A 57671-nucleotide genomic window follows, 5' to 3' on the forward strand; every position below is an offset into this window, starting at 1 on the left:
CGAACGGCCGGGCGGCGTGTCGTGCACCCACAGCGTTTCGGGTGGTGAGGGTGGATCAGGCGACGAGCAGCACGTGCAGCGTCCGCGGGCCGTGCACGCCCTCGACCCGGTCCAGCTCGATGTCGCTCGTGGCGCTCGGTCCCGAGATCCACGTCTGCGGTCGCTCGGCATGCGGGGCCAGGATCCGCACCGCCTCGGGGATCGTCTCGACCACCTGGTCGGCCCGCACCACGCAGACGTGCACGTCCGGCACCAGCGAGATCGCGCGGCGCCCCTGGTCGGGCTCGCCGTCCAGCACGATGGTCCCCGTCTCCGAGCACGCCACCCGCGCGGCGGTCAGCACCGCGCCGGTCGCGTCCAGGTCGAGCGCGCTCAGGGGCGCGTCGGGAGCGTCCCGACGGACGACGACGTCGCGCGGCAGGTCACCGAGCCACGCCTCGTCGAGCCCGGGCGGCACGACGACGGAACCCGCCTCGGCAAGCGTCTCGGCGACCACGGCGGGCAGGTCGTCCGCCGCCACCCGCCGCACGTGGGCCCGGTAGTCGACCAGCCGGTCGACGAGCTGCTCCAGCACCTCGGCCGAGCCGGCCCCGTGGACGCCCGCCGCGCGGTAGGCCCGGGGCACCTCCACGGGCGCGGGCGCCGTGCCGACCTTCCCGGCCGCCGTCGTGCCCACGCCGGAGCCGCCGAGGGCGGCGCGCACCCGGTGCAGCACGTCCTCGCGCGCGCTCATCGCTCGCCCCCGTCCTGCTCGTGCTCGGCCATCCACTGCCGGAACGTCTCGGTCGGGGGAGCCGGCAGGTCCCGCTCCCGGGTCCAGGCGGACACCGGCGGCGGGGCCTTCGAGATCACCCCGTCCCGGCCGCCCAGGCCGTGGCCGAGCGTGGCCGCGCGGCCCGCGAGCCCGAACCGGCCGCCGTCGGACATCACCCACGAGGCGGCCTTCATGGCGGCCTTCCACGGGTCGACCTTGTGCTTGCCGCGGTCGGCGTCGACCTCGCGGGCGCGCAGGTCCACCAGGATCGACGGGATGTCGATCTTGACCGGGCACACGTCGTAGCAGGCGCCGCACAGTGTGGACGCGTAGGGGAGCGAGGCGTTGACGTCGTCGGCGCCGGAGACGCCGCCCGTCGACGCCGTGAGCTGTGGCGTGAGGATCGCCCCGATCGGGCCGGGGTAGACCGACCCGTAGGCGTGCCCGCCGACCCGCTCGTAGACGGGGCACACGTTGAGGCAGGCCGAGCAGCGGATGCAGTGCAGCGCGGCGCGCCCGACGGAGTCGGCGAGCACGTCGGTGCGGCCGTTGTCGAGGAGCACCAGGTGGAACTCCTGCGGGCCGTCGCCGGGCGTGACGCCCGTCCACAACGAGGTGTAGGGGTTCATGCGCTCGCCGGTGGACGATCGCGGCAGGAGCTGCAGGAACACCTCGAGGTCGGTGTACGTGGGGATGAGCTTCTCGATGCCCATCACCGTCACGAGCGTCTCGGGGAGCGTCAGGCACATGCGCCCGTTGCCCTCGGACTCCACGACGGCCAGCGTCCCGGTGTCCGCGACGCCGAAGTTCGCGCCGGACACCGCGACCTTCGCCGAGAGGAACTTGCGGCGCAGGTGCGCCCGGGCGGCCATGGCGAGCTCGCGGGGGACGTCGGACAGGTCCGGGGGAGCGTCGCCCATGCGGGCCAGGAAGATGTCCCGGATCTCGGCGCGGTTGCGGTGGATCGCGGGCACGAGGATGTGGGACGGCATGTCGTCGGCGAGCTGCACGATCAGCTCCGCCAGGTCCGTCTCGATCGCGGCGATGCCCTCGTCCGCCAGGTGCTCGTTGAGCCCGATCTCCTGGGTGGCCATCGACTTGACCTTGACGACCTCGTCGGCGCCCCGGGCCCGCGCGATCTCGGTGACGATGCGGTTGGCCTCGGCCGCGTCCCGCGCCCAGTGCACGACGCCGCCGCGTGCGGTGACGTTCTCCTCGAGCTGGGCCAACAGGTCCGGCAGCTGCGCCATGACCTGCTCCTTGACCGCGGAGCCGGTGTCGCGCAGGGCCTCCCAGTCGGGAACCTCGTCGACGACGGCGGCCCGCTTGGCGCGGATCGTCGCGGTCGCGTGGCCGAGGTTGCGCCGCAGCTGCTCGTTCTTCAGGGTGTGCTTCGCCGCGGCCGGGAAGGACTCGCCCCAGCGCAACGGCTCGTCCGGGTGGGGGACGGCGCCCCACGGCTCGGTCGGGTCACCGCCCTCGGGCGAGGTCGCCTCGCGACGCCGCAGGCCGGGAAGGCCGAGGAACGTGCTCATCGGGCCACCTCCGTCCGGCGGTCGGCGGGCTGTCGGGCGGCTCGCGCGGGAGGTAGCTCCGTCGGCTCCTCACGCGTCGAGGCGAGGATCTCCGCGAGGTGCAGCGTGCCGACACCGGCGCGCTGGCGGGAGAGCCCGCCGCCGATGTGCATCAGGCAGGAGTAGTCGCCGGCGGTGAGGACCTCGGCCTCGGTGGCGCGGACGTTCGCCGTCTTGTCGGCGAGCATCGCGCCGGAGGTGTCGGCGTTCTTCAGCGCGAACGTGCCGCCGAACCCGCAGCACGACTCGGCGCCCGGGAGCTCGACCAGGTCGATGCCCGCCACGGCGCGCAGCAGCCGCAGGGGCTTGTCGCCGACCCGCAGCATCCGCAGCGAGTGGCACGTCGGGTGGTAGGTCACGCGGTGCGGGAACCAGGCACCGACGTCGGTGAGCCCCAGGACGTCCACCAGGAGCTCGGACAGCTCGTAGGTCCGGGCGCTGACGGCCTCGGCCGTGGTGGCGAGGTCGTCCAGCCCGGCACGGCGGCAGACCATGGCCTGCTGGTGCCGGATGGACCCCGTGCACGACCCGGAGGGGACGACGACGGCGTCCCACTCGCCGTCGGCCACCGGGGCGAAGGTCTCGACGTGGTTGCGCACGACCGGCACGGCCTCGTCGAAGTAACCGGTGTTGACGTGCATCTGGCCGCAGCACGCCTGGCCGCGGGGGAAGACGACGTCGTGCCCGAGGCGTTCGAGCAGGCGGACGGTGGCGCGTGGCGCGCCGGGGAACATGGTGTCCGCGATGCAGGTCGCGGCGAGGGCGATGCGCACGTCCGACTCCTTCGGCGGGGCTGCGGGGAACTGGTCCGGGGTGTGGTCCGACCACTGTAGCCCACCGGTGCGGGTGTGGTCAGACCACGTTGGCTAGGATCGGGACGTGCGCACCCACGAGAAGGTCCTCGCCCGGATCGAGTCGGACCTGGCCGCGGGCCGCTGGGCCCTCGGGGAGCGGCTGCCCGCCGAGCGTGCGCTCGCCGAGGACCTGGGCGTCTCGCGGCCCTCCGTCCGGGAGGCCTTCCGCATCCTCGAGGCCATGGGCATCATCCGCACCGCCGTGGGGTCCGGGCCCGACGCCGGGGCCACCGTCATCGACCGGCCCGCGGCCGGGCTCGGCGCCGCCGTCCGGCTGCACGTCGCCTCGGGCACGCTGCCCGTGCACGACGTCGTGGCGACGCGCGTGGCGCTGGAGACCTGGGCGGTGCGGGAGGCGGCGCACGCCCCGCGCCCCGAGGGCGCCGCCGCACCGGACGCGGGGCCGGACGCGGGGCCGGACCCCGCGGCCGAGGCCGACCGGCTCGTGCGCGAGATGTCGGCACCCGGGCTCGCGGTCGACGCGTTCGTCCGGCTCGACCAGGACTTCCACCTCGCCGTCGCGCGACGAGCGGGCAACCAGCTCGTCGAGGCGATCCTCACCGGGCTGCGCAGCGCCGTCCACGACTACGTGGCCCGGGGGATCGACGGGTTGCCCTCGTGGCCGGACACCGCGCGGCGGCTGTGCGCCGAGCACCGGGAGATCCTGGACGCCGTGACCGCCGGCGACGCGGACCGCGCGGAGCGGGCGACCCGCGAGCACATCGTGGGGTTCTACCGCGAGGCCGGGCTGGCCGCGGGCTGAGCGCCGTCAGATCGTGCCCGGACCCGCTCGTCGCGCCGACTCGGCGAGGGAGCCCGTCAACGGAAGGTCCGGGATGAGCAGCGCCTGGACCGCGTGGTAGATGTCCGGCTTGCCCGCCCAGACCTCACCGGCGGGCTCGTCGGAGGTGTCGAGCTCGTGGTGCCACGAGCCGCGCTCGGGGTCGACGAACCGCTCGCGGATCAGCGCCCACCAGGCCGCCGCCTGCTCGGCGTACCGGGACGCCCCGGTGACGACGGCGAGCACCTCCGCCACGGCCACGGCCTCGGCGGCCACCCAGTGGAAGCGACGCCGCTCGACGGGGCTGCCGGTCCAGTCGACGGTGTAGACGAACCCGGTGCCGTCGAAGCCGTCGGCCAGCGCCCGGTCGAAGAGCTGCACGGCCGTGTCCGTGTGGCGTCCCACCTGCTCGGCGGCGACGTCGAGCTGCAGCATCAGGCGTGCCCACTCGAAGCCGTGCCCGGGCGTGGAGCCGTACGGCTTGAACTGGTCGTGCGGGCGGTCGGCGTTGAACTCGAGGTCCGGCGTCCAGTCCACCGAGAAGTGCTCGGGGATCCGCCACCCGTTGCTCGCCGCCCAGGACGCGGTCCGGTCCACGACCTGGGCCGCCCGGTCGCGCCACCGGGCCTCGCCGGTCGCGTCCGCGGCCGCCAGGAGGGCCTCGACGCCGTGCATGTTCGCGTTGATGCCGCGATAGGGCGACAGGGTGGTCCAGGCGCGGTCCCACTCGTCGGCGAGCAGACCGGCCCCGGGTTCCCAGAAGCGTTCGTCGAGCACGCCGAGCGCCTCGTCGAGCAGCGTGCCCGCACCTGCCCGGCCGGCCTGGGACGCCGACGCCGCGGCCAGCACGACGAACGCGTGGGCGTAGGCCGCCTTGGTGCCGTCGACGGCGTCACCCGGGCCGCGCGCGGCGAACCAGCCGCCGTGCTCGTCGTCGTGCAGGGCGCCGGTGAGACCGGCGAGGGCACGGTCGGCGCGCTCGCCGCAGCCGGGGACCCCGAGCAGGTCGCCCAGGGCGAAGGTGTGGGCCATGCGCGACGTGATCCAGGTGTGCACGGGCTGGCCGCGGTCGGGCCGGCCGTCGTCGTCCAGCCAGGCGGCACCGTCGGACCCGTCGACCGACGGTGCGCCGAAGGCCAGGAGCCGCCGGACCTCCTCGGCGCGCCAGCGCGCGGTCTCGGGTGCGCTCGTGGTGCGTGCCTCGTCGTGGGCCATCTGGAGTCCTTTCCCCGGGGCGTGCGGATCCCCTCGATCGTGCGCTCTGACAGCGGTGTCATACCGAGTGGTGAGAGTCTCATGCTGGATGACCGGGGTTCAAGCGCCGCTGCGGTGCTCGCCGGAGCCCCGGGCGACGAGCCGGGTGGCGACCGTCCGCAGCCGTGCCGGCAGCGTCGGGTCCACCGTCCGCTCCAGGGCCAAGGACGCTGCCTGGCGCCCGATCTCGGCCATGTCGTAGGCCACCACCGTGACGCCCAGCAGATCGGCGAGCTCGAGGTCGTCGAACCCGACGAGCGCCGGGACGTCGCCCCCGGCCGCGCGCCGGGCGTGGAGCGCGCGGAGGGCGCCGGCGGTGATCCGGTTGTTCGAGGTCAGCAGGGCCGTGGGCGGGGCGGGGTCGTCGAGCAGCCCGGTCACGAGCCGCTGCGCCGCGGCCGCGTCGTGGGCGCCGTCGCGGATCCACCGGTCCGGGACGAGCAGGTCGTGCTCGGCCATCGCCCGGACGAAGGCGAGGCGGCGCTCGCGGGCCGTCCAGAGGTGCCCGTGGTCGGTCACCAGCCCGATCTGCCGGTGCCCGTGCGCCACGAGGTGGTCCACCGCCTGGCGCACGCCGCCGGCGTTGTCGATGACCACGGTGTCCGCGTCGATGCCGGCCGCCGGCCGGTCCACCAGGACGAGGGGCGGTCCGTGCCGCACCTCGTGGGCGAGGTAGCGGTGGTCGTCGCCGGTCGGCGCGACGACCAGCGCGGCGACCCGCCGCTCGAGGAGCGCCTCGGTGAGCCGGCGTTCCCGGGCCGGGTCCTCGTCCGAGCTGGCGGTGATGAGCTGGTGGCCGCTGCCCCGCAGCGCCCGCTCCATCCCGTCGGCGATCGAGGCGTAGAAGTGGTTGGCGATGTCAGCGGTCACGAAGCCCACCAGCGGTGCGCTCCCGCCGCGCGCCAGGTCGGCTGCGGCGGCGTTGCGGCGGAAGCCGAGATCGCGCGCGACGGAGCGGACCCGCTCGCGCGTGCGCGGCGCGACGTGGGGTTCGTCGTTCATGACCCGCGACGCCGTCTTGAGGCTCACCCCGGCCGCGCGGGCGACGGCGGCCAGCGTGGGGCGGTGGTCGGTCGCCATCCGGTCCTCCCTGACGTCGCCGCTCTCGGTGGGCCACGCTACCGCCTGTGCCGGGCGGTGCCCGGGCCCGGCCTGGACATCGGCCCGACGACCAGGCATCATGACGACGACGCGTGTTTGAATCCATTCATTAAATCCATACAACAAACCTCACCGACGAGGGGCGCGTCCCCGGCCCAGACCGGACTCAACGACGAGACGACGAGGTGAACCGTGCAGCAGCCAGACAGGCTTCCGCATGCCGGGCGTGAAAGCGCTTACCGGCACCGTACGACCACACCACCACCCACCCGTGCGCGATCCCTCGTGGCCGGCGCGGCCGCGGCAGCCCTCGTGCTGCCGTTCGCGCCCGGCGTCGCGGCGGCCGCCGAGGGCGACCCCGCCACCTGGTCCTTCGACTTCGGCACCCCCAGCGGCCCGGTCGCCGAGGGGTACCAGGGCGTCGACGAGTCGACGGCGTACTCCGAGGAGGCCGGGTTCGGCATCACCTCGGGCAGCCCCGCCTCCCGCGACCGGTCCACCGACGTGGACCCGATGACCGGCGACTTCGTGCTCGGTGACGCGTGGGAGTTCGCGGTCGACGTGCCGAACGGCACCTACGAGGTCGAGGTCTGGACCGGCGACACGCTCGCCGGCACCTCCAGCGTGCGCACCACCGTCGCCCCCGAGGGCGGCGAGGGCACGAACATCACCGCGGACGCCGAGCAGACGAGCAGCGGCACGCTGACGGCCGAGGTGGCCGACGGCCAGCTCAACCTCGGCATCACCGGCAAGGGCTACGGCTACGTCAACGGGCTCGTGATCACCGAGGTCCCGGACGACGGTTCCGGCGACGGCGGGGACGACGGCGGGGACGACGGTTCCGGCGACGGCGGGGACGACGGCGGGGACGACGGCGGCACCACCGGCGCCGCCGGTCCCGCGAACGTCCGCATCGCCCACGCCACCAGCGACGAGATCGTGGTGCGCTGGAACGAGGTCGCCGGGGCCACCGGGTACGTGCTGACGCGCAGCGACGCCGTCGACGGCGAGTACACCGAGATCGCCCGCACCGGGTCGCGCGACGTGTTCTTCGCCGACACCGACGTCGACACCTCCGCGGTGCACTACTACCGCGCGCTCGCCGTGACCGCCGAGGGCACCACCGAACCCTCCGCACCCGTGGTCAGCACCCTGGCCGCCGAGCCCACCTTCCCCGAGGACGGCACGCTGCAGATCGACCTCGGCTCGGGTGCCGTCGCCGACGGCGCGGTCGGGGTCGACGCCGACACCGCCTACACCGCCGAGAACCGTCTCGGGTTCGTCGACGCCTCCGTGGTGACCGCGACCGACAACGGCGGGGCGAACGCGTTGCGCGGCGACTTCGTCACGACCGACGGCGGCCAGCTCGTCGTCGACCTGCCGAACGGCGACTACACGGTCGACCTCGTCGCCGGGGACGCCGAGGGCGCCACCGACATCGCGATCACCGCCGAGCAGATGGCCAAGGTCCAGCAGACCGAGCGTGCCGCCGGCGAGTACCTCGAGATGCAGTTCGACATCGCGCTGGTGGACGGCCAGCTCAACCTGGACGTCACCGGCAGCGCTGCGAACCTCAACGCGCTGACCATCACCCGCGCGGACGCCCGTGAGGCGGGCGACCAGCCCACCGTGTTCGTCACCGGTGACTCCACCGTGCAGACCTACGACCCGTACTGGGCGCCGCAGGCCGGCTGGGGCCAGATGATCGAGCGGTACCTGTCCGACGACGTCGTGGTCGACAACCACGCCATCGGCGGCCGGTCCTCGAAGAACTTCATCAGCCAGGGCCGCCTCGACACCGTGCTCAAGCAGATCAAGCCGGGCGACTACCTCTACGTCCAGTTCGGGCACAACGACAACAGCTACGGCGTCGACGACCGCTGGGCCGCCCCCGGCGACTACTACTGGTACCTGCACACCTTCGTCGAGGGTGCCGTGCAGCGTGGCGCCCAGCCGATCATCGTCACGCCGGTCTCGCGCCGCTCGTTCGACGCGGACACGGGCCAGTTCAACGTGTCGTTCCCGGACTACGTCCAGGCCGCCACCGACGTCGCCGCCGCGACGGGTGCCCCGCTCGTCGACCTGTCGGCCTCGTCGCGGGCGTACCTGGACGAGATCGGTCCGGAGGCCGCCAAGAGCGTGTTCCTGCACGTCCCGGCCGGGGTCTACCCGAACCGCCCGGACGGCACGACGGACGACACGCACTTCCAGGAGTACGGCGCCATCCAGATGGCCCGCCTGGTCGCGCTCGACACCGCCGAGCTCGACGTCCCGCTCGCCGAGCAGGTCGTCGACGCCGAGCCGCCGGCCGACGTGCCCGCCGCCCCGGCCGGCGTCGTCGCCGGGAGCGTCTCCGCCTCCGGCGCCACGCTGACCTGGACCGAGGTCGAGGGCGCGGACATCTACAAGGTGTTCGCCAAGGCCTCGGCCGACGGCGACGAGGCCTACGAGCTCGTGACCACCTCCACGATCGGCGTCGCGGACGTCACCGGGCTGGAGGCCGGGACCTCCTACGACCTGCAGGTCGTGGCGGTCAACGGCGCGGGCGACTCCGCACCGTCGGCCACCGTGACGATCGAGACGAAGGCCCCGCTGTTCAAGTTCGACGTGCAGCTCGCGGGCAACGCGACCAAGGACGGCTACACGGCGTTCGACCAGAACACCCTGTACACCGAGGAGCTGGGCTACGGCTTCACCTCGGACGCCGGCCCGGGCGGTCGTGACCGCGGCACGGGCGACGGTGCGCTCGACGACCTGCAGCGTGACTTCCTGCTGCCGGGCTCGGGCAACCCGATGCGCTTCGACGTGCCGAACGGCACCTACGCGGTCGAGGTCGTCTGGGGCGACCTCATCGGCACCGCTCGCCTCGGCGTGACGATCGAGGGCACCGACTACGGCTCCTCGAACGCGGGGCGCGGCAGCACCTCGAGCAAGATCGTCCAGCCCGTGGTGGTCACGGACGGCACGATCGACGTGGTCGCCGAAGGCTGGTTGAACGGCCTGGAGATCACCGCGCTGCTCTACGCCCCGACCGAGCTCGTCGCGGGCGACGTGTCCATCGACGGGTCCGCCGTCGAGGTCCCGCTGAGCTGGCAGCCGGCCGAGGACGTGGCCGGCTACCGCGTGTACCGCCTCGCCGACGGCGCCGCCGAGCCGACCGCGCTCGGTGACGTCGAGGCCTCGGTGACCGAGTTCGTGGACACCACCGCGGACGTCGGCCTGCAGTACACGTACACCGTCGTCGCGCTGGACGACGCGGGCAACGAGTCGGTCGCCTCCAACGCCCTCGAGCTCACCACGGTGGACCCGGACGTCCCGACGGCCGCGGCGCCGTCGGGCCTCGCCGTGACCGACGTGGCCAAGAACGAGGTCTCCCTCACCTGGCAGGCCGTGGAGGACGCGCTGTTCTACCACGTGTACCGCGAGGACGAGGCGGGTGACCTGGTCCTGATCGACCGCGCCGCCGAGCCCGCGTATACCGACACCGACGTGCTCACGACCATCGGGTACACCTACGCCGTGGCGTCGGTGAACGCCGGTGGTGTCTCCGAGCTCTCGGGGACGGTCACCTCCGACGCCGTGACGAACCTGTCGCGCCAGGCGGAGCGGATCGGCCGGCAGCCGGTGGCGGCGCAGTCCGCCGACGGCGTCTACGTCGGCTGGCGGATGCTGGGCGACGACCCGGAGTCGATCGGGTTCCACGTGTACCGCGACGGCAGCCGGATCACGGACGAGCCGATCACCGGCTCGACGAACCTGGTCGACGCCGACGGGTCGGCGGACTCCACCTACCGGGTCGCGTCCGTCGTCGACGGCGTCGAGCGGTGGGCCACCGACGAGCTCTCCGTGTGGGACGCCCAGACCCTGGACATCCCGCTGAACAAGCCGGAGGACGCCTACACCAAGGACGGTCAGCCGTACACCTACTCCGCGAACGACGCCTCCGTGGCGGACCTCGACGGGGACGGGGAGTACGAGTACGTCGTCAAGTGGTACCCGTCCAACGCGCAGGACAACTCGCGCGGCGGCTACACGGGCAACACCTACCTGGACGCCTACGAGCTCGACGGCACCCAGCTGTGGCGCATCGACCTCGGGATCAACATCCGGTCCGGCGCCCACTACACGCAGTTCCAGGTGTTCGACTACGACGGGGACGGCAAGGCCGAGGTGGCGATGAAGACCGCCGACGGCACGACCGACGGTGCCGGCACCGTGATCGGCGACGCACGGGCCGACTTCCGGACCTCCGGCGGCTACGTGCTGTCCGGCCCGGAGTACCTCACGGTGTTCGACGGCGAGTCCGGAGTCGCGCTGGACACGATCGACTACGTGCCGCCGCGCGGCGACGTCGGCTCGTGGGGCGACACCTACGGCAACCGCGTGGACCGGTTCCTCGCCGGGACCGCCTACCTCGACGGCGAGCAGCCGTCGATGCTGTTCGCCCGGGGCTACTACACGCGCACCGTCGTCGCGGCCTTCGACTGGGACGGCACCGAGCTGTCGCAGCGGTGGGTGTTCGACTCCGACGTCGCGGGCGACGAGTACCGCGGGCAGGGGAACCACTCCCTGGCCGTGGCCGACGTCGACGGCGACCAGAAGGACGAGATCCTCTACGGGTCGATGACGCTCGACGACGACGGCACCGTGCTGTACAACACCGGGCTCGGGCACGGTGACGCCCAGCACGTGTCGGACTTCGACCCCTCGCGCGCGGGGCAGGAGGTGTTCTCGGCGCACGAGGACATCGGCCGCTCCGAGGGGCGGGGCGCCACGTTCCGCGACGCCGCGACGGGAGAGATCATCTGGTCGATCCCGGCCGAGGTCGACACGGGCCGTGCCGCCATGGGCGACATCGACCCGCGGTACGACGGCGCCGAGGGCTGGGCCGTCGGCGGCGACGCCGCGTGGGACTCCCCGGTGGGCCAGCTGATGTCCTCCTCGGGCGAGCTCATCGCGGAGAGCATCCCGGCGGCGAACTTCCTGACCTTCTGGGACGGGGACCTGCTGACGGAGATCGGCGACCACGACTGGGACGCCGACACCTCGACCGGGGTGCCGACGATCTCGAAGTGGGACTACGAGAACGCCGAGGAGGTCGAGATCTACCGCGCCGAGGGCACGCTGTCGAACAACAGCACCAAGGGCACGCCGGCGCTGCAGGCGGACCTCTTCGGTGACTGGCGCGAGGAGATCGTCACCCGTACCGAGGACTCGACCGCGCTGCGGATCGCGACCACCGTGATCCCGACCGAGCACCGCCTGCGGACGCTCATGTCGGACTCGCAGTACCGCGTGGCCGTGGCCTGGCAGAACACGGGCTACAACCAGCCGCCGCACACCTCGTACTTCATCGGCGAGGGCATGGAGACGCCGGACGCGCCGCGCCTGGCGTACACCACGGACGCGGAGGCGGGCGAGGTCGTGGTCGACGAGGCCCCGGCCCACGTCAAGCTCAAGGTCAAGAAGGCCGGGCCGGGTGCGGTGACGGCGACGGCGACGGTCAGGAAGGGCGGGCCGGCGACGTCGGCCACGCTGCGCGTCGACGGTGAGACCGTCGCGACGCGCGTGCTGCCCGACGGCGCCCGGACCGTGGAGGTCGTCGTCGACGGGCTCTCGCCCGGCAAGCACACCTTCGAGATGACCGTGGGCAACGCCCGTGGCGGTGCGACCAGCAAGGAGGTCACGGTCAAGGTCAAGTGACCGCCGAGGTAGTGCCTCGACCGCCGAGGTAGTGCCGTCTGACGGCCCCGCGTCCCATCCGGGACGCGGGGCCGTCCTGCTGCCGTCGTCGCCCGCCGTCGCGTGGAATGATCGGTGACATGCTCACGCTGCCCGCCGGTGCTGCCGGCTCCCGCATCGTCGGCCTCGGGCACCACCAGCCCGCCCAGGTCATGACGAACGACGACATCGCCCAGCGCGTCGAGACGAACGACGAGTGGATCCGGTCCCGGACCGGGATCGTCACCCGCCACGTCGCCGCCGACGACGTCACGGTCGCGGACATGGCGACCGCTGCGGCCGAGCACGCGCTCGCCGACGCCGGGGTGGCGAGCGACGACGTCGACCTGATCGTCGTCGCCACGGCCACGGCTGCTGATCGCTCGCCCAACACGGCCGGGAGGGTGGCGTACGCGCTGCGCACCGGCGTGCAGCCCGGGGCGAGCACGCCGGAGGGCGAGGAGGAGCCGGACCTGCGCGACGTCGTCGGGCCCGGCGTCGTCGACGTCAACACCGCCTGCTCGGGGTTCGCCTACGCGGTGGGCCTGGCCGACCAGGCGATCCGTGCGGGGACCTCGCGCACCGCCGTCGTCATCGGCTCGGAGAAGCTCACCGCCGTCACCGACTGGACCGACCGGTCCACCTGCATCCTCACGGCCGACGGCGCGGGTGCGGTGGTGCTGCAGGCGGCGGACGAGCCCGCCGTCGGCCCCGTGGTGTGGGGCTCGGAGCCCGAGATCACGCCCGCCGTGCGCATCGAGGCGCCGGACGGGCGGTTCGCGCAGGACGGCCGGGCGGTGTTCAAGTGGGCGATCACGCGGGCGGCGGACCGGGCCCGCCGGGTGGTCGAGGCGTCCGGGCTGGGCCTGGACGACATCGAGGTGCTGGTGGCGCACCAGGCGAACCTGCGGATCATCGAGCCGCTCGCCAAGTCGCTGGGACTCGAGGACCGCGTGGTGGTCACCGACATCACGGAGTCGGGGAACACCTCGGCGGCGTCGATCCCGCTGGGCATGTCCAAGTGGTGGCACGCCGGGAGGCTGCCGGCGGGCGCGCCCGCGCTGCTGTTCGGGTTCGGGGGCGGGTTCACGTGGGCCGGCCAGGTGGTGCTCACCCCCACCGCGAGGTAGTACCCCGCACGCCGAGGTAGCGCCGCCCTCGCCGAGGTAGTACCTCGCCCGGCGAGGTAGCAAGGGCGGCCCCGGGACCTCGTCGGGTAGAGTGTGGGAAACCGCTTTCTGTCACCGGAAGACACAGGAGTCCGACGTTGCCCTCCACCACCTCCGACCGCCTCCGCTACGCCGTCGTCGGCACCGGGCACCGCGCCGGGATGTACGTCTCGGCCCTCGTCGACGCGCACGCCGACACCGGCGAGATCGTCGCGTGGGTCGAGCCCAACCCGGTCCGGGCCGCCGTGCACGAGGCCCGGGTCGCCGCCGCGGTGGGCGGCGAGCGCCCCGTCTACGGCCCGGACGACCTCGAGAAGGCCGTCGCGGAGCAGCAGGTCGACCGCGTCATCGTCACGAGCATCGACAACACCCACGCCGACCTGGTCTCCCGCGCGCTGCGGGCGGGCGCCGACGTCGTCGTCGAGAAGCCGATCGCCGCCACCGCCGAGGAGGCTCGGCGGATCACCGACGCCGTCGCCGAGACGGGCCGCGACCTGACGATGACGTTCAACTACCGGTACTCGCCCCGCAACTCCGCGCTGCGCGAGGTCATCGCCTCGGGCGAGATCGGCACCGTCCTGTCCGTCCACTTCGACTGGGCGCTGGACACCGTGCACGGAGCGGACTACTTCCGCCGGTGGCACCGCGAGAAGGTCAACAACGGCGGGCTGCTGGTGCACAAGTCGAGCCACCACTTCGACCTGGTCAACTGGTGGATCGACGACGTCCCGACCCGCGTCTTCGCGAGCGGCGGACGCCGGTTCTACGGCGACGACGCCGCGCACTCGCGCGGGTACGAACCCACCGCCGGCGAGAGGACGCTCAACGACCGGGGCGTCGACCCGTGGGCCCTGGACCTGGAGAAGGACCCGTACCTGAGCGAGCTGTACGGCCCGGAGGCGCAGGCGCACGACGGCTACGTGCGCAACAGGTCGGTGTTCGACGCCGGCATCACCACCGAGGACACCCTCGGCCTGGTCGTGGAGTACGCGGGCGGGGCGATGCTCACGTACTCGCTCACCGCGGCGGCGCCGTGGGAGGGGTACCGCGTGGTGGTGAACGGCTCGCGCGGGCGTGCCGAGCTGGAGGTCGTCGAGCGCGGCTCCGTGGTCTTCGGCGAGGACGGCCGGGCGATCCTCGATCCGAGCTTCACGGACGCGTTCACGGACGACGAGGTGCGGCCGGCCGGCGAGCGCCTGCTGGTGCAGAAGCACTGGGAGCGTGCGGAGGAGCGCCAGATCGTGGCGCTCGGCGCCGGCGGGCACGGCGGTGGTGACGCGCTGCTGCTCAGCGACGTGTTCGTGGGCCGCGACGACGCCGACCCGCTGGGCCGGGCGGCGGGGTTCCTCGACGGGCTGCGGGCGTCCGGGGTCGGCTACGCGGGGAACCGGTCGCTGGAGTCCGGCGAACCGGTGCGCCTGGCCGACCTGGGCCTCGGCGTCGACCTCACCTGACCCACCGCGAGCGCCGGCCCACGAGCGCTTGCCCACGAGCGCCGGGCCCCCGCCGTGGGGAGGCGATCGACGGCTGTCCACCGATCGAGAGCCGTGGATCTCCTGCCCGCGGTGGGGGTACGGTAGGGGGGAAAGCGCTTCCCGCTTATCGAACCAGGAGATCGACGATGACGTCCGCCACCTTCGCCGCCACCGCCGGACCGGGCCCGGCCGCCGGAACTGCCGCGCCGCCGGACGGGTCACCGACGGCCCGGCGACGCTACGCCGTCATCGGCACCGGACACCGCGCGCGGCTCTACGTCGACGCGATGACGGACGCGCACGCCGACGTCGCCGAGCTCGTCGCGCTGTGCGACACCAACCCGCACCGGCTCGCCTTCCACACCGACCGGGCGCGTGCCGGTGGTGCCGCACCGGCCCGCTACGCCGCGCAGGACGTCGACCGCATGCTCGACGACGTGCGCCCCGACGTCGTCGTGGTCACCTCGCCCGACCGGACGCACGCCGCCCACGTGGCCGCGGCGCTGCACCACGGCGCCGACGTCGTCGTCGAGAAGCCGCTGACCATCGACGCCGAGGGGATGTACACCATCCTCGACGCCGCGCGCAGCAGCGGCCGCGAGGTCACCGTGGCGCACAACTACCGGTACGCGCCGCAGAACGCCGCGCTGCGCCAGGTCGTGGCGGAGGGCCGGGTCGGCGACGTCGTCTCGGTGCACTTCGAGTGGCTGGTCGACACGGCGCACGGCGCCGACTATTTCCGCCGGTGGCACCGGGACAAGTCGGCCTCCGGCGGCCTGCTCGTGCACAAGGCCAGCCACCACTTCGACCTGGTCAACTGGTGGACGCAGGACGTCCCCGAGTCCGTGTACGTCCGCGGTGGCCTGCGCTTCTACGGCGAGGCGGCCGGCGACGGCGGGTCGCGCTACGCGCTCGACCTCACCTCCGACCCGGAGCTGCGTGCGCTCTACCACGACGCCGCGCACGCCGACGGCTACCGGCGCGACCAGGACCCGTTCGGGCCGGGCGCCACGATCGAGGACACCCTCAGCGTGCTCGTCGGCTACCGCTCCGGCGCGTCCATGACGTACGCGCTCACGGCGCACAGCCCGTGGGAGGGCTATCGCGTCGCGATCAACGGCACGCGGGGCCGCGCAGAGCTGGACGTGGTCGAGCGGTGCCACACCACGCCGGGCCTGCCGGGTACCCGGCACGACGACGGCGCACCGGCCGACGACGGCACGTCACCGTGCTGCACGGCGCGCCGGGCCGGAGGGCGGCTCGTCGTCCAGCAGCACTGGGGGCGCGCCGTGGAGGTGCCGCTGGCCGGTGCGGAGGGTCACGTCGAGGGCGACGAGGCGATGCTGCGCGACGTGCTGCGCGGCCACCTGCCGTCGTCGGCCGGTGGTCCCGCGGACGATCCGCTGGAGCGGCGTGCCGGGGTGCGCGACGGCCTGCGCTCGGTCGCCGTGGGCGTGGCGGGCAACCGGTCGTTGGCCACCGGCCAGGTGGTGCCGGTGGCCAGCCTCGGCATCTCGCTGTAGCTGCCGAACGTCCAGGTTCGGACCGGTATGCGCCTCATACCGGTCCGAACCTGGACGTTCGGCGTGCTCGGCGTGCTCGGGTCGGCGCGTCAGGCCCAGGGTGCGCCGAGCTCGGCGAACGTCTGCTGCGTGCGGGCCACCTGCTCGCACCACGACTCGACGTCGCGGACCACCGGGCGCCGGGCGTCGCCGGTGCCCACCCAGGTGACCGCGTCGTCGGGCACGGTGCGCGGGTCGGGTCCGGTGCGCACCGCCTCGAGCACCCGCATGAACGCCCCGGTGTCCCGCACGTCGCAGAACAGCTTGCGCTCCGGGTCGCCGGCGGCCCGGACGTCGAGCAGGTCGTCCAGCAGCGGGGTGCGGCCGTACGTCTTGTCCATCGTGACGCGGCCGCTGCGGAGCACCAGCCGGTCGTGCTCGTACTCGAGCTCGATCTCGCCCTGCGTGCCGAGCACCAGCACGTGCGCCGTGCCCCGCTCGGACGCGCACAGCGTCAGCCCGAACCCGTACCGGGTCCCGTCGGCCGCCGTCACCCGCACGGCGGAGGTGTCGTCGGACTCGATGGGGTTGGCGCGGTACAGGTCCGTGTCCACCCACGCGACGTCCTCGGCCCGCGTCACGCCGCCGATGCGCAGCGTGGTGGCCACCGCGTGCGCCAGCGGGTTCGTCACGACGCCGTCGACGACGTCGCGGCCGTCCAGCCGTCGTCGCCCTGCCCAGGGCGCGCGGTCCCAGTACGCGGCGTCGCGCACCCAGGTCCCGACGGCGCCGTAGCCGACGACGTCGCCGATCTCGCCGCGGGCCACGAGCTCCGCGACGGCGTCCAGCGCGTGCGAGCCGAACGTCTGGAACCCGACCTGGCACAGCCGTCCCGTGCGGTCGCTGATCGCGACGAGCTCGGTGAGCTCGGCGAGCGACGCCGTCGTCGGCTTCTCCAGCAGCACGTCCATGCCCGCCTCCATCGCGGCCTTGGCCAGCGGCAGGTGCGTGGGGATGGGGGTGCAGAGGACCACGACGTCGGGTCGGACGTCCGGGTCGGGGCAGGACAGGAGGTCGCCGAGGGTCGGGAACCAGGCGGTCCCGGTGCCGTGCGCCGTGTGGCCCGCGGCGGGCTCGCGCGGGTCGACGACGGCGCACAGCCGCGCCCGTCCGGCGCGGCCGAGATCGAGCGCGTGCTCGACGTGCTTCTCGCCGTGTCCGTGGATGCCGACGACGGCGATGCGAACGTTCGTCATGGAGCTCTCCGTGGGTGGGTGGTGGTCGTCAGCGCAGGCCGGCGGCGAGCGCGGCCGCCTCGCCGGCGTCGAGCTCCCGGTCGACGAGCGCGGCGACGACGCCGGTCTCGACGGTGCCGCCGGCCGGGACGTGGAGCGGCGTGTCCCAGGCCAGGGCGGGGCAGGCCCCCGGGTACTCCTCCGACCGGAGGAACCAGTGGCGCGCGGGCGAGGTCTGGGTGAGCACCGTCGTCGTGGTGCGCTCGCCGCCGCGCGCGTCCCGGTGCCGTTGGACGAAGGCCACCCACGGCGACGTCGACCCGTGCGCCCGGTCCTGACCGTCGCCGTCGGCCGACAGCACCCGGGTGGACTCCGCGATCGGCAGCCGCCAGAACACCCCGCCGTAGCCGGCGCCGGGGCGGCCGTTCGTGGCGGGGGAGCGGATCTCCAGCGGGCCGTGCGCGGCGTGCAGCGTGGAGCGCCACTCGAGGGCCCAGCCGTCCTGGAGGAGCCGGGCGCCGATGCGGCGGCGCTCGTCGAGCTGGGGCTCGCCGTGCTCGTCCGTCCACACGACGCTGTCGAGCAGCAGGTTCGGCGACAGGGGGTCGATGACGGTGCCGGTCGACGTCTGCCGGCCGTGGTTCGGCAGCAGCGTGGGGCCGACGTCGGTCACGAAGGTGCGGCCGCCCCAGTGGCTGGTGCCGTTGACGTCGGCGACGGCGAGGCTCACCCCGTAGTGGTGCCGGTGGTCGACCGGCCCCGACTCGGTGAGGGGGACCCCGGCCAGCGAGTGGACCGGGTGCAGGTAGGGCCGCGGCGAGTGGATCGAGGGTAGCCCCGCGCCCGACTCGTAGCGGGAGAGGGCCACGTGGTCGGCGCTGCGGCGCAGCACCGGCACCCCGTTCTCCAGGGCCCACGCGGGCGCCTGCTCGGCGTCCCCCGCGGGGGAGTCGTGCGGTGCCGGGGCCGCCGGCGTCTCGGCCGGCGTCTCGGCGCGGGCGGCGGTGCGCGGGACCGGCCCGGTGCTCGCCCGCACCTCGAGCCGGACGCCGAATCGCGTCGCCTCGGCGACGCTCGCGGTGTTGTCGATCACGGCGTGCAGTTCCCTCCAGGCATGCCGTCCCAGCTCTTCCTGGGGGACGGCGACGGTGGTCAGTCCCGGCGTGGCGTACCGGGCGAGCTCGATGTCGTCGAAGCCGGCCACGGAGATGTCCGTGGGCACGGCCACGCCCGCCTCGTTGAGGGCTGCGAGCAGCCCGAACGAGACGAGGTCGTTGAAGGCGACGGCGGCGGTGACGCGGCTGGCGAGCACGGCCGGTGCCGCGGCGTGACCCGCCGCGATGTCGGAGCCCGCCGTGAGCTCGACGACATCCAGGTCGGGGTGGCGCTCGCAGCAGAGCGTGAGGCCGCGCCGTCGGGCACCGTCCGAGACGGACGCCGCCGGGCCGGCGAGGTAGGCGATGCGGCGGTGCCCCAGCTCGACGAGGTGCTCGACGACCTGGACGGTCGCGTCGGCGTAGTCCACGACCAGGCTGGGTGCTCCGCCGGCCACCTCCCGGTTGATGACGACGGCGGGGCTCACCTCCGGCAGCAGCGCGTCCAGCGCGGCGTCGGGCATCCGCGGCGAGACGAGGATGAGCGCGTCGCAGCGGTGGCGGGCCTCGCGGGCGATCGCCGCCTCGGAGCTCGGGTCCTCGGCCGAGTCCGCGACGAGCACGCGGTAGCCGTCCTCCCCGGCGGCCGACGAGACGCCGCCGAGGATCTGCTGGAACACGGGGTTGCCGAGGTCGGGGACCACCAGCGCGACCGTCGTCGTCCGCCCCAGCGACAGGCTGCGTGCCACGTTGCTCGGCCGATAGCTCAGCTCGATCGCGGCCTCCTGCACGCGGGCGGAGATCGTGGGGTCGACCGTGCTGCGGCCGTTCATCACACGCGACACCGTCGCACGGGAGACGCCGGCCGCTCTCGCGACATCGGCGATCGTCACCGCGGGACGGCGTGTCTTCGCGCCGGGCATCTTTGCCTCCGTCCTCGCATCACGCGTGGATCACGCGTGGATCACGATCTGGTTACCGCCGACGCCCTGACGCGGGGTCGGTCCAGGAGATGACGGTACACCATGGGAAACCGGTTCCTCCTGTGGTACCTTCCTCAGCAGCAACCGGTTTCCCGGTCTGGAGCAGCCGCTCCGGCCGGCGACCGCGATCGACGACGATCAGGAGGACGACGATGGTGTCCACCACGGCACAGCACGGGGAGGTGCGACCGTGTCCGTGATTCAAGAGGTCGCCAAGACCCGTGGTGCGAGCCGCGAGCTGCGGAAGGGCGACGGCAAGGCTGCCGCGATCTTCCTCGCTCCCTGGTTCCTGGGACTCGGGCTGATCACGGCCTTTCCTCTGCTCGCCTCGCTGTACCTGTCGTTCACCGACTACAGCCTGCTCGAGGCGCCGAGCTGGATCGGGCTCGAGAACTACCAGCGGATGTTCGAGGACCCCCGCTGGCTCCAGTCGCTGAGCGTGACGCTGCGCTACGTGCTGATCTCCGTGCCGCTGCAGCTCATGGCAGCCCTCGCGCTGGCGATGGTGCTGGACCGCGGCCTGCGGGGCCTGGCCATCTACCGGTCGGTCTACTACCTGCCCTCGCTGCTCGGCAGCTCGGTCGCCATCGCGCTGCTGTGGCGCCAGGTGTTCGGCGCGGACGGCCTGGTGAACCAGGTCCTGGGGTACTTCGGCATCCAGGGCTACGGCTGGGTCTCGCACCCGGACTACGCGCTGGGGACGCTGATGATCCTCAACGTGTGGACGTTCGGCGCGCCGATGATCATCTTCCTCGCCGGCCTGCGGCAGATCCCGGCCATGTACTACGAGGCCGCGTCGATCGACGGCGCGTCCAAGGTGCGGCAGTTCTTCAACATCACGATCCCGCTGCTGAGCCCGATCATCTTCTTCAACCTGGTGCTCCAGCTCATCGGGGCGTTCCAGTCGTTCACCCAGGCGTTCATCGTCTCGGGCGGCACCGGCGGACCGGTCGACTCGACGCTCTTCTACACGCTGTACCTGTACCAGAACGGCTTCAAGTCGTTCGACATGGGGTACGCCTCGGCGATGGCCTGGTTCCTGCTCCTCATCGTCGCCGGCATGACCGCCGTCAACTTCCTCGCCTCCAAGTACTGGGTCTTCTACGATGACTGACACGCCCGTGCGCCCCGACGCACCCACCCAGACGACGACGAAGCCGCCCGTGCGGGAACGCCGGTCGCTGTCCGAGGTCGCCGCCCAGGTCCCCGACGCCCCGCGCCGACGCACGGTCGGTCCGCAGGTCCGCAGGGTCCTCAAGCACGTGCTGCTGATCGGCTTCGGTCTGATCATGCTCTACCCGCTGCTGTGGATGCTCTCCAGCTCGTTCAAGCCCAACGAGATCATCTTCCGGGACCCGAGCCTCATCCCCAGCGCGATCGACCTCTCGAACTACGGCGAGGGCTGGAACGCGCTGCTGCACCCGTTCCACCACTACCTGCTCAACTCGGCGATCATCGTGCTGGGCTCCGTGGTGGGAAACCTGGTCTCGTGCTCGATGGCGGCCTACGCGTTCGCCCGGCTGAAGTTCCGCGGCCGGCCGATCTGGTTCGCCATCATGCTGATGACGATCATGCTGCCGATCCACGTGATCATCGTGCCGCAGTACATCCTGTTCTCCGAGCTGCAGTGGATCAACACGTTCCTGCCGCTGATCGTCCCGAAGCTGCTGGCCACGGACGCGTTCTTCATCTTCCTCATGGTGCAGTTCTTCCGCGGGCTGCCGAAGGAGCTGGACGAGGCCGCGCGTCTGGACGGCTGCGGGCACGGCCGCATCTTCCTGCAGATCATGCTGCCGCTGTCGCTGCCGGCGCTGGCCACGACGGCGATCTTCACCTTCATCTGGACGTGGAACGACTTCTTCAGCCAGCTGATCTTCCTGACCCGGCCCGACATGTACACGGTGCCCATCGCGCTGCGGACGTTCATCGACGCCACGAGCAACAGCTCGTGGGGCCCGCTCTTCGCGATGTCGATCGTGTCCCTGATCCCGGTCTTCATCGTCTTCCTCTTCGGCCAGAAGTACCTGGTCAAGGGGATCGCCACGACAGGCATCAAGTAACCGCTCCGACGAGGTCCCGACGGCGGGACCTCCTGCTAGATGACAACGACGACGTTTCGTCACGCACACCCAAGGAGAATCATGCGAGCAACGACCACTCGACGTGGACGGACCCGCGCCGCCTTCATCGCCATGACGGCGGCCGGTGCCATGGCGCTGGGCGCCTGCGGCAGCGGCTCGAGCGGCGGTCCCGGATCCGACAGCACCCAGGCCGAGGAGGGCGGCGAGGGCGACGGCGTCGAGATCCGCTTCTCGTGGTGGGGCTCGGACGACCGCCACCAGACCACGCAGGAGATCATCGACCTGTTCGAGGAGAAGAACCCGGGCATCACGGTGGTCCCGGACTACACCGACTGGGGCGGCTACTGGGACAAGCTGGCCACGTCGACGGCCGGCGGCGACACCCCGGACGTCATCACCCACGAGGAGCGCTTCATCGCCGACTACGCCAACCGCGGCGTGCTCGCGGACCTCGAGTCCCTCGACATCGACACCTCCGAGATGCAGGACACCGTGATCGACGGCGGGCGCGTCGACGGCACGCTCTACGGCCTGGCCACCGGCGTCAACGCCTACGCGATGATGGCCGACCCGCAGATCTTCGCCGACGCCGGCGTCGAGGTGCCGGACGACACGACCTGGACGTGGGAGGACTTCGTCGCCGTCTCGGGCGAGCTCTCGAAGGCGGCCGGCGACGGCGTCTACGGCACCCAGGACATCGGCTTCAACGAGGCCGGCCTGAGCATCCTCGCGCGGCAGAAGGGCCAGAACCTCTACAACGAGGACGGCTCGCTCGGTGTCGACGCCGAGACCGTGTCGCAGTTCTTCCAGATCGGGCTCGACCTGCAGGAGAACGGCGGCGCCCCGGACGGCAGCCGCACCGTGGAGATCCAGAACGCCGGGCCGGAGGGCTCGCTGCTGGGCACCAACGCCGGCGGCATGGGCGTGTGGTGGTCCAACCAGCTCGGCGCGCTGAGCTCGGCGTCGGGCCACGACCTCGAGCTGCTCCGCATGCCCGGCGAGACGGAGTACGAGCGGACCGGCATGTACTTCAAGCCGGCCATGTTCTACTCGGTCTCCGCGACCACCGAGCACCCGGAGGAGTCGGCCATGTTCGTCGACTTCCTGCTCAACGACCCGGAGGTGGCCGCGCTGCAGCTCACCGACCGCGGTCTGCCGTCGAACCTGTCGGTGCGTGAGTCCATCCTCGGCGACCTCGAGGCCGCGGACGCCAAGGTCGCCGACTTCATGGCCGACCTCGAGGACGAGATCGTCGACGGCCCTCCGGTGCCGCCGAACGGTGCCGGCGACGTCCAGGACATCATGATCCGACTCAACTCCGAGGTGCTCTTCGGCTCCATGACCCCGGACGAGGCCGCCGAGGCGTTCCTCTCCGAGGTCGAGGCAGCGACATCGAACTGAGCCACCTCGGTCCCGAGCTGATGCCTCAGCTCACCTGACCCGAAGGGTGCGGGGCCGCCGACCGGAACCTCCGGCGGCCCCGTGCCCGACGGACCCAGCCCTGCCGGCCGGCGGGGCTGTCGCCGTGTCGAGGACGGAAGACCCGATGAACGACCTGCTCGTGCTCCGCCAGGGCGACGACGTCGCCGTCGCCACCCGCGACCTCACGCCCGACGACCGCGCCGTCGCACCCGACGGGAGCGCCGTCGTCGTCCGCGGTGCCGTGCCGCGCGGCCACAAGGTCGCGCTGCGGGCCGTCGCATCCGGGGCACCGGTGCACAAGTACGGCCAGGTCATCGGGGTCGCGACGGCGGACATCGCCGTGGGCGACCACGTGCACGCGCACAACCTGGGGTTCGACCCGGGCGAGCGCGAGGCGCCGCTCGGCGGCACCCACACCGAGCTGACGGTGCCCGACGGCGTCCCGCGGCCGACGTTCCGCGGCTACAGGCGCGCGGACGGCCGGGTGGGGACCCGCAACTACCTGGCGATCCTCACGAGCGTGAACTGCTCGGCGACGACGGCGAAGATGATCGCGGAGCAGTTCCGCGGCGCGGCCCTCGACGAGTTCGAGCACGTGGACGGCGTCATCGCCCTGACCCACACGTCCGGGTGCGGGCTCGTGCCCGACTCCGAGGGCGGTCAGATGCTGCTGCGGACCCTGCGCGGGTACGCCGCGAACCCCAACGTCGCGGGCGTGCTGGTCCTCGGCCTGGGCTGCGAGATGGTGCCCGGGGCGGCGCTGTCCGCGCGCTCCGGCTCCGTCGCCGACCTCGGCATGCCGGGCGTCGGTGCCCCGGACGACACCGCCGGCGCGGGGCTGCTGGCCGCGATCCCGGAGGACACCGTGGTGCGGTCGATGACCATCCAGGAGACCGGGGGAGTGCGCGCCTCGGTGCGGGCCGGCGTCGAGGCGGTGCGAGCGATGCTGCCCGCGGTGAACGCCCGCCGGCGCACCGAGTGCGACGTCTCCGAGCTGGTCCTGGGGTTGGAGTGCGGCGGCTCCGACGGCTACTCCGGGATCACCGCGAACCCGGCGCTCGGCTGGGCCTCGGACCGGATCGTCGCCTACGGGGGGACGTCCGTGCTCGCCGAGACGCCCGAGGTCTACGGGGCCGAGCACCTGCTCACCGCGCGGGCGACCTCCCCGGGCGTCGCGAAGAAGCTGCTGGACCGGATCGACTGGTGGCGCGACTACGTGGCGGCGGGTCAGGGCACCCTGGACAACAACCCCTCGCCGGGCAACAAGGCGGGCGGCCTGACGACGATCCTCGAGAAGTCGCTCGGCGCCGTGGCCAAGGGCGGCACGGCCGACCTGACGGCCGTGTACGAGTACGCGGAGCAGATCACCGACCGCGGCTTCACCTTCATGGACACCCCGGGCTACGACCCCGTGTCCGTGACGGGGATGGTGGCGGGTGGCGCGAACGTCGTCGTGTTCACCACCGGGCGCGGCTCGGTGTTCGGCTGCCAGCCGACGCCCTCGATCAAGGTCGCCACGAACACCCCGATGTACGACCGGATGGCCGAGGACATGGACGTCAACGCCGGGCGCATCGTGGACGGCACCGCGACGGTGGAGGATGTCGGCGAAGAGATCCTGGCGAAGATCCTCGCGGTCGCGTCCGGCGAGCAGTCGGTGAGCGAGGAGCTGGGCATCGGCGCGGAGGAGTTCATCCCCTGGCACGTCGGCGCGGTGACCTGACGCCGCGTCGCTTCCGGGTGCGGTTCTATGCCGGGGCTCGTACCTTGTTGCTGGCGACCCGCCGGAGGTCGCCCCCGACCGGGAGGCGCGATGAGCACCGAGGTCAGAGCGAGCAGGACGAAGGGGACGACGGCGGCGCTCGTCGCACTGACGGCGGCCTCGTGCCTCCAGGTGGTCGACCCGACGGCGAACAACATCGCGATCGTGGGGGCGAGCGTCGACCTCGACATGTCGAGCTCCGCCCGCGCCTTCGCGGCGAGCGTGGGGACGCTCTCGTTGGCGGCCTTCATCCTCACGACCGGAGCGCTGGGCGACCGCCTGGGCCGTCGGCGGATCATGCTGCTCGGCCTGCTGACCGCGATCGCGGGCGGCGTCGTCACGGCGATCGCGCCGACCACGGCGATCTTCATGCTGGGACGCGGCATCACGGGCATCGGGATCGCGGCGTCGTTCGGCCTGAGCTTCGCCCTGCTGCGCGAGGTCCTGCCCGGCCAGATCCCGAAGGCCGTCGCCTTCTGGCTCGCGGGCCAGACGGCTGCTGCGCTGGTGCTCGGCGTGGTCGCGGGCTGGATGGCGGGCTTCGGCTGGCGCTTCGGGTACCTCACGATGCCCTTGGTCGCGCTCATCGCCTTCGCGATGTGCCTGCGCGGGCTGTCGGAGGCCAGGTCGGACGACGTCGGCCCGTTCGACTACGTCGGCCTCGGGTCGATCGCCGTCGCCCTGATCGGGCTGATCTACGGCCTGTCGAACGCGGCGAGCTATGGCTGGACGTCGGCCCAGGTGCTCGTCCCCGTGCTGGCGGGCCTCGTGTTCCTCGCGCTGTTCATCTGGTGGGAGGCACGGATCCCCTACCCGGCGTTCCCGGTGAAGCTCTTCAAGGACCCGGAGCTGTCCGGGTCGGTCGCCGTCGGCTTCTCGTTCAACATGTGGCAGGCCGTGGTGATGATCCAGCTGTCCATGCTGTGGCAGTACGTCTACCGGTACGAGCCGCTGCAGGTCAGCCTCGGCCAGCTCCCCATGAGCCTGGCGATGGTCATCGGCGCCGTGATCGCCGGGCGGCTGCTGTCCAAGGGCATCCCTGCGTCGGTGAACCTCCTCGTGGGGCACGCGCTCCTCATCGGCACGATGGTGATGTTCGGGTTCTCGACCACCACGTCGCCCTACATCTTCTTCGCGATCCCGATGATCGTCGGCGGGTTCGCCCGCATGCTCAACGAGACCACCATGGGCCAGTTCTTCGTGGCGAAGCCGCCACCCGCCCTGACCGGTGCCATGGCGTCGTCGAAGACGGCGATCGGGCAGACGAGCTTCGCGCTCGGGACCGCGCTGTCCTCGACCTTCCTGTTCGGCCAGTACGGGCGCGGCATCGCCGAGGCGTTCGCCGAAGCCAACGTGGAGCCGGCGCAGCAAGGTCAGTACACCGGGATGATCCAGCAGTACGTCTCCGGCGGGGACATGTCGGACTACGACCCGGAGGTCGTCCAGCAGGTCGTGGACCAGGCGTCCGAGGTGTTCGTCGGCTCCTTCAACACCACGATGTTCATCATCGCGGGGTTCCTGACCTTCTTCGCGATCATCTCGACCGTCCTCTTCGCCAGGGCGAACCGGATGCGCAAAGCGGGCACGTTGGTCGACGGCCCCCTGACCGTGGACGGCCGCCCGGCCGCGCTGACACCGCCGCACGACACCACACCACCCGGGAGTGAGCACCGTGAGCGCACCTGACCTCGTCCTCGTCGGCGGGACCGTCCTGACGGTCGACGCCGTCGACACCGTCGCCGAGGCGGTCGCCGTGACCGGCGGCCGCATCAGCGCCGTCGGCAGCACGGCCGAGATCCGCGCGCTGGCCGACGGTGGCACGGAGGTGGTCGAGCTCGACGGCCGCACCGTCGTGCCCGGGTTCGTCGACCCGCACAGCCACGTGTCGATGGGCGCGCCGTACATCAGGCACGCCGCCCTGCACACCCCGCCGGTGGGCACCGTCCGGACGGTGGCCGACCTGCTGCACGCGCTGCACGAGAACCTCGCGCAGAACGCCACCCCGGCGGGCGGGCTGCTGCTGGGCTGGGGCTACTACCCGGACGAGATGGACGACGGCGGGGCGGTCACCGCGGAGATCCTCGACCGCGAGTTCCCCGACCACCGCGTCGCCATCGTGCACGTGTCGGGGCACGGCGGCGTCGTCAACACCCGGATCCTGGCCGAGCGCGGCTACACCGACGGGTGCGCCGATCCCGAGGGCGGCACGATCGTCCGCCACCCCGGGACGGACCGGCCCAACGGCGTGCTCTGGGAGAACGCGTGGATGCCGCTGGTGTTCGGCATGCTCGACACGGACGACGACGCGCTGCTGGCGATGCTGCACGAGTACGCCCGCTGGGGCGTGACCACGGTGCAGGACGGCGCCGCGACCGTGGAGCAGGTCGAGGCGATCCGCGCGCTCGCCGACGGCCCGGGCCTGCCGGTCGACGTGCGCTCGCTGGTGCTGTTCAGCGAGCTCGGCGAGGCCGTCGAGCAGGGCTGGTTCGGGGCGGACAAGGTGACGTCGAACGGGCACACCGTCCAGGGCGTCAAGCTCATTCTGGACGGTTCGCCGCAGGGCAAGACCGCGCACGTCACCGAGGAGTACCTCACGGGCGGCCCGGGTGGTGAGCAGCACTGGCACGGGCTGGCGGTCCTCACCCAGGAACAGTCGGACGGGATCGTCGCCGCGGCGTACGAGCACGGCATCCAGGTCTTCGCGCACTGCAACGGGGACGCCGCCATCGACCAGCTCCTGGCGTCGCACCGGGCGGCGAAGGCTGCCGGCGCCACACCTCCGGGACGTACCGTGCCGATCCACTCGCAGGTGATGCGGCTCGACCAGCTCGACGAGTACGTGGCCGAGGGCTTCGAGCCGTCGATGTTCACCATCCACTGCCTGATCTTCGGCGACACGCACCTCCGCAACTTCGGCCAGGACCGCGCCTTCGGCATCTCCCCGATGCGTGCCGCGATCGACAGGGGCCTGCGACCGACCAATCACTCGGACTACCCGATCACGCCCATCAACCCGCTGCAGCTGCTGTGGACGTCGGTGACGCGGCGCTCCACCGGTGGCGTGGTGCTGGGCGAGGACCAGCGGATCACGCCGGCCGAGGGACTGCGCAGCCTGACGATCGACGCCGCCTACGAGCACCGCTGCGAGGACGACCGCGGCTCGGTGGAGGTCGGCAAGCTCGCCGACCTGGTCGTCCTCGACGCGAACCCGGTCGACGTCGACGTGGACGCGATCAAGGACATCGGCGTCGTGCGGACGGTCAAGCGTGGGGTCACCGTGTACGAGGCGACGTGAGCGCCACCTCGGGGACACCGCGCCGCCCGGTGGTCGACGGTCCGCCCGACGGCGTGGCGCGCCGGCCGGGGATGGCGATCTTCGCGCTGACGGTCGCGGGCGTCGCGCAGGCCACCGACGTCTCGCTGCACAACACGGCGTTGGCCTCCGCGGCGGCGGAGCTCGGGATGTCCGCGACACAGCGGTCGGTCGCCGCGTCGGTGGGGACGCTGGCGCTGGCCGCGTCGATCCTGGCGATCGGGACGGTCGGGGACCGGTACGGCCGGCGTCTGACGCTGATGTGGTGCGCCGCCGCGCTCGTCGTGGGCGGCGTCGTGACGGCGGCGGCGCCGGGCTACGGCCTGTACCTGACCGGTCGCGTGGTCACCGGCGTCGGCCTGGCCGGCACGCTGGCGCTGTCGATCGCGCTCATCCGCACGGTGGCCCCGGACCGTGTCCCGTGGGCCATGTCGATGTACTTCACCGGCCAGGTCGGGTTCACGCTGCCGCTGACGATCCTGGGCGGCTGGCTGATCGGCGAGAACTGGCGGCTGGGCTACCTCGTGGTGCCCGTCGTCGGTGCGGTCGCCCTGGTGCTGAACAAGGTGTACGTGCCGCGGTCGCGGGCGGTGCACCGCAGCAAGGCGGACCCGGTGGGGCTGGTCCTCGTCGCGGTCGCGCTGGTCGGGATCATCTGGGGCGTGAGCGACGCCGCGCACGGATGGTTGTCGGTGCGGGTGCTGGTGCCCGTGCTGGTGGGGCTGGTCGCCCTCCTGGCCTTCCTGTGGTGGGAGACGCACCACGACGAGCCCGCCCTGCCGGTCAAGCTGTTCGCGAACCGCTCCCTGGCGGGCGCGCTGACGGCGGACGTGTCGTTCAACATGTGGCAGGCCGTCATGGTGCTCCAGCTCTCCCTGCTGTGGCAGTACCTGTACGCCTACACACCGCTGGACGTCACGGTGGGACAGCTCCCGGCCACGCTGGCGATGATCCTCGGGGCGTTCGCGGCCGGTCGGTTGGCCGCCCGCGGACGCCGGCCCCAGCAGCTGGTGCTGATCGGTCTCGCCGGGGTGGCGGTCGCCATGTACCTGCTCGCCGTCGCCGGGGCGTCCACGCCGTACTGGGTGTTCGGCATCGCCCTGGCCGTGGGCGGGTTCTCCCGCATGCTCACCGAGACCGCCGCCGGCGAGTTCTTCGTCGAGGTGCCACCGCCGGACCTGGTCGGCGCCACGGTGGCCAGCAAGCCCGCCATCGGGCAGGCGTCGTTCGCCCTCGGCTCGGCCCTGAGCTCGACCCTGCTCTACGCGGGCATCGGCCGGGACCTGCCCGACCGGCTCGCCGACCTGGGTCTCACGCCGTCCCAGCAGGGGCAGGTGGTCGGATGGTTCGCCGACGGCACCGTGCCGGCCTGGGCGCGGGACAACGACCTGTTCGACCAGGTGGTCGCGGCATCGCAGGACGCCTACGTCGACGCCTACCGCACCACGATGCTCGTCTTCGCCGTCGTCTTCACCCTCCTGTGGGTGGTCGCCTGGCGGTTCCTGCGCCGGACGTCCTGATCGCTCCTCGCCGTCCGGACCTCAGCGGTCGGCGGGTGCCCTCAGCCGCCGTGCCCCCACCCGGCAGCCAGCGAGAACAGCACGACGCCGAGGGCCACCACACCGGTCATCGCGCCGACCAGGCCGCGAGCGGTACCGGGCCTCCCGTCGCGCTCGGCGACGTGGATGGCGAACGAGCCGAGCGCGACCGACGCGACGGCCAGCGGGGCCGCCACCCATTCGCCGATGACGGGGACGACGGCGCAGGCCAGCCCGGCCAGCCCGAGCGCCAGTGACCACTCGGCCGACCGCGGCGTGCCGGGTCGCGTCGTGCCGCCGTCGTCCATGCCGCGCCCTCCGCCTCGTCCCGTCGGTGCTGTCGGCACGTCCGTGCCCGCCTCGGCCCGCCTCAGCCGACGTGCCGGCGCGGGACACGGCGATCGTACCCAGGCGGGCCCGGTCACCGTGTTGCGTGCTCACGGCTTCCTGGCAGCGTCGGTCCCGGGTCCAGCAACGGCCCTGTGGTGATCGGCCGTGTCGGGAAGGGGTGCTCGTGAGCGGAGAACCGGTGGACCTGTCGGTGGCGGAGACCGCCTCCGTGCTGCGGTCGGTGATCGCGCCGTTCGTCGCGCAGGGCGCGATCGTCCGTCGACCCCGGGCGACCGCCTGGGCGGAGCGGCACCAGACGGACCGCGGGGCGCGCGAGGTGCTCGCCGCGCTGCGCGCCCGGTACGACGGCGCACCGCTCTCGATGCGCCTCGGCCCGCGCCGCATGGTGGTCGTCACGCGTCCCGACCAGGTGCGGCGGCTCCTGCAGGGCTCGCCCGACCCCTACTCGCCCGCCTCGCTGGAGAAGCGCGGGGCCTTGAAGCACTTCCAGCCCGACGGCGTCCTCGTCTCCGGGCACGACGAGCGCCGCGTGCGCCGGCCCCTCAACGAGGCCGCCCTCGACGCCGACCAGGCGGTCCACCGCAACGGGCGGACCGTCGTCGACACGGTGGAGCGGGGGGCCCGCGAGCTGGAGAACCAGGTCCGTGCCACCGGCGGTCTCGACGCCCAGCAGTTCGCCCGCACCTGGTGGTCGATGGTGCTGGAGATCGTGTTCGGCGAGCGTGCGCGGGACGACCTCGGGCTCGTCGACCTGCTGGACCGGCTCAAGCGCGACGCGAACTGGTCGGGGCTGCACCCCCGCCGGACCCGGCGACGGGCAGAGCTTGAGCAGCGGATCGCGACGCACGTGCGGGAGGCCGCACCCGACTCGCTCGCCGGCGTCGGCCGGGAGGTCGACGCCGGAGCGGTGGCCGGCCAGGTGCCGCACTGGCTGTTCGCCTTCGACGCCGCGGCCGCGACCACGCTGCGCGCCCTGGCGGTCGCCACGGCCCGCCAGGAGGTCCGCGAGCGCCTCCGGGACGAGCTGGCCTCCGCAGATCCCGAGGGCCCGCCGGCCGTGCTGCCCTACGCCCGTGCGTGCGCGCTGGAGGCGGTGCGGCTGTGGCCGACCACGTTCGCCGTCCTGCGCGACTCGGTGCGGGCCACCGACTGGGACGGGCGGACGCTGCCGGCGGGGACGGGCTTCGTGGTGGTGAGCTCGTTCTTCCACCGTGATCCCCAGCGGCTCGACGTCGCGGACCGCTTCGTTCCCGAGGTGTGGCTCGACGGTCGCGCGGACGAGGACTGGGGGCTGGTGCCGTTCAGCGGTGGCCCGGCCTCCTGCCCCGGGCGCAACCTGGTGCTGCTGGTGACCTCCCACCTGCTCGTGCGGCTGGCCGGGCTCGACCTGCGGGTGCAGCGGGCGCGGTACCTGGCGGACGACCCGGTGCCCGCGACGGTCGATCACCTCGGCGTGGTCTTCAGGGGCCGACGATGACCGTCGAGGTACCCCGGGCGCTCGCCGACGTCCCCCGCCTGCGGACGCTGGCCGAGGTGGTCGAGCTGGTCGGCACGGTGTCCCCGGTCTACGTCCGGTTCAGCGCGGGACCGGAGGTGGACGCCACGTCGGTGAGCCGCGACCACGAGAGCGGCTGCCTGCTGCCGGGGCTGAGCACCAACCCGCTGGACCCGGAGCCGTGGTGGGACCGGCCGCTCGAGCACTGGGTGGCGCGCCAGCTGTCCCAGTACGCCCATCACATGACGCAGGACCGCTTCCCGTGGGTGCTCACCGGGGAGGTCACCGGACGCGGACCGGACTGCGAGCCGCTCCTGGTCGACACCGTCCCCGTGGCCTCGATCGCCCCCGCGGCGATCCACGAGGCCCGGGACGTGTACCGGCGCGTGTTCGACGTCGGCGACGACGGCACGTGAGGCGGGCGTCCGCCGTGCCGTCCGGCGTGCCAGGATGACGGCATGCCTCTCGCACCTCGCTACCTGGCCGACGACGCACGTTACGACGCGATGACCTATCGGCGCACCGGTCGCTCCGGGCTCGACCTGCCGGCGCTGTCGCTCGGCCTGTGGCACAACTTCGGCCACGTCAACCCGCTGGAGACGCAGCGCGCCATCCTGTGCCGCGCGTTCGACCTCGGCGTGACGCACTTCGACCTGGCGAACAACTACGGCCCGCCGTACGGCTCGGCGGAGGAGAACTTCGGGCGGCACCTCGCCACGGACCTGCGCCCGTACCGCGACGAGCTGGTGATCTCCACCAAGGCGGGCTACGACATGTGGCCCGGCCCGTACGGCGACCACGGCTCGCGCAAGTACCTGCTGTCCTCGCTGGACCAGTCGCTGACGCGGATGGGGCTCGACTACGTCGACATCTTCTACCACCACCGCCCCGACCCCTCCACGCCGCTCGAGGAGACGATGGGCGCGCTCGCCTCCGCCGTCGCGCAGGGCAAGGCGCTGTACGTCGGCGTGTCCAACTACTCGCCGGCGCGCACGCGGGAGGCGGCCCGGATCCTGGCGGACCTCGGCACCCCGATGCTGATCCACCAGCCCAGCTACTCGATGTTCAACCGGCACATCGAGGACCCCGAGCGTGAGGACCCCTACGACGGCCGGCAGAGCGAGTCGTTGCTCGACGCCGTCGGAGACCTGGGCGTGGGCACCATCGTGTTCTCCCCGCTGCAGCAAGGGCTGCTGACCGGGCGTTACCTGTCGGGCGAGGCGCCGGCCGGCTCGCGGGCGGCGCGGTCGGACTCGCCGTTCCTGTCCAGCGACGCCCTGAGCGAGACCTACCTCGAGCGGGCGCGGGCGCTGAACGAGATCGCCGCCGGGCGCGGGCAGAGCCTCGCGCAGCTCGCGCTCTCCTGGGTGCTGCGCGACGCGCGCGTGACCTCGGCGCTGATCGGCGCCTCGTCGGTGGCGCAGCTCGAGGACAACCTCGCGGCGCTCGACGCCGGGCCGCTCACCGAGGACGAGATCGCAGCGATCGAGCCGCACGCCGTCGACGGCACCGGCCGCTGACGGCCCCGACCACTGACATCAGCGTTGTGGGCGTGATTTATGGCCCGTTCTGCCCGCTAAGACCGGTTTGGAACACCAGAAATCGCGCCCACAACGCTCTGGAGGGGGAGAGATGCACACCTGCTGGTTCGTCGGCCTGACGACGCTCGACGTCGTGCACCGTGCCGACGCGCGTCCGGGGCGGGACGAGAAGGTGACGGCCGTGCGTCAGGACGTCGCCGCGGGTGGCCCCGCCGCCAACGCCGCCGTGACCGCCGCCGCGCTGGGGATGCGCGCCGTCCTGGTCACCGCGCTCGGCGACGGCCCGGTCGCGATGGCCGCCCGCAGCGACCTGGCCGCGCACGGCGTCGAGGTGCACGACGTCGTCGGCGGCCAGGCCTTCCCGCTCGCCGTCTCGGCGGTCCTGGTCGACGACGCCACGGGGGAGCGGTCCGTCGTCTCGGCGGACGCCGCGCTCGCCGACGCCCCCGCACCGGTGAACCTGCCGCAGCTCCCCACGCCCGACGTCGTCCTGCTCGACGGGCACCACCCGGCGATCGCCCGCGCCGTCGTCGACCACCTCGACGGAGCCTCCTCGCGCCCGCCGGTGGTCCTGGACGCCGGACGGTGGCGAGACGTCTTCGCCGACCTCCTCCCGGCCGCGGACGTCGCCGCGCTGTCCGCGGACTTCACCGTCCCCGGGCACGACGACGGCGCGTCGGGCGCGCGGACGCTCGGCGCGGGCGCCGTCGTGGTCACCCACGGTGGGGGCCCGGTCGAGTGGTCCCACCACGCCGGCTCCGGCACGGTGGACGTCCCCGGGGTCGAGGTGCGCGACACGCTCGGCGCGGGCGACGCCTTCCACGGGGCGCTGGTCGCGGCGCTCGCCGCCGGTGAGTCCTTGCCGGAGGCCTGCACCACGGCCGCGCGGGTGGCGACCACGCGGGTGCAGCATGTCGGCCCGCGCGCCTGGCTCGCGGAGCTGTCCCGGTGAGCACGACGGCGGAGCTCGTCGCGCGCGCCCGGGGTCTGGCCGTGCCCGGGCGGCGGGCCGTCCTGGGGATCGTCGGGGCGCCCGGCTCGGGCAAGTCGACGCTCGCTCTCGCGGTGGCCGAGGAGCTCGGGCCGGACCTGGCCGCGTGCGTCGGGATGGACGGGTTCCACCTGTCGAACGCGGTGCTGGCCGCGCACGGGACCCGGCACCGCAAGGGGGCGATCGACACCTTCGACGACGCCGGGTACGCGGCGCTCGTCGCGCGGCTCGCCGACGCCCGGCCCGGCGACCCGCCCGTCTACGCGCCCGTGTTCCGGCGCGAGATCGAGGAGCCGGTCGCCGCGGGCGTCGAGGTGCCCGCCGACGTGCCGCTCGTGGTCACCGAGGGGAACTACCTGCTGGCGCCGTCGGGCGCGTGGCCTGCCGCGCGAGCCCGCATGGCGGAGGTCTGGTACGTCGACGTGCCCGACGACGTCCGGCTGACCCGGCTGGAGGCGCGGCACCGGGCGTTCGGCAAGAGCGCCGAGGAGGCCCGTCGCTGGGCGCGCGGCTCCGACCAGGTCAACGCGGAGCTCATCGCGGGGACGCGCGGCGCGGCGGACCTGGTGGTCGGGCTCTCCTGACGGCGCGGCGCGGGACCGGACCCTTCCCGGCGTCGGCGTTCTACTCTCTGACGTTCAGCTTGAGCCGCTCGGCCATGCCTTCGCGGTCATACCGGTTTGCCAGAATCCGCCGGGCGATGACGAACTCGAGCCAGAAGGCCGGCGGCGCTGCCACGAACCAGACCAAGGCATCGGTGAACCACAGCACGACGAGGCCGATGCCAACGACGAGGGCGAGTGCGCTCATCAACCATCTGAGCTGCCCAGGACGTGCCCGCTCCAGAACCCCAGGGCCCCACCACCGGTCGCAGTAGTAGACGAGTCCAGGCGTCACACTGACAGCGCTGACCACGAGGAAGATGGCTGTACCGGCAACAGACCCGAAGACCGCTGCCATCGATCCGCTGGCCGGGACCAACCAGACCGCCGGCCCGTAGCGTCCCCAGACCGACCGGTGGCGGGACGTGCGGCCGGTACGCGGATGCATGATGCACTCCTCTGTCGCGCGGTCATCGGTCTGGAGAGGCGAGCTCGTCGGTCGACCAGGGAGCAGGCCCGCTACAGCCCGCGGCGGAGCTTCTCCACCAGCGGCTGGATCCGGTAGGGCACCAGCTCGCCCATCGACAGGGCCGTCTCGGTGCGCTGCACGCCGTCGATGCGCAGGATGGCGGCGTCGATGCGGAACAGGTGGTCGGTGTCGCGGCAGACGACGTGCACGCGCAGGTCCGCGACGCCGCTGTGGCCGTAGGCCTGGACGACCTCGGGGATCTCGGCGAGCTCGGTGACGATCCGGGCCAGCTCCTGCTGGTGCACGGTGACCTCGATGAACGCGGTCAGCGGGTGCCCGAGCACGGCCGGGTCGATGCAGCGGTCGAACTCGCGGAACGCGCCGGCCTGCTCCAGGCGGGTCAGCCGAGCGGCCACGGTGTTGCGGGAGATGCCCAGCCGCTGGGCGAGGGCGACCGTCGTCGCGCGCGGGTCCTGCGAGAGGGCCCTCAGCAGTGCGAGGTCCACGGCGTCGATGCTGTGCACCCGCCCAGCCTATCCGCCGACACGCTCGGTTCTCGTTCGGCAGTTGCGGTCTCGTTCGGCAGCTTGAACTGCCGAACGAGACCGGAACTGCCGAACGGCAGCCGGCCCGCACGGACCGCGCCCGTTTGAGCACTCTGCTCGACCCGGCACCGTGCGGCAGAGCACGTTGCTCAGCCCGCCCGACGGCGGTGGTGCGGTGTGACCCCGCAGCGTTACGTTCGCCACATCGGCGCTCGACGAGGAGCGTCGTCTCCGATGCGAGGTGAGGCCACCCATGCCCAGCACCACGGATCCGAGGACGCGGCGCCTGTCACGAGCAGGCCACGACTCCTCGGTGGACAGCGCCCACGGCGGCGCGCGGGACCATGCGCCTGCGCCTGCCCACCCGGCCCCGGCGCCCGACGGCGCCCAGACGGGAGACGGGACCGTCCGGCTGATCGACGCCGACGGGGTCCGCCACCCCGACGCGGCGTACGACCGCTGGGTCGAGGACGTCGACCACGCGGCCCTGCGGGACCTGTACGAGGACATGGTCGTCGTGCGCCGCATCGACACCGAGGCCACCGCGCTGCAGCGCCAGGGTCAGCTCGCGCTGTGGCCCCCGCTGCTCGGCCAGGAGGCCGCCCAGATCGGGTCGGCCCGGGCGCTGGAGTCCGACGACTTCGTGTTCTCCAGCTACCGCGAGCACGGTGTGGCCCACGTGCGCGGCATCGCCGGCGCGGACCTGCTGCGCGTGTGGCGCGGTGTCACCGGGGCCGGGTGGGACCCGCACGAGGCCCGGATGGCGCCCATGCAGGTGATCATCGGTGCCCAGGCCCTCCACGCCGTCGGCTACGCGGTGGGCATCCTCGCCGACCAGGAGACCGACGAGCGGGGCGAGGCCCCGGGCTCCGGAGCCACCGCCGGGGCGGCGCCCACCGAGGCCGTCATCTCGTACTTCGGTGACGGTGCCACGAGCCAGGGCGACGTGGCCGAGGCGTTCACGTTCGCCTCGACCTGGACGGCACCCGTGGTCTTCTTCTGCCAGAACAACCAGTGGGCGATCTCCGAGCCCGTGTCCCTGCAGTCCAAGGTGCCCCTGGTCGAGCGCGCCCGCGGCTACGGCATGCCGGGCGTCCGGGTGGACGGCAACGACGTCCTCGCCGTGCTCGCCGTCACCCGCGAGGCCCTGCACCGCGCGCGGACGGGCGGCGGCCCCACGTTCATCGAGGCCGTCACCTACCGCCGCGGTCCGCACACCACCGCCGACGACCCGACCCGCTACCGCACGTCCGCCGAGATCGAGCACTGGGAGGCCCGCGACCCCGTCAGTCGCGTCGCCGCCCACCTGCGCTCCGAGGGCGCGCTGGACGACGACGGCGAGGCGCGCGTCCAGGCGGCCGCCGACGCCGTCGCCGCCGAGCTGCGCGCCGGGGTCACCACCATCGCGGACCCCTCGTGGCAGGACGTCTTCGCCGACGTCTACGCCGAGCCGCACGCCGAGCTCGAGGCCGAGCGCGACGCCTACGCCCGCTACCTCGACGGCTTCGCGACGACCGAGGGGGGCGGACGATGACGACGCAGACCATGACCCTGGCGCAGGGCCTCAACGCGGGACTGCGTCAGGCGCTCGCCGACGACGACCACGTGGTGCTGCTCGGCGAGGACATCGGCGCCCTCGGCGGGGTCTTCCGGGTGACCGACGGGCTGCAGCGCGAGTTCGGGCCGCGCCGGGTGGTGGACACGCCGCTGGCCGAGTCGGGCATCCTCGGCACCGCCATCGGCATGTCGTACCGCGGGTACCGCCCCGTGGTGGAGATCCAGTTCGACGGGTTCGTCTACGTGGCGTTCGACCAGATCGTCAGCCAGGTCGCCAAGATGCACGCCCGCACCCGCGGCAAGGTCCCCATGCCGATCACCATCCGCATCCCCGTGGCCGGCGGCATCGGCGCGGCGGAGCACCACAGCGAGTCGCCCGAGACGTACTTCGTGCACACCGCCGGCCTGCGTGTGGTGTCGGTGTCGAACCCGCAGGACGCCAGCACCGTCCTGCGCCAGGCCATCGCCTGCGACGACCCCGTCATCTTCTTCGAGCCCAAGCGGCTCTACCACGTCAAGGGTGAGGTGGACGCCGCCGTCGACCTCGCCGACGCCCCGCCGATGAGCGCGGCCCACGTGGTCCGCCCGGGCCGCGACGTCACGGTGGTGAGCTGGGGCTCGCACGTCGCCACCGCGATCGACGCCGCCGAGGCGATGGCCGACGACGGCGCGTCCGTCGAGGTGATCGACCTGCGGTCGCTCTCGCCCTGGGACGCCGACGCCGTCGCGGAATCCGTGCGCCGCACCGGGCGCCTCGTCGTGGTGCACGAGGGCCCGCGGCAGGTCGGGGTCGGCGCCGAGATCTGCGCGACCGTCACCGAGCGGTGCTTCGAGCACCTCGAAGCGCCGCCCGTGCGCGTCACCGGTCATGACGTCCCCTACCCGCCCGCCAAGCTCGAGGGCCACCACGTGCCGGACCTGGACCGGGTGTGCTTCGGCATCGACCAGGTGCTGGGCCGTGTGCCGCTCGACGTCCCGACGGTCACCCGGACCGCCCAGGAGGTGGCCGCATGAGCACCCAGGAGTTCCTGCTCCCGGACCTCGGCGAAGGGCTGACCGAGTCCGAGGTGGTCGAGTGGCGCGTGGGACCCGGCGACACGGTGACCCTGAACCAGGTAATCGCCGAGGTCGAGACCGCCAAGGCGCTCGTGGAGATCCCCTCGCCGTACGCGGGGGTCGTCGCCCGGCTGCACGCCGAGGAGGGGCAGATCGTCGAGGTCGGCGAGCCGCTCGTCACGTTCGAGCTCGAGGTGACCGAGGGCGCGAACGGCACGCCGGCCGCCCACGACGGGCCGGCGCCCGCCACGGAGGAGCCCGCCGCGGAGGAGCCCGCTGCGGCATCACCCGAGGAGTCCGCCTCCGCGTCGTCGGCGTCCGCGGACTCGTCGGCGTCGTCCGCCTCGGCGGCATCGCCCGAGGAGCCCCCCGCCGAGGAGTCCCGGCCCAACCTGGTCGGCTACGGCGCCCGGGCAGCCCGGCGGGGCCGCCCGACCCGCCGCCCGCGCAAGCCGGTCGCCGTGCCCGGTGTGCCGCCGTCGGACGGCGTGGCTCCCCGCGCCACGGCCACCCGCCGCGCGACCCCGGGGGTACGGGCGATGGCTCGGCGACTCGGCGTCGACCTCACGCAGGTCACCGGGTCCGGCCCGGACGGGCGCATCGTGCGCGACGACGTGGAGGCGGCCACCCACCCGGAGGCCGGCAGCCCCGCCGCCCGACCGCAGCCCGTCGAGACCCGCGAACCGGTGCGCGGCGTGCGCAAGCACACCGCCGCCGCGATGGTCGCCAGCGCGGCGATCCCGCAGGCCACGGTCCACCTGACCTGCGACGTCACCGCGCTGACCGACCTGCTGGCCCGGCTGCGGGAGCACCCGCGCGCGGCCGGCACCCGGCTGACCGTGCTCGCCCTGGTGGCGCGCGCGGTCTGCGTGCTGCTGCCCGAGCACCCGGCGCTCGTCACGCGCTGGGAGGAGTCCGACGACGGCCCGCAGCTCGTGCGCCCGGCGCACGTCCACCTGGGGATCGCGGTCGCCACGGACCGTGGCCTCGTGGTGCCGCACGTGCCGCACGCCGACGAGCTGTCCCTGGTCCGGCTGGCGCGGGCGCTCGGCGAGCTCGCGGCCACGGCCCGGGCCGGGCGCACCCGGCCGGAGCGGCTCACCGGCGGCACCCTGACCCTCACCAACGTGGGGGTGTTCGGGGTCGACGCTGGCAGTCCGCTGCTCAACCCCGGCGAGTCGGCGATCCTCGGCATCGGGCGCCTCGCGCGCCGGCCGTGGGAGCACGCGGGCGAGATCGCCCTGCGGCAGACGTTGACGCTCAGCCTCACGTTCGACCACCGGGTGGTCGACGGCGAGCAGGGCGCCCGGTTCCTCGCCGACCTCGGGGCGCTGCTCGCCGACCCCGCGCTCGCGCTGCTGCTCGGCGGTTCCGACGGCGACGACGGCGGCGACGGCGACGGCGGCGCGCCGGCGGCCGGCGCGGGGCGGGACGCATGAGCGTCCTCACCTCCGCCGTCGACCCCGCGGCCGAAGCCGCCCGGGCGAACGCCGACGCGCAGCGTGCCCTCGCTGAGACCCTGCGCGACCGCACCGCCGCGGCGGCCCGTGGTGGGTCGGACGCCGCCCGCGAGCGCCACGTGGGACGCGGCAAGCTGCTCCCGCGCGACCGGGTCGACCGGCTCCTGGACGAGGGCAGCCCGTTCCTGGAGATCTCGCCGCTGGCGGCGTACGGGGTCGACGCCGGCCCGGGCGCAGCGGGGGAGTGGCCCGGCGCGGGCGTCGTGGCCGGCATCGGGCTGGTGAGCGGGCGCCAGGTGATGGTGGTGTGCAACGACCCGACGGTCAAGGGCGGCACGTACCACCCGCTGACCGTCAAGAAGCACCTGCGCGCGCAGGAGATCGCGCTGGAGAACCGGCTGCCCTGCGTCTACCTGGTCGACTCGGGCGGGGCGTTCCTGCCCCGGCAGGACGAGGTGTTCCCCGACCGCGACCACTTCGGGCGGATCTTCTACCACCAGGCGCGGCTCTCCGCGGAGGGGATCCCGCAGATCTCGGCGGTGCTGGGCTCGTGCACCGCCGGCGGGGCGTACGTCCCGGCGATGAGCGACGAGACGGTCATCGTGCGGAACCAGGGCACGATCTTCCTCGGGGGCCCGCCGCTGGTGAAGGCCGCCATCGGCGAGGTCGTCACGGCCGAGGAGCTGGGCGGGGGAGAGCTGCACGCGCGGCGCTCCGGCGTCGTGGACCACCTGGCCGACGACGACGAGCACGCGCTGGACGTCGTGCGTGACATCGTCGCGACCCTCCCGCCGGACCCGGAGCCCGCGTGGGCCGTGGTCGAGTCCGAGCCTCCCGCCGTCGGGCCGGACGCCCCCGCCGGGTCCGCACCCGGCGTCGGCGGTGCCGGGTTCGACGCCGTGGTGCCCGCCGACGTCCAGCAGCCGTACGACCCGCGCGAGGTGATCGCGCGGCTCGTGGACGGCAGCCGGCTGACGGAGTTCAAGGCCGAGTACGGGACCACGCTGGTGTGCGGGTTCGCGCACCTGCACGGGCACCCCGTCGGCATCCTGGCGAACCACGGGGTGCTGCTGCGCGAGTCGGCGCTCAAGGGGGCGCACTTCATCGAGCTGTGCGACCAGCGCGGCATCCCGCTGCTGTTCCTGCAGAACATCTCCGGCTTCATGGTCGGCACCGACGCCGAGGCCGGCGGCATCGCCAAGGACGGCGCCAAGATGGTCACGGCCGTCGCCACCGCCCGGGTGCCGAAGCTCACCGTCATCGTGGGCGGGTCGTTCGGCGCCGGGAACTATGCGATGTGCGGGCGCGCCTACTCCCCACGCTTCCTGTGGACCTGGCCGGGCGCGCGCGTCTCGGTCATGGGCGGCGAGCAGGCTTCGGCCGTGCTGGCCACCGTCAAGCGCGACCAGGCGGACGCCCGGGGCCAGGAGTGGGACGCCGCGGACGAGTCGACGTTCCGCCGCGCGATCCGCGACTCCTACGAGGCGGCCGGCAACCCGTACCACGCGACCGCCCGGCTGTGGGACGACGGCATCATCGAGCCGGCCGAGACGCGCCGCGTGCTCGGCATGGCGCTGGCGGTGTGCGCCCGCACCCCGCTCCCGGCGACCCAGGGCCCGCGCTTCGGGCTCTTCCGGATGTGAGGGCTGTGCCGACCGAGATGTTCACCACCGTGCTGGTCGCCAACCGCGGCGAGATCGCCTGCCGGGTGATCGGCACCCTGCGCCGCCTCGGCATCCGCTCCGTCGCGATCCATGCAGGTCCGGCCGAGGGCGCCGACGCCGGCTCCCGCCACGTGCGCGAGGCCGACGTCGCGGTCTCGCTCGGCGGTGAGGCCGGTGCCCGCGCGTACCTGGACGTCGAGGCCGTCGTGGCGGCCGCCGTCGCGACCGGGGCCGAGGCGATCCACCCCGGCTACGGCTTCCTGTCGGAGAACCCGGAGCTCGCCCACGCGTGCGAGCGTGCCGGCATCGTCTTCGTCGGCCCGCCAGCCGGCGCCATCGAGGCCATGGCCGACAAGGTCGCGGGCAAGCGCATCGTCGCCGGCCGCGGCGTGCCCGTGCTGCCCGGCACGCTCGACGACGGGCTCGACGACGACGCCCTCGTGGCCGCCGCGGACGACGTCGGCTTCCCCCTGCTGGTCAAGCCCGTCGCCGGCGGCGGCGGCAAGGGCATGGTCGTCGTCAGGTCCGCCGACGAGCTGCCCGCGGCGCTGGCGTCCGCACGGCGGGTGGCGACGTCCGCGTTCGGCGACGACGGGCTCCTGCTCGAACGGCTCGTGGAACGCCCGCGGCACGTCGAGGTCCAGGTGCTGGCGGACACCCGGGGGGCCGTGGTGCACCTCGGCGAGCGCGAGTGCACCCTGCAGCGCCGACACCAGAAGATCATCGAGGAGGCGCCGTCGCCCGTGGTCGACGCCGCGACGCGCGACCGGCTCGGCGCGGCCGCCTGCGAGGTCGCCCGTTCGGTCGGGTACGTCGGCGTGGGGACCGTCGAGTTCCTCGTGCCCGCGGACGCCCCGGACGACTTCGCGTTCATCGAGATGAACACCCGCCTGCAGGTGGAGCACCCGGTCACCGAGATGGTCACCGGCCTGGACCTGGTCGAGGCCCAGCTGAGGGTCGCCGCGGGGGAGCCGCTGTGGTTCACCCAGGACGACGTGCGGATCACGGGTCACGCGATCGAGGCCCGGGTGTACGCCGAGTCCCCGGCGCGCGGGTTCCTGCCGTCGGTGGGCCGCGTGGACGTGTTCGACGACGCGGGGGTGGGTGCCGGCCCGGAGGCGTTCCCGCTCCGGCTCGACGCCGGTGTCGCGAGCGGCGACGAGGTGTCCGGGGACTACGACCCGATGCTCGCCAAGGCCGTCGCCCACGGGGCGGACCGGGACCAGGCCCTCGCCCGGCTGGACGGGCTGCTCGCCCGGACGGCGGTGCTCGGCGTGGAGACCAACGTCGGGTTTCTGCGTGACCTGCTCGCCGACCCGGACGTCCGCGCGGGCAAGCTCGACACCGGCCTGGTGGACCGTTTCACCACCGACCTGTCAGAAGGTGGCGCGGGTGGGCAGCCACCAGGTCCTGACAGCTCATGGGTGGTGGCGGCGCTGCTGGACCTGGGCGGGCCCACCACCCGGTCGTCCGGCACGGCCGACCCGTGGGTCGCCGACGGGTGGCGTCTCAACGCACCCCGGGCGTCCCGCCCGGTCGCACTGCGCGACCCCGCCGGGGACGTCCATGACCTCGCCGTGACCGGCCACCGCGGCGACGCCGTCGTGGTGCGCGACGGCGGTACACCGGTCCGCGCCGGGCTGCGGCCCGCCGGAGGTCCGGCACACCGGTGGCTGCTCACCGAGCTGTCAGGACGTGGCGCGGGTATGCCTCGACCAGACTCTGACAACTGGCGCGCTCCAGAGTTGTCAGAACGTGGCGCGGGTATGCCTCGACCAGACTCTGACAGCTCGCGGGTGGAGACTGTGGCCGCGGTCCGCGTCGGCGACACCGTCTGGGTGGCCCGCGCCGGCCGGACCACGCGCTTCACCGTCCTGGGCCGCGCCGCCCGGGCCGCGCTGCGCCGGAGCGAGCGGGCCACGACCGGCGACCCGGACGCACCTGCCGCCGGTCCCACCGAGATCCGGGCCCAGATGCCCGGCACGGTCACCGCCACCCACGCCGCAGGTCCCGTCGAGGCCGGCGCCGCCGTCGTCGTCGTCGAGGCCATGAAGATGGAGCACCCTCTCACCGCACCCGCCGCAGGGACCCTGCGTCTCGTGGTGCACCCGGGCGACCAGGTCCGCCTCGACCAGGTGGTCGCCGTCGTCGAACCCGAAGGAGCGTCATGATCGCCGATACCGCCGCCACCGTCCTGACCGACGGGCAGCGCAAGCTCAGCCAGACGGTGCGGGAGTTCGCCGACGAGGTCGTCGCGCCCGCCGCCTACCAGTACGACACGGAGCGTCGGCTGCCGATGGAGATCATCGCGCAGATGGGCGAGCTCGGGCTGTTCGGGCTGCCGTTCCCGCGCGAGGTGGGCGGGCAGGACCAGGACTACGTCTCCCTGTGCCTCGCCGTCGAGGCGCTCGCCCGCGTCGACCAGTCCATCGCCGTGACCCTCGAGGCCGGCGTGGGGCTCGGCATCATGCCGATCTACCGGCACGGCACGCCCGAGCAGAAGGAACGCTGGCTGCCGGACCTGGTGGCCGGCCGGGCGCTCGCGGCGTTCGGTCTCACGGAGGCCGGTGCCGGGTCCGACGCCGGGGCGACGCAGACCCGGGCCCGGCTCGAGCGGGGTGCCGCGGGCGACGAGTGGGTCATCGACGGGACCAAGCAGTTCATCACCAACTCCGGGACCCCGATCACCAGCGTCATCACCATCACCGCGGTCACGGGAGAACGGGTCGGCAGCGACGGTGCCGTGCGCCCCGAGCTGTCCTCGATCCTGGTACCCGCCGGCACGCCCGGCCTGACGGTCGGGGAGCCGTACGACAAGGTCGGCTGGCACACGTCCGACACCCACCCGCTGACGCTCGACGGCGTCCGCGTGCCGGCGTCGAACCTGCTCGGCGAGCGGGGCCGCGGGTACGCGAACTTCCTGCGCGTGCTCGACGAGGGGCGGATCGCGTTCGCCGCGCTGGCCACCGGCGCCGCCCAGGGCTGCCTCGAGGAGGCGCTGCGGTACGCCCACGAGCGCACGGTGTTCGGCCACCCGATCGGCAGCAACCAGCACGTCGCCTTCACGCTCGCGCGGATGCAGGCCCGGGTGCACGCGGCGCGGCTCTGCTGGCTCGACGCGGCGCTGAAGCTCACCCACGGCAAGCCGTTCAAGGCCGAGGCGTCCGTCGCGAAGCTCACCGCCGGCGAGGCCGCGATGGCGAACGCCCGTGACGCCTCGCAGATCTTCGGCGGCTACGGGTTCCTCAACGCCAACCCGGTGGCCCGGCACTACCGCGACTCGAAGATCCTCGAGGTGGGGGAGGGCACCACGGAGGTGCAGCTCATGATCATCGCCCGCGACCTGGGGCTCGCCTCATGAGGGACGAGATCCAGCGGGGCCTCTACTACGACGAGCTCGACGAGGGCGTGCGGTACGTGCACCGTCCGGGCCGTACGCTCACCGAGGCCGACAACACGCTGTTCACCTCGGTGACGATGAACCCGCAGGGGCTGCACCTGGACGCGGCGTGGGCGGCGACGCAGCCGTTCGGCAAGCCGCTGGTGAACTCGATGCTCACGCTCGCCACGCTCGTCGGCCTGAGCGTCGCCCATCTGACCCGCGGCACGATCGTGGCGAACCTGGGCTTCGCGGAGGTCCGCTTCCCCGCGCCGGTGTTCCACGGCGACACCCTCTACGGGGCGACGACGGTGCGCGACCGCCGGCTCTCGGAGTCCCGCCCCGGCACGGGGATCGTCACGCTCGAGCACGTCGGGACCAACCAGGACGACGTCGAGGTCGCCCGGGCGGTGCGCACGGTCATGATGTGGACCCGCCGCGGGCACGAGGAGGAGCGGTGAGCCCGGAACCGTTCGTCCTCGGCCCCGCGCTGCTGTTCTGCCCGGCCGACCGCCCCGACCGGTTCGACAAGGCGGCGCAGCGGGCCGACGCCGTGATCCTCGACCTGGAGGACGGCGTCGACCCGGCCGCCCGTCCGGCCGCCCGCCGGGCGCTGCAGGAGCACCCGCTCGACCCGGCGCGGACGGTGGTGCGCGTCAACGCCGTCGGGACGCCCGACCACGAGGCCGACCTGGCGGCGCTCGCGGGCACCGCGTACACCACGGTCATGCTGCCGAAGGCGGACGGCCGGTTCGTGGGGCCGCTGCTGCGGGCCGACGGCGCCCCCTACGCCGTGGTCGCCCTGTGCGAGACGGCGGCCGGCGTGCTCGCCGCGCCGGCGCTCGCGATGCGTCCCGACGTGGTGGCCCTCGCGTGGGGCGCCGAGGACCTCGTCGCCTCCCTCGGGGGGACGTCCAGCCGCCGTCCCGACGGCACCTACCGCGACGTGGCACGGCACGCCCGGTCCACCGTCCTGCTGGCGGCCGGCGCGGTCGGCAAGGCGGCGGTCGACGCCGTGCACGTCGACCTCGACGACCTCGACGGGGTGCGCGCCGAGGCCGTCGACGCCGCGGCCTGCGGGTTCACCGCCACGATGTGCGTGCACCCGCGCCACGCGGCCGTGGTCCGCGAGGCCTACACCCCGCCGGCCGAGGAGGTCGAGCGTGCCCGCCGGCTGCTCGACGGCGCCGGGCTGCCGCCGTCGGGCGGAGCGGTATCGGGCGGGGCGGCGCGCGTCGAGGGGCAGATGGTCGACGAGCCGCTGCTGCGGCACGCGCGCACGGTGCTCGACCGGGCGGCGCGCAACGACGCTGCCGTGGCGGCCGACGGCGTCCCCACCGAGCGTTAGGGTGCTGTGCGGCGGGCGCCCGGCCCGCCGCGGACGGCAGGGAGGTGCCCGGTGGAGCTGTCGCTGGTGCTGGGCCCGATGAAGTCCGGCAAGTCGCTCGACCTCATCGCGCAGGTCGCTCCGCTGGCGTACTCCCGGCTGAGCTGCGCCGTCGTGCAGTCGGCCCGGCACGTGCGCGACGCACGGATCGTCTCGCGCACGGGCGCCTCGCTCCCGACGATCAAGCTCGAGACGCTCGAGCCGCTGCTGCACACCACCGAGGACGTCGTCGCGATCGACGAGGTGCACATGTTCACCCCGGCGGACGTCCGCGTCGTCGAGGAGCTGGTGCTGCGCGGCACCCGGGTGCTCGCCTGCGGCATCGACCTGGACCACCGCGGCGAGCTGTTCGCGACGATCCGGGCCCTGCTGGAGCTCGGCCCCACGGACGTGCGCTACCGCCGCGCCGTGTGCGACCGCTGCCAGGACCTGCACGCGGCGTTCACCCAGGTGCTCAGCGGCGGCGTGCCGTTCCTCGAGCCGCTCGGGGCGTCGGAGCCGCTGCCCGACGACGGCACGTTCACCTACGAGGCGCTGTGCCGCCGGTGCTTCGTGCTCCCCGAGACGGCGATCGTCACGGGCTCGCCGGGGGTGCCGCGGGCGTCGGCGCACCCGTAGCGGGACCAGGGGGTCCGGGGGAGGCGGGCGGCACCCAGCCCCCGTCGCTCCGGATGGCGCGCGCGATGCGCCGGCTGGCCTCGCGCAGGTGCCGGGTCTGCGGCACCGTCAGACGGTCGAGCACCAGCCGCCGGACCGTGCGCACGTGTCCCGGGGTCGCCTCCTCGACCGTGTCCCGTCCCTGGTCGGTGAGGGTCGCCAGCGTGAACCGTCCGTCGGTGGGGTCGGGTGCGCGCCGCATCCATCCCTTGGCCTCGAGGCGCGTGACGGCGCGCGACAGCCGGGACAGCGAGCTGTTCGCGTAGCTCGACAGGACGCTCATCCGCAGGGTGCGGTCGGGTGCCTGCGCGAGCGCGTACAGCACCCCGTACTCGAAGTGCGTCAGCTGCGCGTCGCGCTGGAGCTGGGCGTCGAGGGCCGCCGGCAACCACTCCATCACCGTGGCCAGCGCGGCCCAGGTCTCGAGCTCGTCGCCGGTCAGCGGTGTGGTCGGGTCCGGTTCGGTCATGCGTCCAGCGTAGCGGCCGGCAGGCTCCAGTGACTTGCTCAGGAAACTCAAAGCGTCTAGTTTTCACTTGACTGATCAAGTGACTGCCTCGATGGTGGTCGCAGAGGGGGGACGTCGTGGACCTGGAGCTGGTCGGCAAGAGAGCCTTCGTCAGCGGTTCGACGCAGGGCATCGGCTTCGCGATCGCCGAGGCGCTGCTGCAGGAGGGCGCGGCGGTGGTCGTCAACGGCCGGGACGAGCACCGGGTGCGGACGGCGGTCGACCGGCTGACGGAGTCCGTCCCGGAGGCGGACGTCACCGGCATCGCCGCCGACTTCGCCGATCCCGAGCAGGTGCGGGCGCTGCTGACCCGCCTGGGAGCGGTGGACGTCCTGGTGAACAACGTCGGGGTGTTCGACGTCAAGGACTTCCTCGAGATCGCCGACGAGGAGTGGCAGCACTACTTCGACGTCAACGTCATGAGCGCCGTCCGGCTCTCCCGCCACGCGCTCGGGCACATGCTCGGGAACGGGTGGGGGCGCATCATCTTCGTGGCCAGCGAGTCGGGCGTGGACGTCCCCGCCGACATGACCCACTACGGCCTGACCAAGGCAGGCCTCCTCGCGCTGGGCAACGGCCTGGCCAAGACCACGCGGGGCAGCCGCGTCACCGTGAACACCATCGTCGGCGGGCCGACGTACTCCGACGGCGTCGCCCGCGCGGTCGAGCAGCTCGCCCGGGACCAGGGCATGCCCGCCGACGATCTCAAGGAGGCGATCGTGGCCGGCAACCGGACGTCGCTCCTCCAGCGCTTCATCGAACCGGCCGAGATCGCCAGCCTGGCGGTCTACCTGGCCAGCCCCCGTTCCGCCGCCACGAACGGTGCCGCCCTGCGCGCGGACGGCGGAACCCTGACGACGCTGCTCTGAGGCGGCCGGCAGGGCCTGCCGGATCGCCCGTGGACGCACCCGGGCCGGCATCCCGGGTCCGTGGCACGATCATGCCGTGACGACGACGCATCCCGACGAGTCCGGCAACCCGTACCGTGTCCTGGTGCTCGCGGGCCGCGGCCGCTACGAGGACCCGTGGCACGACCACGCCGCGACCAGCCACCGCCTCGCGCTCGTGCTCGCCGAGCTGGAGCTCGGCGGCCGGGGGACCGACGTCGTCGTCCGCTCCGTATTCCCCGACGCCCTGGCCGACCTCGCCGACGTCGACCTGGTCGTCGTCAACGCCGGCACGTCCTGGCCCGGCTTCCTCGAGGCCGGCATCGGGCCCGACGACGACGCGTGGGCGCCGTTCCACGTCGATCTCGAGGCGTGGGCGCGTGACGGCGGGCGGGTCCTGGCCGTGCACCAGTCGGCGAACACCTTCGGCGACGCGCCGGGCTGGGAGGAGCTCCTGGGCGGTCGGTGGGTGCCCGGGACGTCGTACCACCCGCCGTTCGGCCCGGCCACGGTGACGCTGGCGACCGGTGGGCACCCCATCGTGGCCGGGTCCGACGCGACCGTGGAGCTGCTCGACGAGCGGTACTGCGCACTCCGGGTCGCGCCGTCGACCGAGGTGCTCGGCTGGGTGCCGGACGAGGACGGCACCCCGCAGCCCGTGGTCTGGGCGACCGAGGCCCACGGCGGACGCACCGTGTACTGCGGGCTGGGCCACGACGCGCGCGCCTACGACTCGGCGGGCTACGTGCGGCTGCTGCTGCGGGCCGCCACCTGGCTGCTGGCGTAGGCCGCCCCTCGTCCGGGCCTAGGCTGGTGCCATGCGTTCCGCACCGGCCCTCGACGTGCTGCCGGTGCGCGCGCTCCTGGTCGGGAGCACCTCGCTCGCCATGGCCACCGCCGCGCACTCCGCGGCCGGAGGGGGTACGCCCCGCAGCGCCCTGGCCGTCGCGGTGCTCGTGGGATCGGTCCTGCCCGCCGCCGTGGCGCTGGGCCGCGGCGCGCTGACGCTGCCCCGGCTGCTGCCGGTCCTGGGCCTCCTCCAGGTGCTGCTGCACGCCGAGCTGTCCGTGCTGGCCTCGCACGTGCCGCACGCGCCGCACCTTGCGTCCCCCGGCCCGTCGGGCCACGCCGCGCACGGCGCGGCACCGGTGGCGGTCGGTGCGGACGCGGTCGGCGTGACGGCGGCCGGTGCCGGGCACAACGCGGGCGGAGTGCTGATGGTCGCCGCGCACGTCGTGGCGGTCGTGCTGGTCGCCGCCGTGCTCGCGTCCGGCGACCGCGCCGCCCGCTGGGTCGTGACCTGGATGTCGACGATGGCGCTGCTCGTGCGCACCGCCACGCTGCCCGTCGCCCGGCGGCGGCCTGCCGCCGTCGTCGTCGACCGGCTCGTGGGGGCCCGCGCCCTGCGGCGGCTGCTCACAGGAGGCCTGCGGTTCCGCGGCCCGCCGGGAGCGGCCCGTCCCGGTGCCCCGGCGAACCTCGCCCTCGGCGCCGCCTGACCCGCTCCTCGGCACGGGGTGCGGGTCCTTGCCGCCGTACCCTCGATCCACAGGAGCAACCTGCCATGCACACCCTTCTTCGCCGCGCCCTGACCTCCGGGGGCGTGGTCCTGCTCGGCCTCACCGTCGCCGTCGGCGGGGCCGGCGCGGCCTCCGCGCACGTGACCGTCGACCCGAGCGAGGCCGAGGCCGGCGGCTACGCGCTGCTGACCTTCCGCGTGCCGAACGAGTCCGACACCGCCTCGACCACCGAGCTCGAGGTGGACCTGCCCACCGACACCCCCTTCGCCCACGTCTCCGTCGAGCCCGTCCCCGGCTGGACGGCCACGGTGACCACGGCGGAGCTCGACGAGCCGGTCAGCGTCCACGGCGCGGAGATCACCGAGGCCGTCGACACCGTCACCTGGACCGCCGACGACGCCGACGCCGCGATCGCGCCGGGCGAGTTCCGCCGGTTCACCGTCTCGGCCGGTCCCGTCCCGGAGGTCGAGAGCATCGTCCTGCCCGCTCACCAGACGTACTCGGACGGCGAGGTCGTCTCCTGGGAGGAGGTCGCCGAGGGCGACGCCGAGCCCTCGCTCCCGGCGCCCGTCCTCGCCGTGACGAGCGCGCAGGAGTCCGCACAGGTGTCCGCACAGACGTCCGCACAGACGTCCGCCGAGGGATCGGGCGGTGGCGACGCGACGGGCCTGTGGCTGGGAGCCGCCGGCCTGGGGCTCGGTCTCGTGGGCGCCGTGACGGGTGCCGTCGCGCTCTCCCGCACCCGCACCGCCGGCACCTCGCGATGAGCCGCCGCGGACTGGCACGGTCCGCGGCCCTCACCGGCGTCGGCCCACAACTACGTGGTGGGCACGGACCCGGAGGAGGGTGCGACGGTGACCGCCGACCTGGACGAGGTCTCGGTGACCTTCAACGACGTGCTGCTCGACATGGGCGGGCAGTCGACCGTCGTGGACGTCACCGGGCCCGACGGCGGGCACTACGCCACCGCCTGCCCGCAGATCTCGGGTGCGGAGGTGTCCGCGCCGGTCGAGCTCGGCGGGCCCGGCGAGTACACCGTGGACTGGCGGGTCGTCTCGGCGGACGGGCACCCCGTCTCGGGCGAGCTCACGTTCGAGTACGCCCCGCCGTCGGGCACGGACCAGGCGCCGGGGGCCGTCGACCCGGCCTGCGGCGCGACGGGCGACGGCCAGGACGGGGCAGGTGCGCCCGCCGGGACGGCAGGTCCCGGCGAGGCCGAGGCGGCGCCGTCGGCCGGGGTGGTCGTCGCGGTCGCGCTCGGTGCCGCGCTGCTGGGTGGCGTCGTCGTGCTCGTCGTCGTCCGGGCGGGTCGCCGCAGCCGTGACGACGAGGACCCGGGAGTCAGCTCTCCTTGAGCGGCGGGTGACCCTCGGAGGCCTGCACGACGACGAACCCCTGGCCGCTCAGCGCCAGCTGGTAGGCCTCGCCGGAGCCGCGCCCGATGACGGCGCCCAGCTTGGCCGTCTTGCGGACGGAGCTGGCCAGCGAGGTCGACCAGAGGACGGCGGACTGCATGTCCACGAACGTGGGCTCGTCGACGTTCAGCACGACCGGGGTGCCGTAGGCGGTCACCGCGAGCGCCCCGGTGCCGGTGAACGTGGTGTTGAAGAGCCCGCCGGTGAGCATCGACGCGCCCTCGACCCGGTTGATGTCCCAGGACAGCGTGCTCTCGAAGGCCAGGATGTTGTTCCCGCTGACGGTGACGCTCTCGTTCTCCAGGTACAGGACGAACACCTCGTCGGCGTCCTGGGCGAGGAACACGTCCCCGCGCCCGGAGACCTTCATGAGGGACATGCCCTCGCCGGTGAAGGCCTTCTTGAACAGCTTGGTCATGGACCCGCTGCCCTCGTAGGAGAAGTCGACGTCGCCCTGGTAGGCCACCATCGAACCCTGCTTGGCGTAGAAGAACCCGCCGGAGCCCGTCAGGTCGACCTTGAGCATGTCCTTGTTGGCGAGCTGGAAGCTCCCGGGCTCGCCCTCGGGTTCGGTGTGCTGGAACAGGTGTGAGCGCATGGCCCCATCTTGCGGCATCGCGGTCAACACCTCGCGGCGATCGATCAACTTCGCCCGCGCGTGCCGGCACAGCATGGTCGGGTGACCACCTCGACAGGTACCCCGACCTCGACACCGAGCCCGAGCCCGAGCGCGCGAGCGACCTGGACGCCCGTGCTCGCGCTCACCGCCGGCATCACGATGCTGGTCTCCAGCGAGTTCCTGCCCGCCGGCGTGCTGCCCGGGCTGGCCGCCGACCTGGGCGTCACCGAGGGCACGGCGGGCCTGGCGGTGGCGGCCACCGCCGTCGCGGGGTTCCTCACCGCCCCGACCATCGCCGTCGTCCTGCCGCGGGCCGACCGCCGCACGGTGCTGGTCGCCCTGCTGGTGATCGGTGCCGTGGCCAACCTGATCGTCGCGGTCGCCCCGGCGTTCGCCGTGCTGCTCGTCGGGCGGTTGCTGCTGGGCGTGGCCGTCGCCGGCTACTGGGCGTTCGCGTTCGCCGCGGGCATCCGCGCGGTGCCGGGCCGTGCGGCCACCGTCTCGACCACGCTGGCCCTGGGCGTCAGCATCGCGACCATCGCCGGGGTGCCGCTGGGTTCGCTGCTCGGCGACCTGTTCGGGTGGCGGCTCGTGTTCGGTGTCGCCGCGGCGCTCACCGCCGCCAGCGCCGCCGCCGTCTGGTTCGCGATGCCGAGCGTCCCCGCGCAGCCGGGCGCCGGCCTGACGATGCTGCGCCAGGCGCTGACGAACCGGCGGCTCCTGCTCGGCATCGCCTCCCTCCTGGTCGTGGTGCTGGGCAACTTCGCGGCGTACCCCTTCATCCGTCTCGCGATCGAGCGGGTGGACGCCTCGGTCGTCCCCCTGCTGCTGCTCCTGTGGGGGGTGGGCGGGCTGGCCGGCAATCTCGTGGCCGGGTCGTTGTCCCGCCGGCTCCGGCTCGCGACGACGCTCGGGCCGGCGCTGTTCGGGCTGGCCCTGGCGACGCTGGCCGGGGCCGGGGCCGGGTCCCTGTGGGTGGTCGTGCCGGCCGTGATCCTGTGGGGATTCGGGATGAACATGGTCCCCGTGGCCACCCAGCTCTGGGTCACGACGGCGGAGCCGCGGCGCACCGAGTCGGCGCTCGCGCTGCAGGTGACCGCGTTCCAGGCGGCGATCACGCTCGGTGCGGTGCTAGGCGGCCGGCTGCTCGACGGCGCCGGTCTGACGCCGGTGCTCCTGACGGGCGCGGTCCTCGCCATCGCCGGGTCCGCCGGGTTCGCCTGCCTCCGCGGACGACCGGCCTGATCCGGCGCGCCAGCCGCGCGGGGTCGTACCGTGCACGGCGGTGAAGGCGCGGCTGAACGCGGCGACGGACCCGTAGCCGACGGCGAACGCGACGTGGGTGACCGAGTGGTCGGCGTCGGCGAGGAGCTCGCGTGCCCGGCGCATGCGGGCATCGCGGACGAGCTGCAGGGGCGTGGTGGCCAGCGCCTCGCGGAACCGTTCCCCGAGGGTGGACCGGCTGAGGTGCGCCAGGCCTGCGAGCTCCTGGAGGGTCCACGGGTGGGCCGGGTCGCGCGCGACGGCGGCCACGACCCGGTGCAGCTCGGGTGGCAGGTCGGTGGCGACGTCGCCCGGCTCGTCGAGGGAGTCGAGCCACTGCTGGCGCATCGCCGCCGCGAGCAGGTCGCCGTAGCTCGCGGCGAACTGGGAACCGGCGTGGCACTCCGCGACCAGGGGGCACAGCTCGACGAGGGCCGCCACCCCGCGGCTCGCGGTGGCGAAGCCCCGGGCGACGAACCGTTCCGGCACGGGCGGTTCGCCGCCCGCCTGCCGCACGGCCGCGAGCGCGACCCGCGCCGGCCGCGTGGCTCTCGTGCGGTAGGCGTGCGCCCGGCCGAGGAAGGCCGCGTCGTGGGTGGCGAGCACCTCGGTGGACTGCCACGACTCGACGGCGAGCTCGCCGTCGAGCACCAGGAGCCACGCGGACGGGCCCGGCAGGTGCACGGCGGCACCGGCAGCCACCGTCTCGATGCGGGACCCGGTGAGCTCCCAGCGGGCGGTCGTGGCGGGTTGCACAGCGGCACGGAACGCCTCGGCCCGTGCGGCGGGCGGTGCGGGCTCCAGGGCGACCATGCCGGGGTCAGCGCCGCCCGGGGCGGGTCTATTCCGGGGGTCGGGGCCGGGCGGCCCTGCTCAGGCGCCGGCGAACCCGGTCTGGCGCCACGCCTCGTAGACCGCGATCGAGGCGGCGTTGGTCAGGTTGAGCGAGCGCCGCCCGGCCAGCATCGGGATCCGCAGCTGGTCGGTGACCCGCGGGTGGGTCAGCACGTCGTCCGGCAGCCCGGTGGGCTCTGGTCCGAAGAGCAGCACGTCGCCCGGGGCGTACGTGACCGACGTGTACGGCGTCGTCGCCTGCGTGGTGAACGCGAAGATGCGCGCGTCCGGGAGCGTGTCGAGGACGGCGTCGAGGCTCGGGTGCACGTCCATGACCGCCAGGTCGTGGTAGTCGAGGCCGGCGCGCTTGAGCTTCGTCTCGGACAGGTCGAAGCCGAGCGGTTCGACGAGGTGCAGGCGCGCGCCGGTCACCGCGGCCAGCCGGATGGCGGACCCGGTGTTGCCGGGGATGCGCGGCTCGAAGTACACGATGTGGGCGAACGGGGACGGCTGGTGCACGCCGACGATTCTCCCATCCCGGCCCACCCCGGATCTCGCAGAGCGCGTCCTGGCCGCCGCCCCTAGTGTCGAAAGATGGAACCGATACCTGACCTGATGAAGGCTGTGCAGCTCGTCGGTCACGGCGGGCTCGACCAGCTGGTCTACCGTGACGACGTCCCGACGCCCACGCCGTCGGCGGGCGAGGTCCTGATCGACGTCCACGCCTGCGGCATGAACAACACGGACGTCTGGGTCCGTGAAGGCGCCTACGGCTCCGAGACCGACGCCGCGGAGGTGTCGACCTGGCGGCGCGGCCGGTCCACGCTCGAGTTCCCCCGCATCCAGGGCACCGACACCGTCGGGGTGGTCGTCGCCGTCGGCGACGGGGTCCCGGCCGAGCGGGTCGGTGAGCGCGTGATGGTGGACTTCTCGATCTACAACCGGCCCGAGGGCGACGACTCGTTGGCCGACATCGACTACATCGGCCACGGCCGCGACGGCGGGTACGCCGAGTACGTGGCCGTCCCGGCCGAGAACGCCTACGAGATCACGGCCGACATCTCCGACGCCGAGCTGGCGACCTTCTGCTGCGCGTACCTGACGGCCGAGCAGATGCTGGACCGTTCCCGGCTGGCCGAGGGCGAACGGGTCCTCGTGACGGGGGCGTCCGGCGGGGTGGGGTCGGCGATCGTCCAGCTCGCCCGGGTCCGGGGAGCGGTCCCGTACGCGGTGACCAGCGCCGGCAAGGAGGAAGCCCTCCGGAAGATCGGCGCCGAGGACGTGATCCTGCGCGACGCCGACGACCTGGTCGCCGAGACCGAGCGCGTCGTCGACGGGCCGGTCGACGTCGTGGCCGACCTCGTCGCCGGTCCGATGTTCAACGACCTGCTGCGCATCCTGCGCCCCGAGGGCCGCTACAGCACCGCCGGCGCGATCGGCGGGCCGGTGGTGCAGCTCGACCTGCGCACCATGTACCTCAAGCAGCTCGAGCTGCACGGGTCGTCCCAGGGCACGCGGACGGCGTTCCGCCGGTTGGTGCGCTACATCTCCGACGGCGACATCAAGCCGCTGCTGGACCGCACGTTCCGGCTGTCCGACTTCCACGACGCGCAGCGCACCTTCCTGAGCAAGACCTACATCGGCAAGCTGGTCGTGGTCCCCGACCGGCACTGGGACACCGTGGGAGCACCGCATGCCGCACCGTGAGCGCACGCTGCACCTCATCGACACCCAGTCCGGAGGGGACGTCAGCCGGATCGTCGTCGCCGGCGTCGAGCTCATCCCGGGGACGACCGTGCTGGAGAAGGCGCGCTACCTGGAACGCGAGGGAGACGGCCTGCGGCGGCTGCTGCTCTCGGAGCCGTACGGTGACCCGGCGATGTCCGTGGACCTGATCGTCGAGCCCAGCCACCCGGAGGCGCAGGCCGGCTACATCATCATGGAGGCGATGGGCTACCCGCTGTACTCGGGTTCCAACACCATCTGTACCGCCACGGCCCTGCTGTCCAGCGGGGCGATACCCATGCGGGAGGACGACGGGCTGCAGAGCGTGGTGCTGGAGTCGCCCGCCGGGCTCGCGCGCATCACGGCACGGATCACGGACGGCCGCGTCGCCTCGATCACCACCCAGGGCGAGCCCGCCTACGTCGCCGAGGAAGGGCTGAGCGTCGACGTGCCCCACTACGGCGAGGTGCGGTTCGACCTCGTCTGGAGCGGTGCGTACTACGCGATGATCGACGCCGCCGCCCACGGGTTCACCATCAACGCCGAGGAGCAGATCGCGCTGACGGCCTTCGGTGACGCGTTCGTCCGGGCGGCCCGGCCGGGGCTGCTGCAGGAGCACCCCGAGCTGGGCGACGTCGGCCCCCTGCCGTTCGCGCACTTCATGGGACCGGTGCGGGGGGCCGGACCCGGCCACCTGGAGTCGCCGTCCGCGACCTACGTCCACCCCGGTGTGATCTGCCGCAGCCCGACCGGTACCGGCACGTCGGCCCGGCTGGCCCTGATGGCCCAGCGCGGCGAGATCGCCGAGGGCGACGCGCTGGAGACGATCTCCCCGCGCGGCAGCCGGTTCGTGGGCACCGTCCTGGGAGAGGCGACGGTCGGTGCCTACCGTGCGCTGCACTCGACCATCACCGGCTCGGCCCGGCTGCTGGCGCACTCGCAGATCACGGTCGACCTGGACGACCCGCTCGTCGACGCCTCCGACCTGGAACACGTGCTGGCGGTGCAGGCCGGCGCCTGAGGCCTCGTCAGGTGTAGCACGGCGTGCTACGTTCGTTGCCATGAGCCAGCAGATCAGCCAGCGCGAACTGCGCAACGACAGCGGTCGGATCATGCGCGCGCTCGACGAGGGCAAGTCGTTCGTCGTGGCCAGTCATGGTCGCGCTGTGGGTGAGCTGCGGCCGCTGCGCAGGCAGCGGTTCATCCCGGCACAGGCGGCGGTCGAGATGTTCCGCCACGCGCCCGCACTCGACCGTGAAGCGGTGCTCGCTGACCTCGACGCTCACGTCGACCAGGGAATCGAGCCGCGTGCCTGACGGCGTGGAGCGAGGGCTGCTGGACACGTCCGTCGTCCTCGACCTCGAGACGATTCCCGTACACACGCTGCCCGGCGAGCTGGCGATCTGCGCCGTCACGCTCGCCGAGCTGGCTGCGGCCCCGGCGGCGACGACGGACCCGGCCGAACGGGCGCGACGGCAGGATCGCCTCCAACGCGCCGAGGCAGCCTTCGAGCCGATCCCCTTCGAGCTGGAGGCCGCGCGCGCCTACGGGCAGATCTACGCGGCCGTCGTCGCACGGGTTCGCACGCCCCGACGCCGGCTCGCCGACCTCTTCATCGCCTCCGTGGCAGTTGCCGAAGGGCTGCCGGTCATCACTCGCAACCCCGACGACTTCGCCGGACTCGACGACCTCGTCCAGGTCGTCACGGTCTGAACCGGTCCGCTACCCTGGCCGCATGACGAGGCGTACCGACTGGTGGTGGCTGCACCTGCAGCCGTGACCTGACGCGCCCCGAGCCCACGAGTCCCGAGCTGCCCGCCGCAGCCCGGGACTCGTCGCGTTCGTGCCGACGTCGGGCCTCGGTGGGCGGCACCCACCGAAGGAGCCGACAGATGACCAGCACGACCGCACCTGTGCCCGAGGCCGACGGCGAGACCGCCTCCGTCCGTGCCGCGCGCACCCGCAGCGCCGAGATCGAGCAGCGCATCGCCCGCGACCCGAGCATGTTCCGCGTCCTCACCGGGGACCGCCCGACGGGCGCCCTGCACCTGGGCCACTACCTCGGCACCCTCGCCAACCGGGTGCGCCTGCAGGACGCCGGCGTCGACGTGATCGTCGTCGTCGCCGACTACC

At 73.4% G+C, this 57671-nt stretch carries 51 protein-coding genes (1 of these 51 running past the window's edge); 37 read left to right on the forward strand and 14 right to left on the reverse strand.

Annotated features, from left to right (window positions below; genetic code table 11):
- Positions 1-55: 55 nt before the first annotated feature.
- The 3 genes from MWU57_RS08955 to MWU57_RS08965 are packed head-to-tail and all read right to left on the reverse strand — an operon-like array spanning position 56 to position 3101.
- The gene (locus MWU57_RS08955; RefSeq protein WP_246908837.1) at positions 56-733 is read right to left on the reverse strand and encodes a lactate utilization protein C; all 678 of its coding nucleotides are present in this window, start codon (positions 731-733) and stop codon (positions 56-58) included.
- Positions 730-2289 carry a LutB/LldF family L-lactate oxidation iron-sulfur protein gene (locus MWU57_RS08960; RefSeq protein ID WP_246908838.1) on the reverse strand — a complete coding sequence of 520 codons (1560 nt, stop codon included), beginning with the start codon at positions 2287-2289 and terminating at the stop codon, positions 730-732. Before MWU57_RS08960 ends, MWU57_RS08955 begins: the two co-directional genes overlap by 4 nt.
- Positions 2286-3101, reverse strand: coding sequence for a (Fe-S)-binding protein (locus tag MWU57_RS08965; RefSeq protein ID WP_106264851.1), 816 nt, complete (start codon positions 3099-3101; stop codon positions 2286-2288). The genes MWU57_RS08960 and MWU57_RS08965 overlap by 4 nt, the downstream gene beginning before the upstream one ends.
- A 106-nt stretch (positions 3102-3207) precedes the next feature.
- Here MWU57_RS08965 and MWU57_RS08970 point away from each other — a divergent pair, with 106 nt between their 5' ends.
- A complete protein-coding gene (locus tag MWU57_RS08970; protein WP_246908839.1) occupies positions 3208-3945 on the forward strand; it encodes a FadR/GntR family transcriptional regulator in 738 nt (245 codons plus the stop codon).
- Positions 3946-3951: 6 nt separating this feature from the next.
- On the opposite strand, the gene MWU57_RS08975 is transcribed toward MWU57_RS08970, so the two are convergent.
- On the reverse strand, positions 3952-5178 hold the full coding sequence (locus MWU57_RS08975; protein WP_246908840.1) for an AGE family epimerase/isomerase: 1227 nt from the start codon (positions 5176-5178) through the stop codon (positions 3952-3954).
- 99 nt (positions 5179-5277) lie between these two features.
- Positions 5278-6297 (reverse strand): LacI family DNA-binding transcriptional regulator, encoded by a 1020-nt coding sequence (locus MWU57_RS08980; RefSeq protein WP_246908841.1) that lies wholly within the window; start codon positions 6295-6297, stop codon positions 5278-5280.
- A gap of 306 nt (positions 6298-6603) precedes the next feature.
- Between MWU57_RS08980 and MWU57_RS18070 the strand changes: the two genes are divergently transcribed.
- The 4 genes from MWU57_RS18070 to MWU57_RS09005 all read left to right on the forward strand — a co-directional run bounded on the left by MWU57_RS18070 (position 6604) and on the right by MWU57_RS09005 (position 16206).
- Positions 6604-12021 (forward strand): fibronectin type III domain-containing protein, encoded by a 5418-nt coding sequence (locus MWU57_RS18070; RefSeq protein WP_308221163.1) that lies wholly within the window; start codon positions 6604-6606, stop codon positions 12019-12021.
- 119 nt (positions 12022-12140) lie between these two features.
- Positions 12141-13169, forward strand: a complete 1029-nt coding sequence (locus MWU57_RS08995) for a 3-oxoacyl-[acyl-carrier-protein] synthase III C-terminal domain-containing protein (protein WP_246908842.1) — start codon at positions 12141-12143, stop codon at positions 13167-13169.
- Between the two features lie 137 nt (positions 13170-13306).
- Positions 13307-14662, forward strand: coding sequence for a Gfo/Idh/MocA family protein (locus MWU57_RS09000; RefSeq protein ID WP_246908843.1), 1356 nt, complete (start codon positions 13307-13309; stop codon positions 14660-14662).
- A gap of 167 nt (positions 14663-14829) precedes the next feature.
- Complete coding sequence (locus MWU57_RS09005) at positions 14830-16206, forward strand: Gfo/Idh/MocA family protein (protein ID WP_246908844.1); 1377 nt, start codon at positions 14830-14832, stop codon at positions 16204-16206.
- A gap of 89 nt (positions 16207-16295) precedes the next feature.
- Here the strand turns inward: MWU57_RS09005 and MWU57_RS09010 are convergent, their stop codons facing one another.
- Both MWU57_RS09010 and MWU57_RS09015 read right to left on the reverse strand, forming a co-directional pair.
- Entirely contained in the window at positions 16296-17441 is a 1146-nt protein-coding gene (locus tag MWU57_RS09010) for a Gfo/Idh/MocA family protein (protein WP_246908845.1), read from the reverse strand.
- 28 nt (positions 17442-17469) lie between these two features.
- Complete coding sequence (locus MWU57_RS09015) at positions 17470-19437, reverse strand: DUF6807 family protein (RefSeq protein ID WP_281495478.1); 1968 nt, start codon at positions 19435-19437, stop codon at positions 17470-17472.
- A gap of 250 nt (positions 19438-19687) precedes the next feature.
- Between MWU57_RS09015 and MWU57_RS09020 the strand changes: the two genes are divergently transcribed.
- The 7 genes from MWU57_RS09020 (at position 19688) to MWU57_RS09050 (ending at position 29595) form a co-directional block, all read left to right on the forward strand.
- Complete coding sequence (locus MWU57_RS09020) at positions 19688-20611, forward strand: carbohydrate ABC transporter permease (RefSeq protein ID WP_106264865.1); 924 nt, start codon at positions 19688-19690, stop codon at positions 20609-20611.
- Positions 20604-21557: a carbohydrate ABC transporter permease gene (locus MWU57_RS09025; protein ID WP_106264867.1), complete on the forward strand. Its 954-nt coding sequence runs from the start codon at positions 20604-20606 to the stop codon at positions 21555-21557. The genes MWU57_RS09020 and MWU57_RS09025 overlap by 8 nt, the downstream gene beginning before the upstream one ends.
- An 81-nt stretch (positions 21558-21638) precedes the next feature.
- Positions 21639-22979, forward strand: a complete 1341-nt coding sequence (locus MWU57_RS09030; RefSeq protein ID WP_246908847.1) for an ABC transporter substrate-binding protein — start codon at positions 21639-21641, stop codon at positions 22977-22979.
- A gap of 145 nt (positions 22980-23124) precedes the next feature.
- Positions 23125-24723, forward strand: a complete 1599-nt coding sequence (locus MWU57_RS09035; RefSeq protein ID WP_246908848.1) for a UxaA family hydrolase — start codon at positions 23125-23127, stop codon at positions 24721-24723.
- Positions 24724-24813: 90 nt separating this feature from the next.
- Positions 24814-26448 (forward strand): MFS transporter, encoded by a 1635-nt coding sequence (locus tag MWU57_RS09040; RefSeq protein ID WP_246908849.1) that lies wholly within the window; start codon positions 24814-24816, stop codon positions 26446-26448.
- Positions 26435-28057, forward strand: a complete 1623-nt coding sequence (locus tag MWU57_RS09045; RefSeq protein WP_246908850.1) for an amidohydrolase — start codon at positions 26435-26437, stop codon at positions 28055-28057. The genes MWU57_RS09040 and MWU57_RS09045 overlap by 14 nt, the downstream gene beginning before the upstream one ends.
- Positions 28054-29595 carry an MFS transporter gene (locus MWU57_RS09050; protein ID WP_246908851.1) on the forward strand — a complete coding sequence of 514 codons (1542 nt, stop codon included), beginning with the start codon at positions 28054-28056 and terminating at the stop codon, positions 29593-29595. Before MWU57_RS09045 ends, MWU57_RS09050 begins: the two co-directional genes overlap by 4 nt.
- A gap of 41 nt (positions 29596-29636) precedes the next feature.
- Here the strand turns inward: MWU57_RS09050 and MWU57_RS09055 are convergent, their stop codons facing one another.
- A complete protein-coding gene (locus MWU57_RS09055; RefSeq protein ID WP_106264877.1) occupies positions 29637-29921 on the reverse strand; it encodes a hypothetical protein in 285 nt (94 codons plus the stop codon).
- Between the two features lie 206 nt (positions 29922-30127).
- On the opposite strand from MWU57_RS09055, the gene MWU57_RS18385 reads away from it, so the two are divergent.
- The 5 genes from MWU57_RS18385 to MWU57_RS09080 all read left to right on the forward strand — a co-directional run bounded on the left by MWU57_RS18385 (position 30128) and on the right by MWU57_RS09080 (position 34575).
- Positions 30128-31441 carry a cytochrome P450 gene (locus MWU57_RS18385; protein ID WP_246908852.1) on the forward strand — a complete coding sequence of 438 codons (1314 nt, stop codon included), beginning with the start codon at positions 30128-30130 and terminating at the stop codon, positions 31439-31441.
- Complete coding sequence (locus MWU57_RS09065) at positions 31438-31875, forward strand: DUF6098 family protein (protein WP_106264881.1); 438 nt, start codon at positions 31438-31440, stop codon at positions 31873-31875. The genes MWU57_RS18385 and MWU57_RS09065 overlap by 4 nt, the downstream gene beginning before the upstream one ends.
- A gap of 42 nt (positions 31876-31917) precedes the next feature.
- On the forward strand, positions 31918-32979 hold the full coding sequence (mgrA, locus tag MWU57_RS09070) for an L-glyceraldehyde 3-phosphate reductase (protein WP_106264883.1): 1062 nt from the start codon (positions 31918-31920) through the stop codon (positions 32977-32979).
- Positions 32980-33091: 112 nt separating this feature from the next.
- Entirely contained in the window at positions 33092-33952 is an 861-nt protein-coding gene (locus tag MWU57_RS09075) for a PfkB family carbohydrate kinase (RefSeq protein WP_246908853.1), read from the forward strand.
- Positions 33949-34575 (forward strand): nucleoside/nucleotide kinase family protein, encoded by a 627-nt coding sequence (locus MWU57_RS09080; RefSeq protein WP_246908854.1) that lies wholly within the window; start codon positions 33949-33951, stop codon positions 34573-34575. Before MWU57_RS09075 ends, MWU57_RS09080 begins: the two co-directional genes overlap by 4 nt.
- Positions 34576-34615: 40 nt before the next feature.
- Here the strand turns inward: MWU57_RS09080 and MWU57_RS09085 are convergent, their stop codons facing one another.
- Together MWU57_RS09085 and MWU57_RS09090 are read right to left on the reverse strand one after the other, a co-directional pair.
- Entirely contained in the window at positions 34616-34801 is a 186-nt protein-coding gene (locus tag MWU57_RS09085) for a hypothetical protein (RefSeq protein ID WP_125206482.1), read from the reverse strand.
- A gap of 311 nt (positions 34802-35112) precedes the next feature.
- Complete coding sequence (locus MWU57_RS09090) at positions 35113-35586, reverse strand: Lrp/AsnC family transcriptional regulator (RefSeq protein WP_106264886.1); 474 nt, start codon at positions 35584-35586, stop codon at positions 35113-35115.
- A 274-nt stretch (positions 35587-35860) separates the two neighbouring features.
- Here MWU57_RS09090 and pdhA point away from each other — a divergent pair, with 274 nt between their 5' ends.
- The 9 genes from pdhA to MWU57_RS09135 are packed head-to-tail and all read left to right on the forward strand — an operon-like array spanning position 35861 to position 46728.
- On the forward strand, positions 35861-37141 hold the full coding sequence (gene pdhA / locus MWU57_RS09095) for a pyruvate dehydrogenase (acetyl-transferring) E1 component subunit alpha (RefSeq protein WP_246908855.1): 1281 nt from the start codon (positions 35861-35863) through the stop codon (positions 37139-37141).
- Positions 37138-38178 (forward strand): alpha-ketoacid dehydrogenase subunit beta, encoded by a 1041-nt coding sequence (locus MWU57_RS09100; RefSeq protein WP_246908856.1) that lies wholly within the window; start codon positions 37138-37140, stop codon positions 38176-38178. The genes pdhA and MWU57_RS09100 overlap by 4 nt, the downstream gene beginning before the upstream one ends.
- A complete protein-coding gene (locus tag MWU57_RS09105) occupies positions 38175-39659 on the forward strand; it encodes a dihydrolipoamide acetyltransferase family protein (RefSeq protein WP_246908857.1) in 1485 nt (494 codons plus the stop codon). Before MWU57_RS09100 ends, MWU57_RS09105 begins: the two co-directional genes overlap by 4 nt.
- Complete coding sequence (locus tag MWU57_RS09110) at positions 39656-41323, forward strand: carboxyl transferase domain-containing protein (RefSeq protein WP_246908858.1); 1668 nt, start codon at positions 39656-39658, stop codon at positions 41321-41323. Before MWU57_RS09105 ends, MWU57_RS09110 begins: the two co-directional genes overlap by 4 nt.
- 5 nt (positions 41324-41328) lie before the next feature.
- Positions 41329-43515, forward strand: a complete 2187-nt coding sequence (locus tag MWU57_RS09115) for a biotin carboxylase N-terminal domain-containing protein (RefSeq protein ID WP_374108539.1) — start codon at positions 41329-41331, stop codon at positions 43513-43515.
- On the forward strand, positions 43512-44705 hold the full coding sequence (locus MWU57_RS09120) for an acyl-CoA dehydrogenase family protein (RefSeq protein ID WP_106264893.1): 1194 nt from the start codon (positions 43512-43514) through the stop codon (positions 44703-44705). The genes MWU57_RS09115 and MWU57_RS09120 overlap by 4 nt, the downstream gene beginning before the upstream one ends.
- Positions 44702-45184 (forward strand): MaoC family dehydratase, encoded by a 483-nt coding sequence (locus tag MWU57_RS09125; protein ID WP_106264895.1) that lies wholly within the window; start codon positions 44702-44704, stop codon positions 45182-45184. The genes MWU57_RS09120 and MWU57_RS09125 overlap by 4 nt, the downstream gene beginning before the upstream one ends.
- On the forward strand, positions 45181-46071 hold the full coding sequence (locus tag MWU57_RS09130) for a CoA ester lyase (RefSeq protein ID WP_246908859.1): 891 nt from the start codon (positions 45181-45183) through the stop codon (positions 46069-46071). Before MWU57_RS09125 ends, MWU57_RS09130 begins: the two co-directional genes overlap by 4 nt.
- 51 nt (positions 46072-46122) lie before the next feature.
- Entirely contained in the window at positions 46123-46728 is a 606-nt protein-coding gene (locus MWU57_RS09135) for a thymidine kinase (protein ID WP_106264898.1), read from the forward strand.
- Here the strand turns inward: MWU57_RS09135 and MWU57_RS09140 are convergent.
- Positions 46685-47236, reverse strand: a complete 552-nt coding sequence (locus tag MWU57_RS09140) for a MarR family winged helix-turn-helix transcriptional regulator (protein WP_246908860.1) — start codon at positions 47234-47236, stop codon at positions 46685-46687. The genes MWU57_RS09135 and MWU57_RS09140 overlap by 44 nt on opposite strands.
- Positions 47237-47352: 116 nt before the next feature.
- Between MWU57_RS09140 and MWU57_RS09145 the strand changes: the two genes are divergently transcribed.
- The 5 genes from MWU57_RS09145 (at position 47353) to MWU57_RS09165 (ending at position 51037) form a co-directional block, all read left to right on the forward strand.
- Positions 47353-48144: an SDR family NAD(P)-dependent oxidoreductase gene (locus MWU57_RS09145; RefSeq protein WP_246908861.1), complete on the forward strand. Its 792-nt coding sequence runs from the start codon at positions 47353-47355 to the stop codon at positions 48142-48144.
- Positions 48145-48220: 76 nt separating this feature from the next.
- On the forward strand, positions 48221-48949 hold the full coding sequence (locus MWU57_RS09150; RefSeq protein ID WP_246908862.1) for a ThuA domain-containing protein: 729 nt from the start codon (positions 48221-48223) through the stop codon (positions 48947-48949).
- Positions 48950-48980: 31 nt separating this feature from the next.
- Positions 48981-49661: a hypothetical protein gene (locus tag MWU57_RS09155; RefSeq protein WP_246908863.1), complete on the forward strand. Its 681-nt coding sequence runs from the start codon at positions 48981-48983 to the stop codon at positions 49659-49661.
- Between the two features lie 65 nt (positions 49662-49726).
- A complete protein-coding gene (locus MWU57_RS09160) occupies positions 49727-50449 on the forward strand; it encodes a YcnI family protein (RefSeq protein ID WP_246908865.1) in 723 nt (240 codons plus the stop codon).
- Positions 50450-50506: 57 nt separating this feature from the next.
- The gene (locus tag MWU57_RS09165) at positions 50507-51037 is read left to right on the forward strand and encodes a copper resistance protein CopC (protein WP_308221164.1); all 531 of its coding nucleotides are present in this window, start codon (positions 50507-50509) and stop codon (positions 51035-51037) included.
- Here the strand turns inward: MWU57_RS09165 and MWU57_RS09170 are convergent.
- A complete protein-coding gene (locus MWU57_RS09170) occupies positions 51024-51695 on the reverse strand; it encodes an AIM24 family protein (RefSeq protein WP_106264912.1) in 672 nt (223 codons plus the stop codon). The two genes, MWU57_RS09165 and MWU57_RS09170, sit on opposite strands and share 14 nt — an antisense overlap.
- A gap of 81 nt (positions 51696-51776) precedes the next feature.
- On the opposite strand from MWU57_RS09170, the gene MWU57_RS09175 reads away from it, so the two are divergent.
- Positions 51777-52961 carry an MFS transporter gene (locus MWU57_RS09175; RefSeq protein ID WP_246908868.1) on the forward strand — a complete coding sequence of 395 codons (1185 nt, stop codon included), beginning with the start codon at positions 51777-51779 and terminating at the stop codon, positions 52959-52961.
- On the opposite strand, the gene MWU57_RS09180 is transcribed toward MWU57_RS09175, so the two are convergent.
- Positions 52848-53792 (reverse strand): helix-turn-helix transcriptional regulator, encoded by a 945-nt coding sequence (locus tag MWU57_RS09180; protein WP_246908869.1) that lies wholly within the window; start codon positions 53790-53792, stop codon positions 52848-52850. The genes MWU57_RS09175 and MWU57_RS09180 overlap by 114 nt on opposite strands.
- Before the next feature lie 60 nt (positions 53793-53852).
- The gene (locus tag MWU57_RS09185) at positions 53853-54332 is read right to left on the reverse strand and encodes a tRNA (cytidine(34)-2'-O)-methyltransferase (protein WP_246908870.1); all 480 of its coding nucleotides are present in this window, start codon (positions 54330-54332) and stop codon (positions 53853-53855) included.
- A 75-nt stretch (positions 54333-54407) separates the two neighbouring features.
- On the opposite strand from MWU57_RS09185, the gene MWU57_RS09190 reads away from it, so the two are divergent.
- From MWU57_RS09190 to trpS, 5 genes are all read left to right on the forward strand, one after another.
- Positions 54408-55520, forward strand: coding sequence for an alcohol dehydrogenase family protein (locus tag MWU57_RS09190; RefSeq protein WP_243400805.1), 1113 nt, complete (start codon positions 54408-54410; stop codon positions 55518-55520).
- Positions 55507-56559, forward strand: coding sequence for a proline racemase family protein (locus tag MWU57_RS09195; RefSeq protein WP_246908871.1), 1053 nt, complete (start codon positions 55507-55509; stop codon positions 56557-56559). The genes MWU57_RS09190 and MWU57_RS09195 overlap by 14 nt, the downstream gene beginning before the upstream one ends.
- A 40-nt stretch (positions 56560-56599) precedes the next feature.
- Positions 56600-56854, forward strand: a complete 255-nt coding sequence (locus MWU57_RS09200) for a type II toxin-antitoxin system Phd/YefM family antitoxin (protein WP_106264920.1) — start codon at positions 56600-56602, stop codon at positions 56852-56854.
- Positions 56847-57251: a type II toxin-antitoxin system VapC family toxin gene (locus tag MWU57_RS09205; protein ID WP_246908872.1), complete on the forward strand. Its 405-nt coding sequence runs from the start codon at positions 56847-56849 to the stop codon at positions 57249-57251. Before MWU57_RS09200 ends, MWU57_RS09205 begins: the two co-directional genes overlap by 8 nt.
- 179 nt (positions 57252-57430) lie before the next feature.
- Positions 57431-57671 carry the 5' end (the start) of a tryptophan--tRNA ligase gene (gene trpS, locus MWU57_RS09210; RefSeq protein ID WP_246908873.1) on the forward strand. It continues 869 nt past the right edge of the window, so the window shows 241 of its 1110 coding nt (coding positions 1-241); its start codon is at positions 57431-57433; its stop codon lies beyond the right edge, outside the window.

The organism is Isoptericola sp. S6320L (assembly GCF_023015685.1).
Lineage (GTDB): Bacteria > Actinomycetota > Actinomycetes > Actinomycetales > Cellulomonadaceae > Isoptericola > Isoptericola halotolerans_A.

What these genes read in the sequence shown, in the direction of transcription:
- MWU57_RS08980 (WP_246908841.1), bottom strand. Translation starts at nt 6,297, where the DNA reads ATGGCGACCGACCACCGCCCCACGCTGGCCGCCGTCGCCCGCGCGGCC.
- MWU57_RS09005 (WP_246908844.1), top strand. Translation starts at nt 14,830, where the DNA reads ATGACGTCCGCCACCTTCGCCGCCACCGCCGGACCGGGCCCGGCCGCC.
- MWU57_RS09065 (WP_106264881.1), top strand. Translation starts at nt 31,438, where the DNA reads ATGACCGTCGAGGTACCCCGGGCGCTCGCCGACGTCCCCCGCCTGCGG.
- MWU57_RS08975 (WP_246908840.1), bottom strand. Translation starts at nt 5,178, where the DNA reads ATGGCCCACGACGAGGCACGCACCACGAGCGCACCCGAGACCGCGCGC.
- MWU57_RS09055 (WP_106264877.1), bottom strand. Translation starts at nt 29,921, where the DNA reads ATGGACGACGGCGGCACGACGCGACCCGGCACGCCGCGGTCGGCCGAG.
- MWU57_RS09100 (WP_246908856.1), top strand. Translation starts at nt 37,138, where the DNA reads ATGACGACGCAGACCATGACCCTGGCGCAGGGCCTCAACGCGGGACTG.
- MWU57_RS09110 (WP_246908858.1), top strand. Translation starts at nt 39,656, where the DNA reads ATGAGCGTCCTCACCTCCGCCGTCGACCCCGCGGCCGAAGCCGCCCGG.
- MWU57_RS09010 (WP_246908845.1), bottom strand. Translation starts at nt 17,441, where the DNA reads ATGACGAACGTTCGCATCGCCGTCGTCGGCATCCACGGACACGGCGAG.
- MWU57_RS09015 (WP_281495478.1), bottom strand. Translation starts at nt 19,437, where the DNA reads ATGCCCGGCGCGAAGACACGCCGTCCCGCGGTGACGATCGCCGATGTC.
- MWU57_RS09040 (WP_246908849.1), top strand. Translation starts at nt 24,814, where the DNA reads ATGAGCACCGAGGTCAGAGCGAGCAGGACGAAGGGGACGACGGCGGCG.
- MWU57_RS09155 (WP_246908863.1), top strand. Translation starts at nt 48,981, where the DNA reads ATGCGTTCCGCACCGGCCCTCGACGTGCTGCCGGTGCGCGCGCTCCTG.
- MWU57_RS09105 (WP_246908857.1), top strand. Translation starts at nt 38,175, where the DNA reads ATGAGCACCCAGGAGTTCCTGCTCCCGGACCTCGGCGAAGGGCTGACC.
- MWU57_RS09170 (WP_106264912.1), bottom strand. Translation starts at nt 51,695, where the DNA reads ATGCGCTCACACCTGTTCCAGCACACCGAACCCGAGGGCGAGCCCGGG.
- MWU57_RS09180 (WP_246908869.1), bottom strand. Translation starts at nt 53,792, where the DNA reads ATGGTCGCCCTGGAGCCCGCACCGCCCGCCGCACGGGCCGAGGCGTTC.
- MWU57_RS09120 (WP_106264893.1), top strand. Translation starts at nt 43,512, where the DNA reads ATGATCGCCGATACCGCCGCCACCGTCCTGACCGACGGGCAGCGCAAG.
- MWU57_RS08955 (WP_246908837.1), bottom strand. Translation starts at nt 733, where the DNA reads ATGAGCGCGCGCGAGGACGTGCTGCACCGGGTGCGCGCCGCCCTCGGC.
- MWU57_RS09075 (WP_246908853.1), top strand. Translation starts at nt 33,092, where the DNA reads ATGCACACCTGCTGGTTCGTCGGCCTGACGACGCTCGACGTCGTGCAC.
- MWU57_RS09190 (WP_243400805.1), top strand. Translation starts at nt 54,408, where the DNA reads ATGGAACCGATACCTGACCTGATGAAGGCTGTGCAGCTCGTCGGTCAC.
- MWU57_RS09140 (WP_246908860.1), bottom strand. Translation starts at nt 47,236, where the DNA reads ATGACCGAACCGGACCCGACCACACCGCTGACCGGCGACGAGCTCGAG.
- mgrA (WP_106264883.1), top strand. Translation starts at nt 31,918, where the DNA reads ATGCCTCTCGCACCTCGCTACCTGGCCGACGACGCACGTTACGACGCG.
- MWU57_RS09200 (WP_106264920.1), top strand. Translation starts at nt 56,600, where the DNA reads ATGAGCCAGCAGATCAGCCAGCGCGAACTGCGCAACGACAGCGGTCGG.
- MWU57_RS09125 (WP_106264895.1), top strand. Translation starts at nt 44,702, where the DNA reads ATGAGGGACGAGATCCAGCGGGGCCTCTACTACGACGAGCTCGACGAG.
- MWU57_RS09160 (WP_246908865.1), top strand. Translation starts at nt 49,727, where the DNA reads ATGCACACCCTTCTTCGCCGCGCCCTGACCTCCGGGGGCGTGGTCCTG.
- MWU57_RS09195 (WP_246908871.1), top strand. Translation starts at nt 55,507, where the DNA reads ATGCCGCACCGTGAGCGCACGCTGCACCTCATCGACACCCAGTCCGGA.
- MWU57_RS09025 (WP_106264867.1), top strand. Translation starts at nt 20,604, where the DNA reads ATGACTGACACGCCCGTGCGCCCCGACGCACCCACCCAGACGACGACG.
- MWU57_RS09035 (WP_246908848.1), top strand. Translation starts at nt 23,125, where the DNA reads ATGAACGACCTGCTCGTGCTCCGCCAGGGCGACGACGTCGCCGTCGCC.
- MWU57_RS08995 (WP_246908842.1), top strand. Translation starts at nt 12,141, where the DNA reads ATGCTCACGCTGCCCGCCGGTGCTGCCGGCTCCCGCATCGTCGGCCTC.
- MWU57_RS08960 (WP_246908838.1), bottom strand. Translation starts at nt 2,289, where the DNA reads ATGAGCACGTTCCTCGGCCTTCCCGGCCTGCGGCGTCGCGAGGCGACC.
- MWU57_RS09085 (WP_125206482.1), bottom strand. Translation starts at nt 34,801, where the DNA reads ATGAGCGCACTCGCCCTCGTCGTTGGCATCGGCCTCGTCGTGCTGTGG.
- pdhA (WP_246908855.1), top strand. Translation starts at nt 35,861, where the DNA reads ATGCCCAGCACCACGGATCCGAGGACGCGGCGCCTGTCACGAGCAGGC.
- MWU57_RS09030 (WP_246908847.1), top strand. Translation starts at nt 21,639, where the DNA reads ATGCGAGCAACGACCACTCGACGTGGACGGACCCGCGCCGCCTTCATC.